The sequence below is a fragment of the Lysobacter sp. DMC104 genome (assembly GCF_056313665.1).
On the sequence record NZ_JBQUZW010000020.1, the window covers coordinates 1 to 42,383 of the forward strand.

General features: G+C 67.7%; 38 protein-coding genes and 1 tRNA gene. 16 read left to right on the plus strand and 23 right to left on the minus strand.

Annotated elements, in window-relative coordinates; translation table 11 throughout:
- Positions 1-226: 226 nt before the first annotated feature.
- Positions 227-1,273 carry an RNA polymerase-binding protein DksA gene (gene dksA / locus ACT53R_RS18795; RefSeq protein ID WP_476173447.1) on the minus strand — a complete coding sequence of 349 codons (1,047 nt, stop codon included), beginning with the start codon at positions 1,271-1,273 and terminating at the stop codon, positions 227-229.
- 126 nt (positions 1,274-1,399) lie between these two features.
- On the opposite strand from dksA, the gene yidD reads away from it, so the two are divergent.
- From yidD to ACT53R_RS18810, 3 genes are read left to right on the plus strand one after another with little or no spacing between them, the layout of a single operon-like run.
- On the plus strand, positions 1,400-1,633 hold the full coding sequence (gene yidD / locus ACT53R_RS18800) for a membrane protein insertion efficiency factor YidD (RefSeq protein WP_476173448.1): 234 nt from the start codon (positions 1,400-1,402) through the stop codon (positions 1,631-1,633).
- Between the two features lie 7 nt (positions 1,634-1,640).
- Positions 1,641-2,996, plus strand: coding sequence for a dihydroorotase (locus tag ACT53R_RS18805; RefSeq protein ID WP_476173449.1), 1,356 nt, complete (start codon positions 1,641-1,643; stop codon positions 2,994-2,996).
- A gap of 20 nt (positions 2,997-3,016) precedes the next feature.
- Positions 3,017-3,886, plus strand: a complete 870-nt coding sequence (locus tag ACT53R_RS18810) for a M23 family metallopeptidase (protein WP_476173450.1) — start codon at positions 3,017-3,019, stop codon at positions 3,884-3,886.
- Between the two features lie 218 nt (positions 3,887-4,104).
- On the opposite strand, the gene ACT53R_RS18815 is transcribed toward ACT53R_RS18810, so the two are convergent.
- The 13 genes from ACT53R_RS18815 to efp form a co-directional block, all read right to left on the minus strand.
- Positions 4,105-5,673, minus strand: a complete 1,569-nt coding sequence (locus ACT53R_RS18815; RefSeq protein ID WP_476173451.1) for a hypothetical protein — start codon at positions 5,671-5,673, stop codon at positions 4,105-4,107.
- A 243-nt stretch (positions 5,674-5,916) separates the two neighbouring features.
- The gene (locus ACT53R_RS18820) at positions 5,917-8,052 is read right to left on the minus strand and encodes a peptidase domain-containing ABC transporter (protein ID WP_476173452.1); all 2,136 of its coding nucleotides are present in this window, start codon (positions 8,050-8,052) and stop codon (positions 5,917-5,919) included.
- Complete coding sequence (locus ACT53R_RS18825) at positions 8,049-9,302, minus strand: beta-barrel domain-containing protein (protein WP_476173453.1); 1,254 nt, start codon at positions 9,300-9,302, stop codon at positions 8,049-8,051. The genes ACT53R_RS18820 and ACT53R_RS18825 overlap by 4 nt, the downstream gene beginning before the upstream one ends.
- A gap of 16 nt (positions 9,303-9,318) precedes the next feature.
- The gene (locus ACT53R_RS18830) at positions 9,319-10,347 is read right to left on the minus strand and encodes an MvdC/MvdD family ATP grasp protein (RefSeq protein ID WP_476173454.1); all 1,029 of its coding nucleotides are present in this window, start codon (positions 10,345-10,347) and stop codon (positions 9,319-9,321) included.
- A 99-nt stretch (positions 10,348-10,446) separates the two neighbouring features.
- Complete coding sequence (locus ACT53R_RS18835) at positions 10,447-10,638, minus strand: hypothetical protein (RefSeq protein ID WP_476173455.1); 192 nt, start codon at positions 10,636-10,638, stop codon at positions 10,447-10,449.
- 263 nt (positions 10,639-10,901) lie between these two features.
- Positions 10,902-11,840, minus strand: a complete 939-nt coding sequence (folE2, locus tag ACT53R_RS18840) for a GTP cyclohydrolase FolE2 (RefSeq protein ID WP_476173456.1) — start codon at positions 11,838-11,840, stop codon at positions 10,902-10,904.
- A 142-nt stretch (positions 11,841-11,982) separates the two neighbouring features.
- Positions 11,983-12,681 carry a phytoene/squalene synthase family protein gene (locus ACT53R_RS18845; RefSeq protein WP_476173457.1) on the minus strand — a complete coding sequence of 233 codons (699 nt, stop codon included), beginning with the start codon at positions 12,679-12,681 and terminating at the stop codon, positions 11,983-11,985.
- The gene (locus tag ACT53R_RS18850) at positions 12,678-13,373 is read right to left on the minus strand and encodes a phosphoglycolate phosphatase (protein ID WP_476173458.1); all 696 of its coding nucleotides are present in this window, start codon (positions 13,371-13,373) and stop codon (positions 12,678-12,680) included. Before ACT53R_RS18850 ends, ACT53R_RS18845 begins: the two co-directional genes overlap by 4 nt.
- 194 nt (positions 13,374-13,567) lie before the next feature.
- Positions 13,568-14,281, minus strand: coding sequence for a bifunctional 2-polyprenyl-6-hydroxyphenol methylase/3-demethylubiquinol 3-O-methyltransferase UbiG (ubiG, locus tag ACT53R_RS18855; protein ID WP_476173459.1), 714 nt, complete (start codon positions 14,279-14,281; stop codon positions 13,568-13,570).
- The gene (locus tag ACT53R_RS18860; RefSeq protein WP_476173460.1) at positions 14,281-14,469 is read right to left on the minus strand and encodes a hypothetical protein; all 189 of its coding nucleotides are present in this window, start codon (positions 14,467-14,469) and stop codon (positions 14,281-14,283) included. Before ACT53R_RS18860 ends, ubiG begins: the two co-directional genes overlap by 1 nt.
- 108 nt (positions 14,470-14,577) lie before the next feature.
- Positions 14,578-15,933 carry a TRZ/ATZ family hydrolase gene (locus tag ACT53R_RS18865; RefSeq protein WP_476173461.1) on the minus strand — a complete coding sequence of 452 codons (1,356 nt, stop codon included), beginning with the start codon at positions 15,931-15,933 and terminating at the stop codon, positions 14,578-14,580.
- Positions 15,934-16,003: 70 nt separating this feature from the next.
- Positions 16,004-16,297 (minus strand): hypothetical protein, encoded by a 294-nt coding sequence (locus ACT53R_RS18870; RefSeq protein ID WP_476173462.1) that lies wholly within the window; start codon positions 16,295-16,297, stop codon positions 16,004-16,006.
- 170 nt (positions 16,298-16,467) lie between these two features.
- On the minus strand, positions 16,468-17,034 hold the full coding sequence (gene efp, locus ACT53R_RS18875) for an elongation factor P (RefSeq protein WP_476173463.1): 567 nt from the start codon (positions 17,032-17,034) through the stop codon (positions 16,468-16,470).
- A gap of 125 nt (positions 17,035-17,159) precedes the next feature.
- Between efp and epmB the strand changes: the two genes are divergently transcribed.
- The 3 genes from epmB to ACT53R_RS18890 all read left to right on the plus strand — a co-directional run bounded on the left by epmB (position 17,160) and on the right by ACT53R_RS18890 (position 20,741).
- Complete coding sequence (gene epmB, locus ACT53R_RS18880; protein WP_476173464.1) at positions 17,160-18,200, plus strand: EF-P beta-lysylation protein EpmB; 1,041 nt, start codon at positions 17,160-17,162, stop codon at positions 18,198-18,200.
- A gap of 89 nt (positions 18,201-18,289) precedes the next feature.
- The gene (locus ACT53R_RS18885) at positions 18,290-20,374 is read left to right on the plus strand and encodes an EAL domain-containing response regulator (RefSeq protein ID WP_476173465.1); all 2,085 of its coding nucleotides are present in this window, start codon (positions 18,290-18,292) and stop codon (positions 20,372-20,374) included.
- Between the two features lie 28 nt (positions 20,375-20,402).
- Entirely contained in the window at positions 20,403-20,741 is a 339-nt protein-coding gene (locus ACT53R_RS18890; RefSeq protein ID WP_476173466.1) for a GRAM domain-containing protein, read from the plus strand.
- 84 nt (positions 20,742-20,825) lie between these two features.
- Here ACT53R_RS18890 and htpX read toward each other — a convergent pair whose 3' ends face one another.
- On the minus strand, positions 20,826-21,719 hold the full coding sequence (htpX, locus tag ACT53R_RS18895) for a protease HtpX (protein ID WP_476173467.1): 894 nt from the start codon (positions 21,717-21,719) through the stop codon (positions 20,826-20,828).
- Between the two features lie 122 nt (positions 21,720-21,841).
- On the opposite strand from htpX, the gene gluQRS reads away from it, so the two are divergent.
- The 5 genes from gluQRS to ACT53R_RS18920 all read left to right on the plus strand — a co-directional run bounded on the left by gluQRS (position 21,842) and on the right by ACT53R_RS18920 (position 25,849).
- A complete protein-coding gene (gluQRS, locus tag ACT53R_RS18900; RefSeq protein ID WP_476173468.1) occupies positions 21,842-22,750 on the plus strand; it encodes a tRNA glutamyl-Q(34) synthetase GluQRS in 909 nt (302 codons plus the stop codon).
- Between the two features lie 117 nt (positions 22,751-22,867).
- Positions 22,868-23,608, plus strand: a complete 741-nt coding sequence (gene phbB, locus ACT53R_RS18905) for an acetoacetyl-CoA reductase (RefSeq protein ID WP_476173469.1) — start codon at positions 22,868-22,870, stop codon at positions 23,606-23,608.
- A 178-nt stretch (positions 23,609-23,786) separates the two neighbouring features.
- A complete protein-coding gene (gene phaR / locus ACT53R_RS18910; RefSeq protein WP_476173470.1) occupies positions 23,787-24,287 on the plus strand; it encodes a polyhydroxyalkanoate synthesis repressor PhaR in 501 nt (166 codons plus the stop codon).
- Between the two features lie 113 nt (positions 24,288-24,400).
- Positions 24,401-25,141: an acetoacetyl-CoA reductase gene (gene phbB / locus ACT53R_RS18915; protein ID WP_476173471.1), complete on the plus strand. Its 741-nt coding sequence runs from the start codon at positions 24,401-24,403 to the stop codon at positions 25,139-25,141.
- Between the two features lie 534 nt (positions 25,142-25,675).
- On the plus strand, positions 25,676-25,849 hold the full coding sequence (locus tag ACT53R_RS18920; protein WP_476173472.1) for a hypothetical protein: 174 nt from the start codon (positions 25,676-25,678) through the stop codon (positions 25,847-25,849).
- 18 nt (positions 25,850-25,867) lie between these two features.
- Here the strand turns inward: ACT53R_RS18920 and ACT53R_RS18925 are convergent, their stop codons facing one another.
- From ACT53R_RS18925 to ACT53R_RS18940, 4 genes are all read right to left on the minus strand, one after another.
- Positions 25,868-26,767, minus strand: a complete 900-nt coding sequence (locus ACT53R_RS18925; protein WP_476173473.1) for a TolB-like translocation protein — start codon at positions 26,765-26,767, stop codon at positions 25,868-25,870.
- A 4-nt stretch (positions 26,768-26,771) separates the two neighbouring features.
- Positions 26,772-27,569 (minus strand): carboxypeptidase-like regulatory domain-containing protein, encoded by a 798-nt coding sequence (locus ACT53R_RS18930; RefSeq protein WP_476173474.1) that lies wholly within the window; start codon positions 27,567-27,569, stop codon positions 26,772-26,774.
- Positions 27,566-28,462 (minus strand): M48 family metallopeptidase, encoded by an 897-nt coding sequence (locus ACT53R_RS18935; RefSeq protein WP_476173475.1) that lies wholly within the window; start codon positions 28,460-28,462, stop codon positions 27,566-27,568. The genes ACT53R_RS18930 and ACT53R_RS18935 overlap by 4 nt, the downstream gene beginning before the upstream one ends.
- A gap of 125 nt (positions 28,463-28,587) precedes the next feature.
- On the minus strand, positions 28,588-30,468 hold the full coding sequence (locus ACT53R_RS18940; RefSeq protein WP_476173476.1) for an SUMF1/EgtB/PvdO family nonheme iron enzyme: 1,881 nt from the start codon (positions 30,466-30,468) through the stop codon (positions 28,588-28,590).
- A gap of 78 nt (positions 30,469-30,546) precedes the next feature.
- On the opposite strand from ACT53R_RS18940, the gene rnd reads away from it, so the two are divergent.
- The 3 genes from rnd to ACT53R_RS18955 all read left to right on the plus strand — a co-directional run bounded on the left by rnd (position 30,547) and on the right by ACT53R_RS18955 (position 35,989).
- Complete coding sequence (rnd, locus tag ACT53R_RS18945; protein ID WP_476173477.1) at positions 30,547-31,668, plus strand: ribonuclease D; 1,122 nt, start codon at positions 30,547-30,549, stop codon at positions 31,666-31,668.
- A gap of 78 nt (positions 31,669-31,746) precedes the next feature.
- Positions 31,747-31,822, plus strand: a tRNA-Ala gene (locus tag ACT53R_RS18950).
- 129 nt (positions 31,823-31,951) lie between these two features.
- On the plus strand, positions 31,952-35,989 hold the full coding sequence (locus ACT53R_RS18955) for a non-ribosomal peptide synthetase (protein WP_476173478.1): 4,038 nt from the start codon (positions 31,952-31,954) through the stop codon (positions 35,987-35,989).
- A 76-nt stretch (positions 35,990-36,065) separates the two neighbouring features.
- Here the strand turns inward: ACT53R_RS18955 and ACT53R_RS18960 are convergent, their stop codons facing one another.
- Positions 36,066-36,938 carry an HNH endonuclease gene (locus ACT53R_RS18960; RefSeq protein WP_476173479.1) on the minus strand — a complete coding sequence of 291 codons (873 nt, stop codon included), beginning with the start codon at positions 36,936-36,938 and terminating at the stop codon, positions 36,066-36,068.
- A gap of 72 nt (positions 36,939-37,010) precedes the next feature.
- Here ACT53R_RS18960 and ACT53R_RS18965 point away from each other — a divergent pair, with 72 nt between their 5' ends.
- Positions 37,011-37,406, plus strand: a complete 396-nt coding sequence (locus ACT53R_RS18965) for a hypothetical protein (protein ID WP_476173480.1) — start codon at positions 37,011-37,013, stop codon at positions 37,404-37,406.
- 69 nt (positions 37,407-37,475) lie between these two features.
- On the opposite strand, the gene ACT53R_RS18970 is transcribed toward ACT53R_RS18965, so the two are convergent.
- Positions 37,476-39,602 carry a DEAD/DEAH box helicase gene (locus ACT53R_RS18970; RefSeq protein WP_476173481.1) on the minus strand — a complete coding sequence of 709 codons (2,127 nt, stop codon included), beginning with the start codon at positions 39,600-39,602 and terminating at the stop codon, positions 37,476-37,478.
- Positions 39,584-40,435, minus strand: coding sequence for a HamA C-terminal domain-containing protein (locus ACT53R_RS18975; RefSeq protein ID WP_476173482.1), 852 nt, complete (start codon positions 40,433-40,435; stop codon positions 39,584-39,586). The genes ACT53R_RS18970 and ACT53R_RS18975 overlap by 19 nt, the downstream gene beginning before the upstream one ends.
- A gap of 525 nt (positions 40,436-40,960) precedes the next feature.
- Here ACT53R_RS18975 and ACT53R_RS18980 point away from each other — a divergent pair.
- On the plus strand, positions 40,961-41,182 hold the full coding sequence (locus ACT53R_RS18980) for a SymE family type I addiction module toxin (protein WP_476173483.1): 222 nt from the start codon (positions 40,961-40,963) through the stop codon (positions 41,180-41,182).
- 628 nt (positions 41,183-41,810) lie between these two features.
- On the opposite strand, the gene ACT53R_RS18985 is transcribed toward ACT53R_RS18980, so the two are convergent.
- Positions 41,811-42,284 (minus strand): hypothetical protein, encoded by a 474-nt coding sequence (locus tag ACT53R_RS18985; protein WP_476173484.1) that lies wholly within the window; start codon positions 42,282-42,284, stop codon positions 41,811-41,813.
- Between the last annotated feature and the right edge of the window lie 99 nt (positions 42,285-42,383).

The following is a 42,383-nucleotide window of genomic DNA, read 5'->3' on the forward strand; positions in this document are numbered from 1 at the left end:
TCTTCATGAGTTCTCCTTGGTCTGTCGAGGGTAGAGAACTCACCTCCCGGGCGGCTACATGATTCGTCTCAGGTCAGGACACACAAAGACCGACTAACACCGATGTACTCTCACTAGAGCAGAAACATCACCCTGAAGCTTGAAGCGGCAGTCTAAGAAGCCCCGCAGGAAAAGAAAAAGCCCCGCTGAAGCGGGGCTTTTTTCGTGGTCGCGTCGCAGCGGGGACTCAGTCGCCCTGCTGCTTCTGCAGGTGTTCCCAGCGCTCCTGCTCGTCGATCGTGCGCTCGGCGGTGAGGCGGGCCTCCAGCCGGTGCAGGCCGATCTCCTCGCCGGAGTCGACGCTGTAGCCGTACTCGCCGGAGTCCACGCGCTTGAGCGTGCTGTCGATCTTGCCGATCAGCTTGCGGTAGCGGTCGCGGGTGCGCAGTTCCAGCGAGTTCTCGGTCTCGCGGGTGGCGCGCTCGGCGTCGTCGCCGACGTCGCGCACTTCGTCCTTGAGGTTCTCGATGGTCTGCTTCGATTCCTCGATCAGCTCCGCGCGCCACTGCAGCAGGCGCTGGCGGAAGTACTCGAGCTGCAGCGGGCTCATGTACTCCTCGTCCGGGGCGGGCTTGTAGCCGGCGGGCAGGATCGGACGGCCGGTGGCCTCGTCGACCTTGTACGGCACGACCTTCACCTGATGCTTCGGCGCAGGCGACGGCGAGCGCGAGGTCACCGCGACCGCAACCTTGCCGGCCGCCGGACGCGGGGTCACGGCCGGGGCGGAGGCCTTGGGCGGATCGTTCGGCTTCGCCTGCGGAGCCGGCGCCGCAGGCTTCGCCGACTTGGACTGCGAGGGCTGGGACGGCGGTGCAGGCGGTGCAGGCGGGGTGGCCGGGGGCGTCGGCGGGGAGGCTGGCGGCGGGGCCGACGACTTCACCGGCTTGGATGCCGACGCCTTGGCGGCCGGCGCCTTGGTCTTGGCAGCCACGGCGGCCTTCGCGGCGGGCTTGGGCACGGGCTTGGCGGCCGGCTTCACGGCGGGCTTGGCGACCGGTGCCGGCTTCGCCGGAGCGGCCTTCGCGGGCGCCTTGGCGGCCGGCTTGGCCACCGCCTTCTTCGCCGCGGGCTTGGCCGCCGGTTTCGGGGCAGGCTTGGCAGGGGCCTTCGCGGCCGGCTTCGCCGCCTTCTTCGCAGCGGGCTTGGCCGCGGGTTTCGCGGCGGGCTTGGCGGCCTTCTTCGCGGGTTGCTTCGCGGCCTTGGCGGCCTTCTTCGCGGGTTTTTTCACTGCCACGTCGCGGAATCCTCTGAACTTCCCTTGAGGCGGGAAAGCGGGCTGTTATACCCTGCAAAGACGGCAGCGGCAACCTCGCGTCCCGCAGCGTCCGCCGCCTGCAAACCCACGCCGGACCGGACCTCCTTGATCGACCGCCTGCTGATCGCCGCGCTCCGCTTCTACAAACGCTGGATCAGCCCGCTGCTGGGGCAACGCTGCCGCTTCGTGCCCACCTGTTCCGAATATTCGATGGAGGCGATCGGCCGCTTCGGCGCCCTGAAGGGCAGCTGGCTGACCGTCCGTCGGCTGTCCCGCTGCCACCCGCTGTGCCCCGGCGGCCACGATCCCGTGCCGCCCGCGCCGCCCCGCTCCGGATGATCCCCCCATGACCGAGCACGCCCCCACCCTCATCGTCAACGCCCGCCTCGTCAACGAGGGCCGCGAGACCGACGGCGACCTGCGCCTGGCCGGCGGCCGGATCGAGGCCATCGGCACCGGGCTGGTCGCACGCTCCGGCGAGATCGTCATCGACGCCACCGGCCGTCGGCTCATGCCCGGCATGATCGACGACCAGGTCCACTTCCGCGAACCGGGCCTCACCCACAAGGGCGACCTCGCGACCGAGTCGGCCGCGGCCGTGGCCGGCGGCATCACCAGCTTCATGGACATGCCCAACACCAGCCCACCGACGCTGGACAGCGCGGCGCTGGAGGCCAAGTACGCGGCGGCCGCCGGTCGCGCCCGCGGCAACTACGGCTTCTACATGGGCACCAGCACCGGCAACATCGACGCGATCCGCGCGCTGGACCCGAAGGCCGCGCCGGGCGTGAAGATCTTCATGGGCGCCTCCACCGGCAACATGCTGGTCGACGACCCGGAGATCCTCGACGCGGTGTTCCGCGACGCGCCGACGCCGATCATCACCCACTGCGAAGACACGCCGACGATCGACGCGCTGCTGGCCGAATACCGCCAGCGCTACGGCGACGACATCCCGGTGGAATGCCACCCGGACATCCGCTCGCGCGAGGCCTGCATCAAGTCGACGCGGCTCGCGCTGGAACTGGCGCGCCGCCACGACGCGCGGCTGCACGTGCTGCACATCTCCACCGCCGACGAACTGGCGCTGTTCGAGCGCGGGCCGCTGATCCGCGACGACGGCAGCCGCAAGCGCATCACCGCCGAGACCTGCATCCACTTCCTGCGCTTCGACCGCGCCGGCTACGCGACCCGCGGCAACTTCATCAAGTGCAACCCGGCGATCAAGGACGCGCACGATCGCATCGCCATCACCGCCGCGCTCGCGGACGACGTCATCGACGTGCTCGCCACCGACCACGCGCCGCACACGCTGGAAGAAAAGCAGGCGCCGTACCTGCGCGCGCCCAGCGGTCTGCCGCTGGTGCAGTTCGCGCTGGTGGCCGCGCTGGAATGCGTGCACGAAGGCGCGCTCACTGCCGCGCAAGTGGTGCAGAAGTTCGCGCACGCCCCGGCGCAGTTGTTCGACGTGAAGGAGCGCGGCTTCCTGCGCGAGGGCTACGCCGCCGATCTCGTGCTGGTCGAGGATGTGCCGTTCACCGTCGAACGCGCACAGGTGCTGTCGAAGTGCGGCTGGTCGCCGTTCGAGGGCACGACCTTCCGTTCGCGCGTCGCCTCGACTTGGGTCAACGGCCATCTCGCCTGGGACGGCCGGCAGCTCGTGGGCGCCCCGCAGGGCCGTCGACTGGCGTTCGATCGATGAGGCGCTGCGGCCTGCGGGCAATGACGGCCCGACTGATGGCTTGCACGCTGACGCTCGCCCTCGCCGCCTGCGGCACCGTACCCGTACGCACGCCCGCACCGACGCCGGTGGCCGTGTCCGCGGCCGCATCGGCAGAAACGCGCACGACGTTGCCGGCCACTGTGCCGCAGGGATCGCTGGTGATCGGCCGCACCCGCGCCGATGCGCAAGTCGATGTCACCGGCCGCCGCGTGCGCGTGGCGCCCGACGGCGTGTTCGCGTTCGGCGTGGGCCGCGATGCGACGGGGCCGCTGGTCGTGCGCGTCGCCTTCGCCGACGGCGCGGCCGCCGAGCACCGCATCGTGGTGACGCCGCGCGACTGGCCGATCGAACAGATCGACGGCGTACCGCCGGACACCGTGAATCCGCCGCCCGACATCGCCGCGCGCATCGAACGCGAGCAGGCGTCGGTCGCCGCCGCCCGTACCCGCGACGATGCCCGCGAGGATTTCCTGCAGACGTTCGTCTGGCCGGTGGAAGGCCGCATCAGCGGCCGCTTCGGCAACCAGCGCGTCTACAACGGCACACCGAAGTCGCCGCACTCGGGCATGGACATCGCCGCCGCGCAGGGCACGCCGGTGAAGGCGCCCGCCGCCGGCATCGTCACATTCGCGGATCCCGCGCTGTACCTCACCGGCGGCACGGTGGTGATCGACCACGGCGCAGGCGTCAGCTCCAACTTCCTGCATCTGTCGCGCATCGACGTGCAGGTCGGCGACCGCGTCGAACAGGGGCAGGTCTTCGCCGCCGTCGGCGCGACCGGCCGCGCGACCGGCCCGCACCTGCACTGGGGCATGAACTGGTTCGACGTGCGGATCGATCCGCTGCTGGTGCTGCCGCCCGCAAAGTAGCCAGCAGGCTTCTCGCCGTGACGCGCCATCCACGCCGTCATCCTCGCTTGCACGAGAATGACGGGCGTTTTTCGTGAACGCTCACATCTGCGGTGCCACGCTTTTCCGGACCGCAATCGCAACGTCCCGTCGGTGATGACAGACGGACGCCGTGAAGGCCACAAACAGAACGGCCCGGCATCGCTGCCGGGCCGTCTTCATTTCACGTGGCGAAACGCTTACTGCTTGGCGGGTGCCGGTGCGGAAGCCGGGGCCGCGGCCGACGGCGCGGCAGGCGGTGCCGGGGTCGCCGGCGGCACGATCGCGTTGCCCGGGATCGCCCAAGAGAAGTCGGTCTTCGTGTAGTCGGCGAAGCAGGTCCTGGTGCCCGGCGGCGTCGACTCGGTGCAGGCGTTGGCCTTGAAGTCGATCGGTGCCTTGTAGCTGGCCGGGTAGTTCATCGTGGCGAGGCTGCCGTTCGACAGCGCACCGGCGGTGGCGGTGCCGTGGCAGCTCATGCAGTTGCTGGTCTGGCCCGCGGGGATGCCCGACGACGTCTCCAGGAACGGATTGAAGCAGACCACCATCTTGTTCGAGCTGTTGCCGTGGGTCTGGTTCCACGCGGTGCACATCGCGTAGTTGCGCCAGGTGCCGGTCACGTTCGCGGTCATGCCCTGCTTGCTGCCGGGGAAGTTGTTCGGCGCGTCGTCGCCCGGCTGCCACCAGAACGTTTCCCACGTCCAGTTGACGATCGTCTTGCTGTTGACGTGCATGCCGACCAGCACGCCGTAGTCGCCCGCGGCGGCCTGCAGGTTCTGGCCGCCGTCGCCCGAGCTGTTGACCAGCGCGTTCCACGACTTCGCCTCGGCCTCGTCCATCCGGAAGCTGTAGATGGTCGACAGCGGCGCGTACAGGTACGTCTTGCAGGCCATGCCCGAGTTCGGAACCATCTGCGCGATCTGCTGCTCGGTGGCCGGCACCGGCTTGGTGTCGGGGCCGGCGGGGTTCGCCGGATCAAGCAGCACGCAGTTGAACCACGAGTTCGGCACCGCGTTCGCGGGCGTGGTCGAGAATTCCGGCCCCATCCACAGCGGGATCGGCGTCAGGCCCTGCGCCTTCACCACGAAGATCACCGGCTTGGTCTCCATCGCGGTCGAACCCTGGGTCGAGCCGCTGTCCGGCGTGTACGGCGCATCCACCACCTTGCGGTCGGCGACCGAGGTGGGCGGCGTGGTGGTGGCCCACGAGGCGTTGAGGCTGCTCAGGTCGGTGGCCGAGATGTAGCTGTACGGCGTGCCGTTGGTGGTCTGCGGCGTGCCGAGGTACGACACCATCGGCGGGTTGAACTTGTTGAACGCGACGACCTGGCCGTCGCTGGGCAGCGACTTGCCGAGCCGGCGCGCGGTGTGGCCGATCTGGCTGGCGATGCGGAAATTGCGCGACGGCCGGCTCAGGCCGTTGCAGCCGGCGGCGCTGAAGACTTCGTTGGTGCCGCACCACGTTTCCCAGATCGGCAGCGCGCTGCCGTTCCACTTCTGGCCGGAATCGCTGGTCATGCCGGCCCACAGGTTCCAGGCAGCGGTCGTGATGTTGTCGATCTGCCAGGCATCGGCCCAGGCCTGGAATTCATCGCGATTGCCGGGATAGCCGAAGCCGGCCGGCACGTCCATCGGCTTGATCCCGACCGGTGCGGGCGCAGGGGCCGGAGCCGGTGCGGGCGCCGGCGCGGGGGCCGGCGGAGGCGTTTCCTGGTGGCAGGCAGCGAGCAACACCGCTGCGGTGGACAGCGCAAGCAGACGCGTCTTCATGTGACCTCCTGTGTCGAACGGTGATGGACGGGAATGCCTTGCGCCCCTGACTCCACGCTCCGCACCCCCTGTGACGGCAGCCGTCCACGACGCACGGGCCGAGGACCGGGCGAGCATACGCAAGCGCGGTCGCGTCGACAAATGTCGGCGCCGTGCGTGCGGCTTCGATCGAATCGCCCGATGGCACTGCACCGCAACATCGGTACGCGGCGCATGTCGCTTCGCGTGCGTGCGCCCTTGCGCTCAGGCGCGCGCGGCCGCCGGGACGCTGCGCAGGCTGCCGTCCTCGTGGCGTTCGATGCGCGGCGGCTCCACCACCTGCCCGCCGTCGAGCAGCAGGCAGCGATCGGCGCTGGCGATGGTTTCCGGACGATGCGCGACGATCACGCGCGTCAGCGGCATCGCCTCCACCGCCTCGTTGACCCGGCGTTCGCGGGCGATGTCGAGATGGCTCGTTGCCTCGTCGAGGAACAGGAACAACGGATTGCGATACAGCGCGCGCGCCAGGATCAGGCGCTGGCGCTGACCACCGGACAGCGAACTGCCCATGTCGCCGATCAGGCTGCGATAGCCCATCGGCATCGCCGCGATCTCGTCGTGCAGGTCGGCCATGCGCGCCGCGGCCTCGACGCGCGCCTCGTCGAACTCGGGATCGAACAATGCGATGTTGTCGGCGAGGCTGCCCGCGAACACCTGGTCGTCCTGCATCACCACGCCGGCGCGGGCGCGGAAGTTGCGCGCGCCGATGTCGACGAGATCGCGACCGCCGACGCGGATGCGCCCGGACGTCGGCACCAGCAGGCCCAGCATGAGCTTCAGCAACGTGGACTTGCCGCAGCCGGAGGGGCCGACGATCGCCACCGACTCGCCGGCGCCGATGCGGAAGCTGCAATCCTTGAGTACCCACGGCTCGCCGTCGGCGTAACGGAACGACAGGCCTTCGACCTCGATGTCCTGCGTGACCGCGATGTCGTACTCGTCGCCGGCATCGGCATCGGGCGCTTCGAGCAGGATGTCGCCGAGCCGGTCCGCATGCAGGCGCAGCATGCGGAATTCCACCCAGCGGTCGACCAGGCCCGCGGTACGCTCGGCGAACTGGTCCTTGTAGGCGAGGTAGGCGATCAGCATGCCGACCGAGAAATAGTTGTCGATCGCCAGCAGCGCGGCGATCCAGATCACCACGATGCGCTCGACGCCGAAGATCAGCTGGTTGGCCGAACCGAAGGCGACGCCGAACCACGCGATGCGCGCGTCCTGGTCGACGGTCTCGGTGACGAGGTTTTCGTAGGTCGACCGACGCTGCCCTTCGAGGCCGGAGACCTTCACGCTCTGCATGCCGCGCACGGTCTCCACGAGGTGCGTGTGCTGCCGCGCCGAGGCGTTGAGCTGGCGTTCGCCGAGGCGGCGCAGGGTGCCGTAGCCGGCCGCACGCACCACCAGGTACAGCGCGACCGCACACAGCGTCACCAGCGCCAGCTTGGCGCTGTAGAACAGCATCATGCCCAGCGTGACCACGGCCATCATCCCGTCGATCACGGTCTCGACGAAGCTGCCGGTCAGGGTGCGCTGGATCACCTGCACCGAACTCATCCGCGAGACGATGTCGCCGAGGTGCCGCTTCTCGAAGTAATCCAGCGGCAGCCGGGTGATGTGCGCGAACACGTTCGACAACCACTGCTCGTTGAGCCGCGAGGACAGGAACACGATCGCCCAGCCGCGCAGCGCGCCGGTGCAGGCCTGCAGCACCAGCGTCAGCAGGAAGCCCAATGCGAGCACCACCATCAGGTCGCGGTCGGCGGAGACCAGCACCTGGTCCACCACCCATTGGGTGTAGAACGGCGCCAGCATCACGAACACCTGCAACGCCAGCGACAGCATCAGCACCAGCAGCAGCGAGCGACGCAGGCCGCGGACGTCGCGCACCATTGCGCGCAGACTCAGCCGTTCCTCGTCCCCGACGGTGGCGAAGCCGTCGCCCGGCGACAGTTCCAGCGCGATGCCGGTGAAATGTTTCGAGGCTTCCTCCAGCCGCATCGTCTGCCGGCCCGAGGCGGGGTCGAGCACGGTGATCGTGCGCGGCCCGGCCTCGACCAGCACCACGAAATGGTTGAGGTTCCAGTGCAGGATCGCCGGCGTGCGCAGCTTCGCCAGCTGCTCCAGTTCCAGCCGCAGCGGCCGCGGACGGAAGCCCAGTTGCTGCGCCATGTGGATGATCTGGCCGAGCGTCGCCCCCTTCATCGACAGCGGAAAGCGACGGCGCAGTTCGCGCAGGCCGATCTTCATGCCGTGCGCATGGCAGACCATCGCGATGCAGGCCAGCCCGCACTCGGTCGTCGCCGATTGCAGGATCGCCTCCGGTATCTTCGCGCGGCCGATCATTGAGCCCCCACATGGCCGCGCAGCGAGTACAGCGGCTCGAACACCCAGTCGATCAGGCTGCGGCGTTCACCGAGGATGTCCGCCTGCAGCGCCATGCCGGGCATCAACCGCTCACGGTTGCCGTAGGCCATCACGTACTGCGAATCCAGCGCCACCACCACCTTGTACGTCGGCGTGCGCGATTCGGCGGAACCGTCGGCCGGCACCGACGCGCTGCGTCCGACGCGGCGGATGGTGCCCATGTACTGACCGAACTTCTGGAACGGGAACGCCTCGTAGCGCAGGCGCACGCGATCGCCCGGTGCCACGAAACCGATCGCGGAACTGGGCACCGCCAGTTCGGCTTCCAGCCGGCTGTTGGATTGCAGCACCGACAGGATCGGCTGCCCCGCCTGGATCGATTCGCCGCGCTTGGCGATCTGCACCGACACCACGCCGTCGGCGGGCGCGAGGATCGCGACCTGGCGGTTCGCCGCCGATTCGATCGACTCCTGCTCCAGTGCGGCGAGGTCGCGACGACGCTCGGCATCGGTGGCGCCGGCGCGCAGCGGCAGTTCGCGCATCGACTGGTCGAGTTGCGCCATCTCGCGGCGCAGGCCGCTGACCTGGCGATCGAGTTCGCGCAACGCGGACGTACGCTCGATCACCTCCATTTCCTTTTCCTTCACCTGCAGCTCGCTGACGTAGCTGCCTTCGCGCAGTTGCGCCAGCTTCTGCCACAGCGCCCGCGCGATCTCGACCTTCTCGCGGTTGGCGACGATCTCCGCTTCAAGGCTCGCGAGTTCCGCATCCATCGCGCTGCGTTGCCGCGCCATCGCGGACTGCTGCACGTCGAGCATCGCACGTTGCGCGCCGGCGTCGCGCTCGACGCTCTCGCGCCGCACCGCGATCTGCTTGCCGATCGCGGCCAGCGAGTCGCCGGCGGAGGTCGTCGCGCTCGGCACCGACACCACCGCGACGCGGCGGCCCGCGACCACCGCCCCGCCCTCCTCCACGCCGATCTCGCTCACCACGCCGGCGACCGGCGCGACCACCGTGGCGATGCCGCGATCCGGGACGATCACGCCTTCCACGCGCGTGCGGCGCGTGTAGCTGCCGAGCATGAGGAAGACCACGATCGTCACCGCCGCGACGACCAGCGCCGACGCGATCCACCAGATCCGCATCGGCTGGACCACCGACACCGAACCGAGCGCGGCGAAGCGCTGCGCGTCGATCGCTTCCCTGCGGAAGAGTTCCCTGCGCGTCATCGGCAGCGGGCAGTCCTCAACCGACCGTGGCGTGGTCGCGCGCCGCTTCCGGCACCGCCGGCACCGCGGACAGCAGGCGCTGCTCGAACGCCTCGGCGAAGGTCTCGGTGACCTGGCCTTCGGCGACGTCGTCGAGCCAGCCCCAGGCGCCGTCCTGGTTGCATTCGAGGAACCACACGCGGTCGTCCTGATCGACGATCAGGTCCAGGCTGCCGCTGAACAGGCCCATGCTGCGCATGTAGCCGTCGATCGAGGCGCGGGTGGCGTCGCCGATCTCGTCGCAGGCGAAGCCGACGAACCCGATGCCCTTGCGCCAGTCGACCTCGGTCACGCGGCTGTGCTGCGATTCGATCCGGAACGCATGCATGCGCCCGTCGACGTAGACCACGCGCAGTTCGTGCTTCTTCTTGATCTCGTGCTGGAAGAAATGCGGGCAATGCGCGACTTCCTGCTCGGTCGCACCCTGCAGGTCGCGCTCGGTCACGCGCATCGTCATCACCACGTAGGGAATCTGCTCGCCTTCGCCGCTGGGCTTGACCTTGCCCGCGGACACCGACTTCATGATCATCTCGCCACCGCACTCGCCGAGGAAGCCCAGCGCGCTGTCGCGATCGTTGGTGATCATCGTCTCCGGCACCAGCAGGCCCGCCTTCGCGGCCATCATCTGCTGGTAGGGCTTGATCATGCACTGGCGCGCGACCAGCGAATTGACCGCCATCTCGCCGTTGACGCCGCACAGCAGGCGGTAGAACGCACGCCATTCCTGCGCCGCGTAACCGCTGGAGCGCTCGTCGCCCTGCACGTAGAGGTGCGTCCCCGGCATGATCTTCGTGCGATCCCACACCAGGTAGGGCGCATCCAGCTTGCGTCCGCCCAGTTCGAACGAGACGGCGCCGTACGCATCGGAGCGGAACACGAACCGTGCATCGTTGAGGTAGTCGACGACCAGCGCGTCGATGCGACCGCGCCTGCGCAGGCTCTGCACGACCCGCTCGACATGCGGATCTTCCATGGACCCCAGCACCACCAGCACGGGCTTGCTCATCTTCGCTCCCATCTCGCGTCGTCGCGTCGTTGCGTGTTCATCTGTTCGAGGGAAGGGGCGATGACATCGCCCCTTCGGTTTCGGCTTGGACGGGCCGGATCAATCCTCGTCCTTGCCGTCGTCGCCACCATCCTGGTTACGGGTGATGGTCACGGTGTTCAGCTTGTAGTCGATCGCGCGGAGCGATCCGACCGCGACCATGCCGCCCGACACCTGCTCGATCTCGCTGCTTTCCAGCTCCTGCAGATCGGCGCGGTCCTTCTCGTGCTGCTTCAGAATGAACGGAATCATGTGGTTTCCTTGAATCCTTGAGGTTGATGGATACCGGGCATCCGGCCGACACCCGGCCCGAACCGTCGCGGCGGGCCCTCCGCAGCGGTTCGATGGGGTATTCGCATCGCGGGGCGATTTCCGGACATGAGCGCGCGCGACCGCGTTGCACGGCCGGAATGTCATCGTGGTCATCGTGCGCGTCGCACCGCAGCACGCCGAAACGCGAACGTCCCGGCCTTTCGACCGGGACGTTCGGGGACAGCATGCGGGCGGGAACCGGCTCAGCCGGCGGCGCGCCCCCGGCCGGAAACCTGCGCCACCGCATCGTGCGGATGCAGGCTCTCGAAGTGCGAGACGCGGGCCTCGTAGCGCAGCACGCGCGCATCGTCGGCGAGCGCACCGGCGACCCGGCGCGCGGCGTCCTCGCAGAACATCAGGTGCTCGGCGTTGAGCCGCGCGAACGCCTGTTCGTCCTCGCGCTTGACCGCGGTCTGCACCGGCGTGCCCAGCGCGGCCTCGATGCGGTCGATCCACTCCGCCATCGGCAGTTCGTCGAACGCCGGCTGCAGCACCACGCGCACGTCGGCGCGGCTGCGCTGCGCGTGCGGGGTCGCGGCGAGCCCGCGCGGCGACGCCAGCCAGTCGCGCACCACCTGCGTGGACAGCGGATGCGCGGCGGCGAAATCCTCGGCGAAGCGTTCGGCGTTGAGTTGCCGCGACAGTGCGGCGGATGCTGGGCAGGTGCTGGAGTATTCGACCGAGAAGCCCAGCGTCAGCGCGAGGTGGCCGTCGACCAGCGCGGCCTCGAGTTCGATCGGGTAGCGCTTCCAGCCGGCATGTTTGCTGGCCAGCGCGCGGCGCTCCAGCATCAGGTCGTGGCGCAGCACCAGCCGCGCCGACGTCGACAGCGCGCCCTGCGAATCGACGCAGGCCTGCAGCACGCGGCGCAGGCGCGCAGGCGCCAGCGTCTCGCCGGCCAGCGTGCGCTGGAGTTCGAGATACAGCCGCGACATGTGGATGCCGCGGGCGCCGGGATCGCGCAGGTCGACGAACACGTCGACCGCGGCCGGCACCTGCATCTCCGCGCCGTCGGCGCCGCGCAGGCGCAGCGGCAGGGCGATGCCGTGCATGCCGACCCAGTCCAGCGCGCGCGCCGCGGCAGCGGCATCGCCGGCCACGTCGGGCAGGAGGCGGGAAGGCTGTGCGGGAGGCGGCGTCACGGGCGTATGGAGGTCGCGGAAGAGGCGGGCATTGTACCCACCGCCGCCCGCGGCTTCGGCCGCAGGCGGCCATCGCGGCACGGAACGATGCGTCTTGCCCGATCCGTCCACGCCGGGCCGGGCTCCCGGGTGAACGCCGCGTTCAGCCGCGCGCGGCGCGCCAGCCGCGCCAGAGCGCCTGCGGCGGCGACAGTGGCACGACCTCGCCGGTGGTGCCGAACCGCGCGAGTCGCGCATGCGTCAGCGCATCGAGCACGCGCCGTGCGCGAGCGCCCGACCGGGCGGGCGCTGGCAGCGTGCGTGCCCACGCGCGGGCCGCGTCGATCGCGGTCTCGCGGGGCCACAGCGCATGCGCCGCGAGCAGCGGGAAGGCGTCGACCGATGCGCCATCCACGGCGGCCACGGTCGCGTCGCCGCCGAACAGCGCCGCCTCGCTGCGCGCGATCGCAGCCGCCAGCGGCCGCAGCCGTGCGATCGCGGCCGCGTCGCGCATGTCGGCGGCCAGCGCGTCGCGCACCGCCTCCAGCGCCGGCAGCGCGTCGGCCAGCGCGGCCCACGGCGCCGGCCGCTTGTGCAGCGTACGGCCGAGCGGGTGTCGGCGCAGACCCTTCGCCCAGCCGCGCAGTTCCTCCTGCCACCACGCCAACTTGGCGAAGCCCGGCGTCGGATCGGCGCCGGTCCAGGCCGCGTCGGTCCATTCCTGCACCAGCGCGAACCACGCCTCCGCGTCCGCGTGTTGCGCCCCGGGCACGAACGTGCGCGCGATGCGCCACTCCGGCCAGCGCCCGCGCCACTTCTCGATGAATTCGTCGAGGACGTCGTCGAGACCGGCTTCGCTCATGGCGTGACGGCGGGGGTCGACGCAGCAGTCGGCCACGCGGCCGGAGCGAGCAGCGCGCGCGGATCCTCGAACAGCACATCGCCGCCCCAGCGCAGCGGGTCGTCGCCGGGCTGGCGATAGCCCCACAGCGCAACGATCGACGGCATGCCCGCGGCGCGCGCGGCGACGATGTCGCGCTCGTCGTCGCCGACATAGACGCAGTCGCCCGGCGCCACGCCGATCACTTCGGCCGCGTGCAGCAGCGGCAGCGGATGCGGCTTGCGCTCGGGCAACGTGTCGCCGCCGATCAGCACGCCGCAACGCGTGCTCCAGCCGAGCATCGGCATCAGCTGCTGCGCGAGGTATTCCGGCTTGTTGGTGACGATGCCCCAGCGCACGCCGTCGGCTTCCAGCGCGGCCAGCATCTCGGCGATGCCGTCGAACAGCACGCAATGCTGACCGAGTTCGCGCTCGTAGGTGTCGAGGAAGGGCTTGACCATCGCCTCGCGCGCTGCGTCGTCGAGCTGCGGCCACGTGGCGCGGATCATCGCGCGCGCGCCCTTGGACACGTGCGGACGAAGTTCGACCAGCGGCATCGGCGGCTCGCCGCGTTCGGCGCGCATCGCGTTGACGGCGGCGACCATGTCCGGCGCACTGTCGAGCAGCGTGCCGTCGAGATCGAACAGCGCACCGCGGGGGAAACGGGTGGACATCAGGACTGCACTCCGGAAACGGCAAAAGGCATCAGGCAGCGATGAAGCAACGGACAAAGCCCTCCCCTTCAAGGGGAGGGTTCGGGAGCGGATGGGTTCGGGCATCGGTCATCGCGGCAACCCCATCCCCACCCCGGCCCTCCCCTTGAAGGGGAGGGAGAAAAACCGTCGGTCGGGATCGACCCGTGACGCCATCAGGGCTTCACCGCGCAGGCGAGGTAGTTCACGTCGGTGCGGCCGCCGACGCGCGCGACGTGGCGCAACGGGTCGTAGACGAGGCCGCTCACGTCCTCCAGCACGAGGTCCGCGGCGCGCAGCCACGCGCCGAGTTCCGACGGACGGATGAAGTCGCGGTAGTGGTGCGTGCCCTTCGGCAGCATGCGCGCGACGTACTCGGCGCCGACGATCGCCAGCGCGAACGCCGCCGGCGTGCGGTTGAGCGTGGACAGGAACAGCCGCCCGCCCGGCTTCAGCAGCGTCGCGCAGGCGGTGATGATCGCGGCGGGATCGGGCACGTGCTCCAGCATTTCCATGCAGGTGACGATGTCGAACGTGCCGGGCATCTCCGCGGCCAGCGCCTCGACCGCGCTCAGGCGGTAATCGACCTGCACGCCGGATTCGAGCCGATGCAGCTTGGCGACCTTGATCAGGTCCGGCGCGAGGTCGATCGCGGTCACGTCGGCGCCTTCGCGCGCCAGCGCCTCGCTCAGCAGCCCGCCGCCGCAGCCGACGTCGAGCGCGCGCGCACCGCGCAGCGTCGCGCGATCGCGCACGTAGCCCAACCGCGCGGGATTCAGCGCATGCAACGGCTTCTGCGGGCCCTGCGGATCCCACCAGCGGTTGGCCAGCGCATTGAACTTGTCGAGTTCGGCCTGGCTGAAGTTGTCGGTCGTCGTTGCGTTCGTCATCAGATCACCATGGCTGAGAACCATCCGTGGTGCGCTGTCCCTGCCCGTGCATCCATGCACGGGCGTTCGCCGGCGCGCGAGCCGGTGGCTCGCAAACGCGCCGACTCACCCCACCAGCGATTCGCCAGCGCGTTGAACTTGTCGAGTTCGGCCTGGCTGAAGTTGTCGGAAGCGGTTGCGGTCGTCATGCGTTCACCGATCAAGTTTTCACTGTCATCCCGAGCGCAGCGAGGGACCTGCTTTTGCGTCCGCGACGAGAGAAAAAGCAGGTCCCTCGCTGCGCTCGGGATGACAACTCAGAGGGAAATGGCCCCGATCCGTTCCTGCCACTGCCGCGCATTGGCGACGATGGCATCCAGGTCCATGTCGACCAGCACGCGGTCGCGGAGCTTGGGCTTGCCGGCGATCCACACGTCGCTGACCTGATGGCGGCCGGTGGCGTAGACCAGCTGCGACAGCACGTGGTGCAGCGGCTGGGTTTCCAGCGCGGAGAGATCGACGCAGGCGAGGTCGGCCTGCTTGCCCGGCTCAAGGCTGCCGACCAGCGCGTCGAAGCCCATCGCCTTAGCGCTGCCCAGCGTCACCGCGCGCAGCGCCGCGGCTGCGTCGAACGCGGCCGCATCCTGCGCGACGGCCTTCGCCAGCAGCGCGGCCGTGCGCAGTTCGCCGAACATGTCGAGGTCGTTGTTGCTGGCGCAGCCGTCGGTGCCGATCGCCACGTTCACGCCCGCGGCCAGCAGCTTCGCGACCGGGCAGAAGCCCGACGCGAGCTTGAGGTTGGATTCGACGCAGTGCACGACGCTCACGCCGCGCGCCGCGCACAGCGCGATCTCGGCGTCGGTGAGCTGGGTCATGTGCACGGCGATCAGGCGATCGTTGACCAGGCCGAGCCGGTCGAGCCGCGCGATCGGGCGCTGGCCGTGCTTCTGCTGCGACTGCTCGACTTCCTGCGCGGTCTCGTGCGTGTGCAGGTGCACGGGGATGTCGAGCTGGTCGGCGAGCATGCGGATGCGCGCGAAGTTCTCGTCCGACACCGTGTACGGCGCGTGCGGCGCGAACGCGGTCGCGATCAGCGTGTCGTGGCGCCACTGGTCGTGGACCTCGCCGGCGCGGTCGAAGTATTCGTCGTCGCTCTTCGCCCAAGCGGTCGGGAAGTCGATCACCGGCAGGCCGACGCGGGCGCGGAAGCCGTGGCGCTTGTAGGTCGCGGCCTGCACGTCGGGGAAGAAGTAGTTCTCGTTGCAGCAGGTGGTGCCGCCGCGCAGCATCTCGGCGATCGCCAGCGCGACGCCGTCGGCCACGTATTCCGGGCCCATGATGGCGCCCTCGATCGGCCAGATGTGTTCCTGCAGCCAGACCTTGAGCGGCAAGTCGTCGGCGACGCCGCGCATCAGCGTCATCGGGTTGTGGACGTGGGCGTTCACGAGGCCCGGGATCAGCGCGCCATCGGGGCGGGAGACGGTCTCCTTCGCCTCGTAGCGGGCGCGGGCCTCGGCGATGGGCAGCACCGCGAGGATGACGCCGTCGCGGATCGCGACCGCGTGGTGGTCGAGCACGACGCCGTGGGGCTCGACCGGCACCACGTGCCGGGCTTCGATCAACAGGTCGCAGGGGACGGGGGCGGCGGATTCGGCAACGGGCTGGTAGCTCATCGGCCCATTGTCGCATCCCCGGGTGACCGGGCGGGATGCCTGCCCGTCCCGGTTCGGTAGAGCGGCCCGGTCACGACCGCGGATGGCCGCAGGCGGCGCAGAGCTTCGCCTGCGGGGTGCGGAGGGGCTTGCCGCAGGCGACGCAGGGCGGGCCGTAAAGGGACAGGCGGTGGTGCCAGAGGGCTTCGGGGGCAACCCCCGTCACACCGGTCAGCTTCGCGAACATCTCCGACGCGGCCCAGTACATCTCGGGGATCGGGACGGCGTCGAGCCCCACATCATGTTGGCGCCGATAGCGCTGGATGTTTCCGATGGCGCCGTCGAGCAATGGCTCAAGCCGCGCCCACTCCTCCTCGTCGAGCATGGGGAGTTCCATCTTGCAGCGCCAGCAGTACACGGTTCTCGGCATGGCGAGCACCTCGGGAAACGACGAAGCCCGCCGTTGCGGGGCGGGCTTCTGGAAAGCGGGACCCTCGCTTTCGCGAGGGTGATTGATTCGCGACGGGCGCGGCAGGGCCGCGCCCTGCGAATCAATCACTTCACGCGGGAGACGTATTCGCCCGAGCGGGTGTCGACCTTGATCACTTCGTCCTGGGCCACGAACAGCGGGACACGGACCACGGCGCCGGTCTCGAGGGTGGCCGGCTTGCCGCCGGTGCCGGCGGTGTCGCCCTTCACGCCCGGGTCGGTCTGGACGATCTTCAGTTCGACGAAGTTCGGCGGCTGCACGTTGATCGGGCTGCCGTTCCACAGCGTGACCACGCAGGCTTCCTCGCCCTTCAGCCACTTGTCGGCGCCGCCCATGCCGGCCTTGTCGGCCTGCACCTGCTCGAACGACTCCTGGTTCATGAAGTGCCAGTACTCGCCGTCGCTGTAGAGGTACTGCATGTCGGTGTCGACCACGTCCGCCACTTCCACCGAGTCGGTCGCCTTCATCGTGAGTTCGACCACGCGGCCGGACTTGATGTTGCGGTACTTGATGCGGGTGAAGGCCTGGCCCTTGCCCGGCTTGACGTATTCGGTCTCGGTGATGACGCAGGGGTCGTTGTTGACCAGGATCTTCTGTCCGGTCTTGACGTCGTTCATGCCCAGGCTGGCCATGGGGTGCTCCTGAAAGAGGTGTGCTTTGGTGGCGTCCCGGGCCGGCCGCGGCCCCGGACGCTAGACTATGGGGCTGGGCCCCGGAACGCCGGCGCGTCCCGATGAACGACCCGACTGAACTCCCTATGATACCCGTTGCCCCCCGCCCGACGCAGCCCGCCGCCGGCGCCGACTGGAAGCGCCTCTGGCGCGACGCCGTCCGCGACCCGGCCGAACTGCTGGCCCTGCTCGACCTGACCGGCCGGGTCCCCGACCTGTCCGCCGACGCCGCCGCCCAGTTCCCGCTGCGGGTGCCGCGGGGCTTCGTCGCCCGCATGCGCCCTGGCGACCCGCACGACCCCCTGCTCCGGCAGGTGCTGCCGCTGGACGCCGAGCTGCGGCCGATGCCGGGATTCGGCCTCGACGCCGTCGGCGACGGCGCCGCCAAGGCCGGGGCCGGGGTCATCCGCAAGTACCGCGGCCGGGCGCTGCTGATCGCCACCGGCAGCTGCGCCGTGCACTGCCGCTACTGCTTCCGCCGCCATTTCCCGTATGCCGAGGAAACCGCGGCCGCCGGCCAGTGGGCCGAGGCGGTGGCGGCGATCCGCGACGACGCGTCGATCGACGAGGTCCTGCTCTCCGGCGGTGACCCGCTGGCGCTGGCCACGCCGAAGCTGGCCGAACTGACCGCGCAGCTGGCGACCGTCCCGCACCTGCGCCGGCTGCGGATCCACACTCGGCTGCCGGTCGTGCTGCCGGAACGGGTCGACGACGGGCTCGTCGCCTGGCTCCGCGCCCTGCCCTGGCCGGTGGCGGTGGTGATCCACGCCAACCACGCCCGCGAGTTCGACCCGTCCGTGGACGCCGCCCTCGCCCGCCTGCGCGCGGCGGGGGCGACCCTGCTCAACCAGGCCGTGCTGCTGCGCGGGGTCAACGACGACGTGCAGACGCTGGCCGACCTGTGCGAACGCGGCTACGCCGCCGGCGTGCTGCCCTACTACCTGCACCAGCTGGACCGCGTGGCCGGTTCGGCCCACTTCGAGATCGACGACGCCCGCGCCCTCGCCCTGCATGCGGCGCTGATGGCGCGGATGCCCGGCTACCTGGTGCCGAAACTGGTACGCGAGGTCGCCGGCGACCCGGCCAAGCGGCCGCTGCTGCCGTCGACGGCGACCCCGTTCGGCTGACCGGCGCGCGACCATGCGGGGAGGCGGACGCGGACTCGATCCCGTCGTACCATGGCGGTTCCCCCCAAGCCCTCCCCCCGGAGCCGCGCATGTCCAAAAGCCACGACCCCGCACTGCGTCTCATGCTGGTCGATGACAGTGTCGAGGAGGCCGAGGGCATCGTCAGCGGGCTGCGCAACGCCGGGATCGCGGTGCGGCCGCTGCGGCCGACGACGGGCGACGAACTGACCCACATGCTCGTCGGCCAGCCGGTGGACCTGGTGCTGGCCGCCCAGCCCTGCCGCTGCGTGCCGTTCGCCGACGTCGAGCAGCGCGTCACCACCAGCGGCAAGGACATCCCGCTGATCGCGGTGGTCGAGCGGATCGACACCGACAGCTTCTCCGACCTGCTCGCCGGCGGCGTGCGCGCGCTGGCGCTGCGCCACAAGCCACCGCAACTGCTGGCGACGGTCCGCCGCGAATGGGCCGACCTCGAGGCCCGCCGCGCCCAGCGCGGGCTGGAGGCGCAGGTCCGCGAGACCGAGCGCCGCTGCGACGCACTGATCGAATCCTCGCGCGACCCCATCGCCTACGTCCACGAAGGCATGCACATCCGCGCCAACGCGGCGTACCTGGAGATGTTCGGCTACGAATCGTTCGAGGACATCGAGGGCATGTCGCTGCTGGACCTGGTCGCGCCGGAGCACGTCGCCGACTTCAAGCAGCTGCTCAAGCGCATGAGCAAGGGCGAGACCCCGCCGGCGCGCTACGAGCTGGACGCCCACGACCTCGAGGGCAACACCTTCCCGGCGGTGATGGAGTTCACCCTCGCCCAGTACGAGGGCGAGCCCTGCCAGCAGGTGATCTTCCGCCGCCAGGAACCCGCGGTGGACCCGGACATGGCGCGCAAGATGGAAGACCTGCGCCAGCGCGACCAGGTCACCGGCCTGCTCAACCGCCCGACGTTCCTGCACGCGCTGGAAGACGCCGTCGCCGATGCCGCCCGCAACGGCAGCCAGCACGGCCTGCTGATGATCGAGCCCGACCACTACCAGCGCCTGCTGCACGAGATCGGCCTGGATTCGGCCGACACGATCATGGCCGCGATCGCCGAGCGCCTGCGCGGCGAACTCGACGAACGCACGGTGGCCGCGCGCTTCTCCGAGAACACCCTCGTGGTGCTGCTGCGCGGCGGCGACCACGACGCCACCCAGACCCTCGCCACCCGCATCTGCAACAGCTTCGCGGCCGAGGTGTTCGCCATCGGCCAGCGCTCCAGCGTCATCACCGCCAGCATCGGCGGCGTGCAGATCACCCAGAAGAACCCGATCGTCAGCCAGATCCTGGCCAAGGCCACGCAGGGCGTGCAGTCCGCAGCCGGCACCGGCGGCAACCGCGCCGAACTGTTCGACCCCAACGCCGTGGACCGCGCCGAGACCGAGCGCATCCAAGCCTGGGTGCAGCGCCTGCGCGACGCGATCGCGCAGAAGCGCTTCGTCCTGCATTTCCAGCCGGTGATCAACCTGCAGGGCGACAACCACCCGGTCTACGACACCTTCCTGCGCCTGGACGCCGGCAACGGCGAGCTGATCCCGCCCAACACCTTCCTCCAGATCGCGGAGGAACACGGGATGATGGAGGAGATCGACCGCTGCGTGGCGGAGCGCGCGATCGAACTGATCGCCCAGCGCGAGCATGCCGGCAAGCCGGTGACGCTGCTGATCAAGGTCTCGCAGGACTCGCTGTCCAGCGACGCGCTGTCGACGTTCATCGGCGAACAGCTCGCCGCCCGCGGCGCCTCGGGCGAATACCTCGCGCTGCAACTGCAGGAAGCCAAGGTGTTCACCCACCTGCACGCCGTGCAGCAGTTCGCCGCGGCGGTCAACGCCTTCGGCTGCCGCATCGGGCTGGAGCAGTTCGGCGCCGGCCTGGACTCGTTCCAGTTGCTCAACCACGTGCAGCCGCAGTTGCTGAAGATCGACCGCAGCTTCATCGAGGACCTGCCGAAGAACGCCGAAAGCCAGCAGCGCGTCCGCGACATCGCCAACAAGGCGCGCGAACTGGACATCCTCACCATCGCCGAATTCGTGCAGGACGCGGCCAGCATGTCGATCCTGTTCTCCGCCGGCGTGGACTACGTGGAAGGCCACTTCCTGGCCGCCGCGGGCCCGGAGATGAACTACGACTTCGAGTGAACCCGGCGCCCGCCCCCGACGACGCCCCATGCGCATCGACCTGCAGCCCGGCGAACGCCTGATCCGCGAAGGCGGCGCGAACCTCATGCGCGGCATGGAGGCCGTCGGCGGCCGCCTGTTCCTCACCGACCGCCGGCTGCATTTCGCGAGCCACGCCTTCAACATCGCGTGCGGCACCACCGACCTGCCGCTGGCCGACGTGGCCGGCACCGAACCATGCTGGACGAAGTTCCTCGGCGTGATCCCGCTGCTGCCGAATTCGCTGGCGGTCCGCACCCGCGACGGTACCGAATACCGGTTCGTGGTCTACGGACGGCGTACGTGGCAGGCCGCCATCGAAGCCGGGCGGCAGACGATACCGGCCTGAGCGGGCGCCCGGCCGCCCGAAAAAAGCCCGCCTTCCGGCGGGCTTTTTCGTTACTTGTGCGGCGCGATGAGCACGACGCGGTGCTCAGGACACCACGCGCAGGCCCGAGGTGGCGGACGTCGGCGCGGCGTTGCGCAGGGCGGCGATGCGCTGCTCCAGCGGCGGGTGGCTGCGGAACAGGCCGGTGATGCCGCCGGAGATGCCAAACGCCTGCACCTGCTTGGGCAGCGTGCTTTCGCCGTAGGTCTGCGACAGGCGCTCCAGCGCGGCGATCATCTTGTCGCGGCCGGCCAGCTGCGCGCCGCCGGCATCCGCGCGGAACTCGCGCCAGCGCGAGAACCACATCGCGATGACGCTCGCGAGCACGCCGAAGACGAGGTCCAGCACGAACACCGTCAGGTAGTAGCCGAAGCCGACGCGGCCGTCGTCGCGGTTGCCGCCGAGATAGCCGTCGACGATGCGGCCGATCACGCGCGCGGCGATGATCACGAAGGTATTCAGCACGCCCTGCAGCAGGGCCATCGTCACCATGTCGCCGTTGGCGACGTGGCTGACCTCGTGGGCGAGCACCGCCTCGGCCTCGTCGCGGCTCATCGCCCGCAGCAGGCCGGTGGAGACGGCCACCAGCGCGTTGTTCCGGTTGGCGCCGGTCGCGAAGGCGTTGATCTCCGGCGCGTCGTAGATGGCGACCTCGGGCATGCCGATGCCGGCGGCCTGGGCCTGGCGGCGCACGGTCTCGACCAGCCAGCGCTCGCCTTCGCTGCGCGGCTGGGTGATGACCTGCGCGCCGGTGGCCATCTTCGCCATCCACTTGGAGACCAGCAGCGAGATGATCGAGCCGCCGAAGCCGAAGATCGCCGCCATGACCAACAGGCCGGCGTTGCTGCGGGGGTCGAGGCCGAAGACCGCCATCACGACGCTGAAGACCAGCAGGACGGCGAGGTTGGTGGCGAGGAAGAGTGCGAGGCGTTTGAACATGGCGGGACCCGGGGTCTCGTCGGAGGGAATGGAGTGACGTGTAGAGTGGGGGCCGATCGCGCCGCCCAAACCCTCGCGCGGCGGCCGTCGACGTTCCGTACAGTCTCCAGACAGTTTCACACATGCCCGTCGCCCCACGATACCGCGGCCGTTTCGCCCCCTCGCCCACCGGCCCGCTGCATTTCGGATCGCTGCTGACCGCGCTCGGCAGCTGGCTGATGGCGCGCCGGGCCGGCGGCGAGTGGTGGGTGCGGATCGAGGATCTCGACCCGCCGCGCGAAGTCGCCGGCGCGGCCGAGGCGCAGCTGCGCACGCTGGCCGGCTTCGGGCTGGTGTCCGACGGCCCGGTCGTCCACCAGCGCGACCGCCATGACCTCTACCGCGCGGCGCTGGATCGCCTGCTGGCCGACGGCCAGGCCTTCGCCTGCGGGTGCAGCCGCGCAGCGCTCGCGGAGAACGGCGGGATCCACCGCGCCTGCGTCACCGACACCGCGCACGGGCGCACCGCCGTCCGCCTGCGCGTGCCCGACGGCGCCACGGTCACGTTCGACGACGCCCTGTGCGGCCGTGTCGCGCAGGACGTGGCCGCGGAGGTCGGGGACTTCGTCCTGCTGCGCGCCGACGGTCATTGGGCCTACCAGCTGGCGGTGGTGGTGGACGACGCCGACCAGGGCATCACCGACGTGGTCCGCGGCGCCGACCTGCTCGATTCCACCCCGCGGCAGATCCTGCTGCAACGCGCGCTGGGACTGCCGACCCCGGCCTATGCCCACCTGCCGCTGGTCGTCGATGCCGAGGGCCGCAAGCTGTCGAAGTCGCTGGCGGCAGTGCCGGTGGACGGCGACGATCCGCTCCCGGCGCTGCGCCTCGCCTGGCGCGCGCTGGGGCAGGCGCCGGGCCCGTTCGAGGCCGCAGGCACCGCCGCGCAAGGATTGGCGAAAGCGGTCGACGCGTTCGCGCCGCGGTTGATCCCGCGCAAGCCCGTGCCGTTCGCCGCGGTGCACAATGGCGACGCGATCGACGGCGCATAGAATCCGGACGAATCGCACGGAGAGAACGGGATGCCACGACATCCCGCTCCCGGACACGACGCGGCGCCGGGCGCGACGCGGGCGAACAGGACATTTCACACCGGAGGGGTATCCAGCATGACCACACGCGTCGCACTCGTCACCGGCGGCACCGGCGGCATCGGCACCGCCATCTGCAAGCGCCTGGCCGACATGGGCCACAAGGTCGCCACCAACTACCGCAACGAAGAAAAAGCCAAGGCCTGGCAGGCGCAGATGAAGGCCGAGGGCTACGACTTCGCGCTTGCGAAGGGCGACGTGACCTCGCCGGACGAGGCCGCGGCGATGGTCAAGTCGGTCGAGGCGCAGCTCGGCCCGATCGACATCCTGGTCAACAACGCCGGCATCACCCGCGACGGCACCTTCCACAAGATGTCGTCGCAGCAGTGGACCGACGTCATCAACACCAACCTCAACTCGGTGTTCAACGTCACCCGTCCGGTCATCGAGGGCATGCGCGACCGCAAGTGGGGCCGGATCATCCAGATCAGCTCGATCAACGGCCTCAAGGGCCAGTACGGCCAGGCCAACTACGCGGCGGCCAAGGCCGGCATGCACGGCTTCACCATCTCGCTGGCGCGCGAGAACGCCAAGCTGGGCATCACCGTGAACACGATTTCCCCCGGCTACATCGCCACCGACATGGTGATGGCGGTGCCGGAGGAAGTGCGCGCCAAGATCGTCGCCGACATCCCGACCGGCCGCCTCGGCACCCCGGACGAGATCGCCTACGGCGTGGCCTTCCTGGCCGACGAGCGCGCGGGCTGGATCACCGGCTCCAACCTCGACATCAACGGCGGCCACCACATGGGCTGGTAAGCCCCGACGCCGCTCCGGCCCGTCCGGAGCGGCACGGCCTGCGGGGTCCATGCGTGACCTTGGTCGCGTTCCCCGCCGCGGCGTTCTCCCGCCGGGCGGCACCGATCCGCCGACAAGTTGCAACCCGGCCCGGGCTGCGCCATGCTCGCGGGCCGGCTCCCGCTAGAGTAAAGGCTCCATGCCCGTCACGCGGATCATCAAGAAGTACCCGAACCGCCGCCTCTACGACACCAAGATCTCCAGCTACATCACGATCGAGGACGTCCGCCAGCTCATCGTGGACGGCGAGGATTTCGAGGTGCGCGACGCCAAGTCCGGCGAGGACCTCACCCGCCAGGTGCTGCTGCAGATCATCGCCGAGCACGAACAGGACGGCGAGCCGGTGCTGTCCACGCAGTTGCTGAGCCAGATCATCCGGTTCTACGGCGACTCGCTGCAGGGCTTCATGGGCAACTACCTCGAACGCTCGATGCAGATCTTCCTCGACCAGCAGCAGCAGTTCCGCCAGCAGATGGGCGGACTGATCGGCCAGACGCCGTGGACGATGATGAACCAGCTGACCGAGCGCAACCTCGAGATGTGGCGCGAATTCCAGCACAACCTGATCGGCGCCATGGGCCGGCCCACCGCCGCCAAGCCGAAGGACAAGGCCGCCACCGGCGGCAAGCACGACGACTGACCCCCGTCCCGCGCATCGCGCGCCGGCCCCGCGCCGCGCGCGGGCATGCGCGTGCCCGCGGGCCACGCCGTCGTCGTTCCGTTTCCGTTTTCCGTCTTCCCAGGGGATTCCTCATGCAACAGCGCGTGGCCGTCGTGACCGGCGGCATCGGCGGGCTCGGCACCGAAATCTGCAAGGCGCTCGCCCGCGCCGGGCACACCGTCATCGCCGCCGACCTCGGCGCCCGCGCCGAACGCCTGGCCGAGTTCGAGCGCGAAGTCGCCGGCCTCGACATCCGCTTCGAGCCGGTCGACGTGTCCGACTTCGACGCCTGCGGCGCCCTGGTGCGCAAGATCGAGGCCGAGCACGGGTCGCTCGACATCCTCGTCAACGGCGCCGGCATCACCCGCGACGGCACCCTGCGCAAGATGGAGAAGTCGCAGTGGGACGCGGTGCTGTCGGTCAACCTCGACAGCGTGTTCAACCTCTGCCGCCACGCGGTCGAGGGCATGACCGCGCGCGGCTTCGGCCGCATCGTCAACATCAGCTCGGTGAACGGCCAGACCGGCCAGTTCGGCCAGACCAACTACGCCGCCGCGAAGGCCGGCATGCACGGCTTCACGATGGCGCTGGCCCGCGAGGTCGCGCGCAAGGGCGTGACCGTGAACTCGGTGTCGCCGGGCTACTGCGAGACCGCGCTGGTGATGTCGATGTCCGACGAAATCCGCGCCGGCATCGTCGACAAGGTCCCCGTCGGCCGCCTCGGCAAGCCGTCGGAAATCGCCCGCACCGTCGCCTTCCTCGTCGACGAGGACGCGGGGTTCATCACCGGCGCGAACATCCCTGTAAACGGCGGGTTGTTCATGAGTTTCTGAGGCGGGTTTCGCCGCATCCGCGGCAACGTGGACAGGCCCGCCTCCGGGGTCTGGAAGACTATGCGCTGACAGGATCCGTTCGGTCGTTTCCGTCGTCGTCCCGAGCCAAAGGCGAGGGATCTGCTTTTCTTCGGCGAAAGCCCGGAATCTTTTCCGCGCTGGGGCGCGGGCCCCTTTCTTTTCAAAAAGAAAGGGGCCACTGCGCCGCTTGCGGCGCGAACGGCGAAGCCGGCCCGAAGGGCGAGCGCCGCAGGCGTGAGTCAAGAAAACTCCTCAGTGCCGAGGCAAATCTGCTGTCGGAACCGTGGCCGGGATTTTTCGACGAGGCGTCCTGCCTCGTCGAAAAACGGCGGACCTCCTGTCCGCCGCCCTCCGGGTCTCCGGGCACGGGAAGGGACATTGATCCTGCAGCGGCGTCAGGACGAATCACGTGAGGATCGCCGCCTCGATTGGCCATCAGGCACGCCCCCATTGCACCCGCCCGAAGCCCGCTCTACCTTCCCCATCCTCCGTCCCGTCCCGCAGACCACCCCGATGCTCCGACTCACGCCGCCCAGCACGCCCGCCTTCCTGATCTCGCTGCTGCTCGGCGGTGCCGGCATCGCCGGGCGGCTCGGGTATTTCCCGATCGCCGCGCCCAATGCGTTCTGGCTGCTGACCACCGCTTTCGGGCTGTTGCTGCTGTCGACGCTGTTCAAGGACCTCTGAGCGCGCGCGATTGCGGCCTCAGTGCCGCGTCGCGAAGAAGATCACGAAGCGGTCGCCGGTCTTGCGGTGGAAGTAGATGCCGCGTTCGTCCGGGGTGAAGGTGGGCGCTTCGACATGCCCGTCCAGCGCGACCAGCTTCGCCGCCGGACCGAACGGTGCGTTCACCGATCCGCGCTGCGCGATGTAGATCGACGCGTGCACCACGATGCCCGGCGGTGCGCGGGTGAACAGCAGCGTCAGGCCATCCGCGGAAATGCACGGCGCGTATTCCAGCGCGTCGGTGTTGACGTTGCGCAGCAGCGCCGTGTCCTCGGGCAGTGGCACGAAACCGTCGCCCTTGTGCCCGGCCTGCAGGATGTCGGCCGCCACCGGCCACAGCAGACTGAAGCGGCCGTCGACGTAGTACAGGCGCTCGCCGTCGGGCGAGACGTCCAGATCGAAGTTGATGTAGCGCGCGCGCCGTCGCGACAGACCCTGCAGCGGATGCACGCCGGACACCTTGCCGTCGGCAAACGTGCCGCCGAACAGACTGATGCGCGTGCGGTCGTGGTCGCGCAACGACACGAAATAGAAACGGCCGGCGCGGTCCATCGTCGCCACGCCGTCCAGCTTCGTGCTGTTCGCGCCGGGCAGTTCGCCGAGGTAGCGGAAGTGCGTGACATCGATGCGCTCGGCGAAGCGCAGGTTCGTGTCGACCCACGGCGCATTGAGGTCGTTGAAGAACAGGTAGCGGCCATCGCGGCTGAGGAACGGCTCCATCGCGTCGCCGTCGTAACCTTCGATGACCACCGGCTGCGGATCGGCGTACAGCCGCGATGTCGCGGCCTCGCGCGCCCCGCCGAGCGCCGACGTCGTCGCGGCGAAGGCCAGCGCGCAGGCCGACAGCAGCACGAGCAACGTGCGCGGCGGCCTGCGCATGGCGTCAGCGGGCGTCGGCCTGCAGCACGACCGCGGCGTTCTCCGGCACCGGCATCAACTCGGAGTCGAGCTCGACCACTTCGCCGTCGGCATGGACGTCGATGAACAGGCGGTAGTTGAGCCCCTGGTCCCAGTAACGCTGCTCGGTCACGTAGTGGTCGACATGCGTCGGCGCATACGGATTGTCCGCGACCTCCGACGAACCGACCTGCACCCGCTCGTTGTAGTAGCAGCGCAGCGAGGCATCCGCGTTCACCCAGTAGCGGCCCGGGCGCAGGTTGTCGAACTCGTACCGGCCGAATTCGTCGGTCTTCGCCGACAGGCCGTAGTCCAGCATGCGGGCGTCGTAGAACAGCACCTCGCGCTTCCCGCCCGACGGACGTGCGAAAGGATTCCGCAGCGCCGGCGTCGCCTTGTAGCGGTGCGCTTCCAACAGGCCGACGTATTCGACGAGGTGCGGCGTCGCCGGGAACAGCGACAGTTCGATGCCGGCGTTGGCGCGCTTGCGGATCGCCAGCAGGCCACGCGTGCGCCGGCAGTCGTCGTTCAACTGGTGGAACAGCACGCCGCGGATGCGGCCGGTCCCGGGCTGCATCGCGCGCTGTGCCGCCTGCGGATCGAACGCGTCGGCAGGCCGGAATTCGAGCGGACGCGCTGCTTCGGCCTGGCGGTCGGCGTTGTCCAGCAGGCGGCCGGCGAACGCGGGGGCCGCGGTCAGGATCGAGAGGAAAAGCGGTGCCGCGACGGTCCCGAGGACACGGACGGACGAGCGGGGACGACGGCGCGATGCGTGCTGGTTCAACGGCTTTCCTCGCAGAACTTCTTGCGGTACTCCATCGCCTTCGGCATCAGCTGCTGGAGGTTGGCGATGCGGGTACCCGGGTTCGGGTGGGTCGAGGAGAACTCCGGCTGCGAACGGCCGCCGCTGGCCTGGTCCATGCGCTCCCACAGCGGGATCGCTTCCTCGGGGTTGAAGCAGGCGGCGGCGGCGAGCAGCAGGCCCATCTCGTCGGCCTGCGTCTCCTGCTTGCGCGCGTACGGCAGCGAGCGACCGTAGCCGTACACCGCCATCACCGCCTGCATCGACTGCTGGTCCATGCCGCTCATCGCGCCGGCCATCTGGCCCAGCTGCGTGAGCTTCTGTTCGGTCATGCGCTGCGCGCCGTGGCGCAGCAGGGCGTGGGTGATCTCGTGGCCCATCACCACCGCCATCGCATCGGCGTTCTTCGCCACCGGCACCAGCCCGGTGTAGACCGCCATCTTGCCGCCGGGCAGGCAGAACGCGTTGACCTGGTCGGACTGCAGCACGCTGACGTCCCAGTCGAAGCTGTTTTCGACGTGCGGCGCCTGCAACCCGTGCTCGGCGGCCAGCGCGTCGGACACCTGCGGGATCTTCGCGATCAGCCGCTGCGCGATCGCGCGGATCTGCTGCGCGACCTGCGAGTTCGGATCGACTGGGCGCTCCTGCGACAGGATCTCCTGGTACGCCTGCAGGCCCATCGCCTTCTCGTCGTCGGGCGAGATGCTGCGGTCGATCACCACCTTCTCACCGGTCAGCGGATCGGTGCTGCGGTTGGAGAACCAGTAGTACGCGGCGTAGCCGGCGAACAGGATCAGGATGATGAAGCGCGGGTTGATGCCGCGGCCGCGCGGACGGCCGCCGGGCGACGCGTTGCCGAAGGGGTTCTGCTGCATGGTCTGTCCTCCCGGGCGCGGCGCCCTGCGCGGCGACTATAAGTGACTCCCGCCACGAAACCGAAGCCGCACGACGGTTTTTCGTCGCGGCCGCATCGCGCACGGCGGCGGCCGGCGGTGGTCGACTAGAGGTCGCGCACCACCCGGAATCCGGTGAAGGCGTTGGTCGCGTCCGACTGCGCCTGCCGGCGCCAGGCCGCCCGGCCCTGCGCCGGCGCATTACCCCAGGCACCGCCGCGGATCACCCGCGTGCGGCAGCCGGGGTTGATCCACGCCTCGCCGTTGGTGGGCGCGCGGCGATAGCCCTCGTGCCAGCAGTCGGCCACCCACTCGCTGACGTTGCCTTCCAGATCGTGGATGCCGAAGGCGTTGGCACGGAAGCTCGCCACCGGTGCCGGGCCCCACCAGCCATCGCCGTATCCGACGAAGGCGTTGCCCCAGCTGCGTCCGCCGGGCGAGTGGTCGTCGCCGCCGGCGAGGTTGCCGGTGTCGGGCACCGGTGGGCGGTCGCCCCACGGGTAGCGCCCGGGCTGGCCGCTGCGCAGGGCGTATTCGAACTCGGCCTCGCTGGGCAGCCGGTAGTGCTGGCCGCTGTGTTCCGACAGCCAGCGTGCGTAGGCCTCGGCGTCCTTCGCGCTGACGTGCAGCACCGGCATGGTGTCCGCGGCGGGACGGCCCAGATAGTCGTGCCGCCAATCCACGCCGCTGCGGCGCACGAAGTTGCCGGCGCGATCGTCGTAGACCAGCGAATGCCCGCGACGCAGCGCCCGCGGCCGGTAGCCACTGGCCTGCACGAAGCGGCGGAACTGCTCCACCGTCACCTCGGTGCGGGCGATCGCGAAGCCGCGCTCGAAGCGCACGTAGCGCTGCGGGCGCTCGGCGTCGCTGGCGTCGGGCTCGGTCGTGCGCGCGCCCATGCGGAAGCCGCCATGGGGCACCACGATCATCTCCGGGCCACGGCCGCCACCCTGCAACGCATCGGTGAACCGCTGGCCCGGGCGCATCAGGCCGTAGTGCGTGGCCAGGTCGATGCGCGTGCGCAGCTCCGCCGCCGCGGGATCACCCGGGCGCGCGATCCGCAGCATCTCCGCCAGCCGCACGCGCGCGCCTTCCAGATGGCCCGGCCGGTGCGGCTCGGACAACAGCACCAGCCCCTCGTCGCGCAACCGGGCGATGTGATAGCGGCGGATGTCCTCGACGATGCCGCGCCCGGTCGCCACCGTGTCCATGCCGGGCCGCACCGTCGACGCCTGCGCCAGCCAGCGCTCGGCCTCGTCGAAATCCATGCGCGTCGCCGCGTCCTCGGCCTTGCGCAGCATCGTGCTTTCGACCGCAGCCAGTCCCTGCGACGCCCGCGGCTGCCCGGGCGACAGCGACAGCGCCTCGCGGAACCGCGCCAGCGCGCCCTCGCCGCGCTCGCCCAGCCGGCCCGCGGCCAGCTCGGCCTCGCCGTCGACGTTCAGCGTCCACAGCCGTCCGGCCACGTCGACCTTGCGCAGGAATGCCTCGCCGTCCGGCACCGCGTCGGCCCCGACGGCACGCAGCACCGCGGCCGCGGCCTGTGCGCGATGCAGCGCCTCGGCGTCGTCGCCGGCATCGGCCAGCGCCGCCTCGCCGTCGCTGCGCAGGCGGACCAGCGCACGTTCGAGCAGCGCACGCGCCTGCGCATCCGCGGGGTCGCGGTCGCGCAGGGCGAGCGCGATGGGAATCGCGGCGTCGGCGTCTTCGTACAGCCGATCCGCCGCCAGCGCCTGCGCGGCGCGGCGGCGCGCGGCGGCCACGCCGGCGGCATCGATCGTCACGTCCGGCCGGCGCCATTCCAGTCGCGGCGCATCGCCCGCGTCATCGCCGCTGATCGTCACCAGCCCGCCGGGCTGCACCACCGGCGCGGGCGTCTTCGCGACCGTGTCCTGCGCGGCGCGATCGCGACCGCAGGCGCACAGCAGCGCGAGCGCCAATGCACCCGCCACCACCTTGCCCGTCATCGCTGCCGACCGCCGCTTCACGCTCGGCACCTTAGCGCATCGGGCATGACCGATGCCGCACTCCGGTAGCATGTCGGCTTTCCGCCGCAGGACCCGCCCTTGCCCCGCTGGATCGATTCCCCCGCCGACCTCGCCCCGCTGATCGCGGCACCGCCGGCCCGCCTCGCGCTCGACACCGAATTCGTCCGCGAACGCACCTACTGGCCGCAGCTGGCGCTGGTGCAGATCGCCCCGGGCGATCCCGACGCAAGCGACGACGCCGCTCTTGAGGACAGCATCCTGCTGGTCGACCCGCTGGTGCCCGGCATGGCCGAACCGCTGGCGCAGCTGCTGTCCGATCCGCGCTCGCTGAAGCTGATGCACAGCGCCGGCGAGGACCTGATCGCCTTCCGCCACGCCTGCGGCGCCCTGCCCGCCCCGCTGTTCGATACCCAGATCGCCGCCGCGCTGTGCGGGATCGGCGCCGGGCTGGGCTACCAGCGGCTGATGGCCGAACTGCTGGGTGTCGAGGTCGACAAGGGCGAGACCCGCTCCGACTGGCTGCGCCGCCCGCTGTCGGCCTCGCAGCTGCGCTACGCCGCCGACGACGTGCGCCACCTCGACACCGCGTGGCGCCTGCTGCACGAGCGCCTCGCCGCCGCCGACCGCCTGCCGTGGCTGGAGGAAGACTGCGCCCGCATGCTCGCCAACGCCGCCGACGACACGCCCGAACGCTGGCCGCACCTGGGCATGCGCTCGGCGCAGTTCCTCGACCGCGACGGCCAGATCCGCCTGCTCCGCCTGCTGCGCTGGCGCGAGGCCCGCGCCCGCGTCTCCGACCGCCCGCGCAGCTGGCTGCTCGACAACGAACTGGCGCAGGCCCTCGCCCGCACCCCGCCGCGCGACCTCGGTGCCCTGCAGCGCCTGTTCGACGGCCAGCCCAAGGCGCCGAAGAAGCTGACCGCCGAGGTGTTCGACGCCCTGACCACGCCCCTGCCCGACGAAGCCGAACTCCCGCAGGCCCGCGGCGACGACCGCGACCGCGGCGTCTACAAGCGCCTGCAGCAGGCCGTGGCCGCCCGCAGCGCCGAACTGGGCCTGCCCGACGGCGTGCTGGCCTCGCGCCGCTGGATCGAAGCCCTGCAGGACGGCGAGGACTGGCCCGGCCCCCTCGCCGGCTGGCGCCGCGGCCAGCTCGAACCCGCCCTCGCCGCCGAGCTGGCGGCGATTGGCAACCGCTGACGACCGCCTTATACTGCCGGTCCCGCGCGGGAGCCCAAGCACTCCCCCGCAGCGCCAGCCACACCGGCGACGAGACATGGGGCCATAGCTCAGCTGGGAGAGCGCGTCGTTCGCAATGACGAGGTCGGGAGTTCGATCCTCCCTGGCTCCACCAAACAGGAAGCCGATCCGCAAGGGTCGGCTTTTTTGTTGGCCGCACGCGGCGAAGCACGTGGCCCTGCGCAGGATCGTCCTGTCATCGGCCCCGTGTAGCCTCCGCGCTGGCGCATCGGCGCGCCGGGCCATGGACGAGGGCGACATGCAGGGACTGCCGGTTTCCGACTACCAGACGCGCTTCTTCATCGAATGGGCGCTGCACCCCGGCGAGGACGGCTACAACGTCTTCGGCGTGTACCGCATCCGCGGGCCGCTGGACACCGATCGCTTCCGGCGCGCCTGCGCGCGCTTCGTGCGCCAGCACGAGGAAGTGCGGGTCGTCTACGCGGAAGACGGCAGCGCCTGCCATCCCGCAGACCACGACTTCGACGCGCTCTACCGCCAAGTCGTCGCGGAGTCCGATGACGCGGCGATGCAACACGTCGAAGACGCCCTGCGTGCGCCGTTCGATCTGGTGCGCGGGCCGATCCTGCGCTTCCTGCTGGTCTCCGTCGGCCCGCACGAACACGTCTTCGCGCACGTCGCCCACCACATCGTCTGCGACGGCGAGATGCTGAAGATCCTCGGCGAGGACATCGCCGGCCACTACCACGCGCTCGCTTCGTCCGCCGCTTGCGACGACGTCGCCGTCGACACGCGCTTCCGCGACGCCGTGGCCGAGGAGCGGCGCCTGCTCGCGCAGATGCGCGCCGACGAGACCGATGCATTCTGGCGCGACTTCCTCGGCGACGTGCCGACACGCCTGCGACTGCCGCTGCGGCCGGGTGTCGATCCTGATCGCATCGATGGGAGCGGGCTCGACGAGGACACAGACTCACGCCGCGTCGCCAGCACGTTCTTCGCGCTGTCGCCGGCGCAGACGCAACGCCTGCACGACTTCGCCGAGGCGCGCGGCAGCACGCTCTTCGTCTGCCTCGCGGCGATGTACGGGCTGGTGCTGTCGAAGTTCTGCCACCAGCCGCGCTTCTTCCTGCACTACCCGGTCAACATGCGTCCGCCCGGCTGCGGCCGCGCCGGCGGCTGCTTCGTCAACAATCTGCCGATGAAGATGGAAGCGGACCGCCACGCGACGCTCGACGACTGGATCGCGGCGCTCACCGCGCAGCGCATCGAGGTGAAGCCGCACCAGCGCCATCCGTTCGCGAAGATCGCGAAGGCGCAAGCGCAGCACGACGGCATGCCGCTCGACAGCATGCTGCTGAACGGCATGTTCAACGTCGGCTTCGTGTCGACCAACCTGCGCGCGCGCAATGCGCTGCGGCTGGACGGGCTGGAGACGGAGACCGTCGACGTCGCGCGACGGCACGCGATCTACGATCTGTCGCTGCTGTACGACGGCCACGACGTCGGCGGCCTGCGTTTCCGGCTCGATCGTCGCGCCGCGCTGTTCGACGACGCCTTCGCGGATGCCTTCATCGCCTCGCTGCGCGCGCTGATCGACGACGCCGTCGACCACGGTCGCACCATCGACCTCGCGCGGCACGGCGCGCTCGTCGGTACCGCACTCGACGACGCCCTGCATCTCGCGAATCCCGACAACCGCGACTACGAGACCGACACGTCCATCCCCGCGCTGTTCCGCCGGCAGGCCGCGCGCAGGCCCGACGCGATCGCGACGATCGAAGCCGGCGGCCTCGCACGCACCTACGCCGCGCTGCGTGCGGATGTCGATCGCCTCGCCCGGCGCCTGCTTGCGAACGAAGGCGCGCTGATCGGCATCCTCGCCGAGAAGGGCCATCGCCAGTCCGTGGCGACGCTGGCGATCATGCAGTCCGGCCACGCCTACCTGCCGCTCAACGTGGAGTGGCCGCACGGCCGCGTGCTCGACGTGCTCGCAGCCGGCGGCGTGCGCACGCTGCTGGTGTCGCGCGAGCAGCGCGCGCGCATCGCGCTCGACGCCGACCGCTTCGCGCACCTCGCGATCCTCGATCTCGACGACGACCTGTCCTCGGCCGCCGCCAACGACGACGCGGCGGGCTTCCCGCCCGTCACCGGCGACGACATCGCCTACGTCATCTTCACCTCCGGATCGACCGGCACGCCGAAGGGCGTGACCATCTCGCACGCCGGCGCGCTCAACACGCTGCACGCGGTGAACGAACGCTTCGCCGTCGGCGCGGATGACCGCGTGCTCGCGCTGTCCGACCTCGCCTTCGATCTCTCGGTGTACGACCTGTTCGGGCCGCTGCTCGTCGGCGGCGCGACGGTATTCCCCGCGCAGGCGGACATCCGCCAGTTCGAGGCATTGGCGGACACCGTGCATCGCCACCGCGTGACCGTGTGGAACTCCGTGCCGCAGCTGGCCGACCTGCTGGTCAACGCGACCGCGCTGCGCGGCGGCGAACTCGACACGCTGCGGCTGATGCTGCTCAGCGGCGACTGGATTCCGGTCGGCTTGCCCGCGGACATCCGGAGGCATTGCACACGCGACGACCTGCAACTCGTCAGCCTCGGCGGCGCGACCGAAGGCAGCATCTGGTCGGTGTGGCACGTGATCGACGCGGTCGACCCCGCGTGGACCAGCATTCCCTACGGCCGCGCGATGCCGAACCAGACGCTGTACGTGCTCGACGACGACGACGGCCTGCTGCCGGTCGACGCGCCCGGCCATCTCTGCATCGGCGGCGCGGGCGTGGCCGTGGATTACTGGAACGACGCCGCGCGCACCGACGCGAGCTTCTTCGTGCATCCGACGCTGGGCCGGCTCTACCGCACCGGCGACCGCGGCACGCTGCGTCGCGGGCATGACATCGACGCGGGTTACATCGAGTTCGGCGGCCGCACCGATTTCCAGCTGAAGATCCGCGGCTATCGCGTCGAACCCGGCGACATCGAAGCGCACCTGTCCGCGCATCCCGGCATCCGGCAATCGGTCGTGCAGGCGATGCCGCATCCCGGCAGCACGCGTCGGTCGCTGGTGGCGTGGTACGTCGCCGATCGCAGGCTCGACGACGCCGCGCTGGCCGCACATCTCGCCGACCATCTGCCGGACTACATGGTCCCCGGCGCGTTCGTGCACCTCGCCGAACTGCCGCTCACTGCCAACGGCAAGGTCGATCGCGCCGCACTGCCGATGCCGGCCGCGACCGACATCGCGGAGACGCATGCCGCACCGGACAGCCGCACCGAACACGTCGTCGCCGGCCTGTTCGCCGCGGTGCTCGGCCTCGAACCGGCAACGGTGTCGGCGCAGGCCGATTTCTTCCGCCTCGGCGGCGACTCCATCGCCGCGGTGCGCCTGATCGGCCGCATCAACCGCGCCTTCCCGCACGCCGCCGTCCGCGTGATCGACGTCTTCCGCTTCCGCACCGTGCGCACGCTGGCCGATGCCATCGAACGCGGGGGTCAGGACCGGCATTCGCTGATCAAGCCGATGAACGACGCGACCTGCACGCGCCTGCTGTTCATGATCCACCCCGCCACCGGCGGCTGCGAGGTCTACCACGGCCTCGCCGAGCGGCTGGCCGACGACTACCGCTGCTACGGCATCGACAACCGCAACCTGCACGGCGACACGCAGGTGTCCGACCTGCACGCGCTGGCGGAGGACTACCTCGCGCTGATCCGCGCCGTGCGCCGCGAGCGCGGTGTCCCCGACGATGCCGAGTACACGCTGACCGGCTGGTCGCTGGGCGGACAGATCGCGTTCGCCATCGCCGCCCGACTGGAAGCCGAAGGCGTCACCGCCATCCGCATCATCAGCCTGGACGCCATCCTCAACGACGGCGACGACGCCCTGCTCGCGATCCGCTCGCGCATCGCCGTGAACCGCGACGCCTTCCGCCGCGGCCTCGAAGCCCGCCGTTCCGAGAACCGCCTCTACGACAACGAGGACTACATCCAGCGCATCCTCGCCATGGTCGAGACCGAGAAGACCCTCGCGCTGGCGCCCGTCGGCCGCCCCCTGCGCCACACCCGCGTCCTGCTGTTCAAGACGATGCGCCCCTACCTCAACCTCGACATCAACCCCGACGCCACCACCCTCAGCGACCACGTCGCCACCCTGCCCTGGAACAACGTCGACCACCTCGTCCACGACCCCGCCCACCGCCACGTCCACCCCCTCGACTGCGACCACGGCACCCTGCTGCTGGAATGGGCGCGGATCGCGGAGGTGATCCGGGAGGTGTGCGGGGTGGCGCGGGGGGAGGAAGCCGTGGCTTGAGGGGCGAGCCGGGCGGCGTGCGGGGATTGAGCGGCCTATTCGCCGCAGATTCTGCGGTGAATAGCCCCGGCGAAGATCACCGCTTGAACCGATGCTCCCGATGCCAGCCGAGATAGAACGGGTGCGGCCTCCACTCTGCGTTGTCCGGAACGACGAGTCGGCGCTCGGGCAGGATCAGCTTATCGAGGTCGTCCGGCACGCCGTGCGGAGAGATCAGCAGGCGGTAGTCGTCCTCGAACGCGATCAGTCCACGATCGAAGAGCCAATGCGCGGTCCCTGTCAGCGCAATGCCGTTACGAACGGTGTCCGGACCTTTCATCTCGACAGGGCGAATGTGCGCCGCCTGCACTTCCGGTCGACCGCCACCGTTGATCAGACGCAAGCCCGTCACGGCGCAACGGTTGTCGTAAGCCCGACGTACATGCCGCTGGAAGGCGCGATCGCGGAACGGTCGCGCTACGACGCGCTCGATGATCGGGCGATCCGCGTATTCCTCGATCACGTCTGACACTTCCCACGCTTCGCGCGTTACGGGAAAGCCTGCGGCGAGAATCGTATCGAACTCGCTGTCGGGCACGATACGAACCGATCGACCGAACGCCCCTCTGTTTGTGCTGCCATCGGCCTTTTGCAGGATGGACTCGTAGTAGCGCCCGCCCTCGGAGAAAGGAACGACCCGATCAAACTCGATGTAATCGGCAACATCGACGTAGAAGTGGTCATCTAAAGCCTTGTCAGGGCGAATGCTGATGGCTCGTGCAACTGCGAAGTAGGAAGAGCCACCGCCAGAGCGACGGGACCCGTCAGAACGCCTTGGCTCGTAGTAGACGATCAGATCGCCAAGAGACTCTTTGACCTGATTGAGATACGTCTTAGGGAAGTGATACCACTGCCCGGTGCTGTCGTCGTAGTCGCTACTTTGCGACGCTGTAAAGACTGCTTTCGCCATTGCCCTAACCCCTGTCGCAGCCTGCGAGACTTACGCCGCCAATCCTGTCGAAGCACTCGGCAGGAATCTACCATGGCAGCCTCACGCAAAGCACCCGCGGCCCACTGCGTCTTCGAGTACCTCTATCGCGATGCCGGCAACTGGAAGACCTTCGGCATGTTGCTGCTCAGTGGCGCCGCCACGGACGATGCCTCGTCCACGATCATGAAGTCACTCGACTGGAACAACACCTTCGTCGCCGAGCAGATCGGCATCCCGTCACTATGCCCGCAGCACTTCAAGGACTGCGGCTCGGACGGACCGGGCGACTTAGATCATGCCTACCATGAGTTCGACGCACTGCGTCCGGCGACAGAGGAAGAGGCGCAGACGCTGACCGTCTTCGGATCGATCGACGATCTTGTGAGGAAATTCGCGCTCACCCATGGGCGTTGGAACGTTCGGCTCTCGCCCAATGTGGATTGGTGATTGCGGCGCGCTTGCGGTCGCTCCGATGTGCTGCGATAGCCCCGACAACAAAGCATAGAAGCAGTTTTATTAAAGAGCCTCGATAGCGTTCTTCAGCAATTTCATCTCGAACGGATGTAGTCGCAGCTTAGAGACATTGATCTGCCTCAGCGTATCAATTGCGATATCCAAATCATCATCGCCCCCCAGGTATCTGACCAATTTTCTACCAAGCTCAAATGGAATTCCGTACTCATCCAAAGAAGAGACGACCGAGGGCAGAAAAAGGTTCTCGACCCGAGCAGCAAACGAAGAAAAATCCCCAGTCCTAATTCCTTTTTTATCAAATACTTCTTTCATCACCTCCTGAACAATCATCAATAGCTTTGGGAAGTGAAAAGTCGCCCACAAACGATTGAAATCAAGTATGGTCTGAACAGCCTCATCAGGGCTCAGACTTTTATTCCACTCTAGCTCACGCTCAATTTGAACCCGAACCGTTGGCTTTTCGCGCAGACTAAAAATTCTCACCGCAAGCTGAGATGCACTTCTTACGGATCCTGCTCCACGCCTAGCCCCATTGAAGTGATTCCAAATTAATTCACAAACAACTTGCAATTCCTCAAAAGTAGGGTCATAGGTCCATCGCATATTTGGAGCGAGCTGATTCGCTCTTAAATCAAGATCACGAGCAAGTGAAATTATCGATGCAGGCTCGACATCAGGATGAGCGCGCAATAAGTCAAGAGAAACCGCATTTTGTGCAATCAAACCATTTAAGCGCCCTCTCGACTCAATGGTTAGCTCTTCATCAGCCAACTGCAAAAGCAGCCCCTCAGAAGCCGATTCCGATTGACTGAATGCAGGAACATCTACTAGCGGAAGCTCTCTCTGTGGTGGCTCATGGAACAAATAAATATGGCCAACAAAATGCTTAAACATGCGACCAGATCTGCCGCATATATTGTTAAATGTAAAAAAGTCGATGTTCGTTTTATTTATCTTGTTATCAAAAACAACAACATTCCTCGCCTTGGTGTTTACACCTTCTATGAGTGTAGAGGTGCAAACTAGATTAGATAGCTGTGAATCATTGAAGGAGCGGACAACGTACTGCGCGAGGGCGCGCGGGACCCGACCATGATGAACCCCAACGCCATTCTTCAACGCAATTGCAAAGTGCCATTCAGGATGATAAGTGCTTGAGATCCAATCTACTGCTTCATCTTGATCAACCCCTTCATTCACCCCACCAGAAAGCTCCTTGGCAATTTTAGCCGCGCTCGCAGGCGACTTGCAGAAAATCAATGATTGCCCATCGAGCTTTTTCATCAATTCCAGTAAATGAGTTAATTCACTCCCTCTTTTCGGTCGTTCTAGATGCACCTCTGAAGCCACTGTAGGGTATGGCTCATGCATAAAATTTACTGAAAGACGCTCTTTTAGCTGAGGCACTACGCCTTCAATATCAGGCCCGAGAAGGTAGAACTGCTTGTTCTTAGTTGCCAAACGATGGAAAACCAGATTAAGGAGAGACGATCGCGTGTCATCATCCCTACCAGGAGCAAGCTTATAAAATTCATCTATCACAAAAAAATCAATTGCATCGAGGGAGGGAAGATCAAGCGCCCTCTCTTGCGTAAGAATATAAATATTTTTCTCAGCAGGCCTCTGCGCAGGGTGCGCTATGAGTTTGTATCCTAGAGAATAAGAGGAGATTCTACGGCGAGTTTCATCTATAAGTGCAATAGTCGGAACAACTATAAGCACATTTGAAAACTTCATCGAAGCAATAACCGCATCGACAATCAAACTCTTCCCAAAACTAGTTGGCGCGCTGAGAATAACATTTTCACCAGATAGGAGCTTCCAATAGACCCTTGCTTGAGGCCCGTGAAATACAATTTGATCCTCTGGAAAAGGTTGCGGCCTATGCACTTCGTAAGCAAATCTATCGAACAAATCCAAGCCGTCTGGCGCAAGATACGGAAACAATCCGACTTCCCTTAAAAGCCCATCTACAATCTGCGCCGAAGGACCAAAGGCGTCGTAGTTTTCGAGCGCCCTGAGTAGAAGGTCACGAAATCCAGAAACATCGCCCATTGATCCAAAAGCAGAAGCCAGACTCGCCGCAACCGCGAACGGATCACGCAATATAGAATCTCGAGATCGGACAACTTCAGCCAGCTCAGCTACTGTCAAACGACCTTCTGCCATGACTTGAGGACCTCATCCATAGTTGCAACAAGTGTCTTTTTGCTTTTCATTGGAAACAGCAAAACACGAACACTCAACTCCTTTGGAACCTTTGCCTTGATTTTTTCAAAGCTCTTTCCGACATCATCAACAAACGCAGATTCATATTGCGCCGTAATTGAACTGTGATCCAAAAAAATATCACTGTCGTAAGTTATTAAGATCGGTATGCATACTCTTGAGAAAACCTCATCTAGCGAAGTGTTTTTATGAAGAAGCTTTCTCAACCTTTCGTAAAATGGAGACGTTGAATCAACTTTATTTAAAATTGCCGCAAACTCTGCCCTGAGATAATCATGGCGAGTATGCTCTTCCAACTCCTTCGTTACGTCCCTTATTGCCCCTTCCAAATCTTGATAAAACTTAACTTCGCCCAGCCAAAGCTCAAGATCATCACCATCTTGAACTACATGCACAGCATCAAAGCCTTTTACAGTGTCATTCGCCGCGTCCTTGTAAAAGTACTTTGTTATTGCTGGTATGGTATGAAAATGCTGCCTGATCATTGCATGCAATAAAATCTCTCCAAACTCCCCTCGACTTTGAAATTTCGGAGAGCTATATATTGCGTGCGCGGCTCTTGATAACAAAGGAACCGCATTGCTTGCATTCAAGCTCATCCACTCTGTGTACCGAAGCGCAAATTCAGGAAGCCACTCCATTAAATGCCTGGCCAACTCCCTTTCTCGCCATTGGCCATTCTCAAATCCAGCACACCAACCGGTGAATGATGGAACTTCGATTGCATTTTCTATCCGAACCGTCAAGAACGGCTCTGGGTGAGGCACATACACCTTGACCCCCTATCAGATTGGTATCCGCAGCAATTTCTAGGTACGGAGCGTAGCTGATACTGAGGGGGCGAGCACTACCACTCTTGCCATCGACTTCCAATTTTCCGCAGATGAGTCGCAAACCATGAGATTTTTTTTGAAATCTCATGCGCATTACCCCTCATTGCCATAGGCAAAATTTATTGCCTTCGAGCTAACTGACGCTAGTTGTGCATTTCTCTACTTGACTATGCGGACAGAATTCTGACCACCTACTCGCACCGGATCTTCGATCATTAGTGGCTTGACTCGTGGAAAAACGGTGGCTAGATTCGACTTCGGTGCTCAACACACCTCCCACTAGCAGTGCCCGCGGCTGACATCGCGGTTTTTTTGCGTCCATAGATTTCTGCTATGGCCGAGTAGCGCCCAGTCATACAAGACCCGGTTCGCCGGGGAAAACTGGGGGCCGTCTAGTGGCGGTGTTGAAGTACTCGGTCGCCCTCTCAACAGGGGCGCGTTCAACGAAACCACTAGGAGGCCATCATGGCTGCTCGTTCTCCCGACTCCCCCGGCGCCCCGTCCTCGCGCCGTCTCACCATCGGCTATCACACCCGCGACCGGCGACGGGACGGGTTCTGGGCCGGCACGCGCAAGGTGCCGTACCTGCATCTGTCCGGCGTCTGGCTGCAACAGGCGGGCTTCCCCATCGGCGGGCAGGTGCGCTTGCAGGTGCAGGACGGTCGCATCGTGATCGAACCGGCCTGATGCCGGGGCGGGTGCCCCGGTCGGTGTCGCGGCCGGGGCATGCGGCGGTGTCGGGACTCCCGGCAGGAGCCGGCCGCGAGGTGATGCGTTTGCGGGAGCGTGCGACGCCTCCGGATGACGGTAGAGCGCTGGAAGCTGGGTCCCGGCTTGCGCCGGGATGACGGCGTTGGGACGGAGACGGTGCGGGGTTCCGGCCGGGATGGTGCGCGCCCCGATCACACCAAAAATCTGACACCTCCCCGCCCCGAGCACACAAAAAATCTGACGCCCCCTGACTTACCCCGGGTGTCGCTCCAACCGCCACCATCGCCGCTCGAAGGGCCGACGTTGCCGCTTCGAGGGCCATCGATGCCGCTTTTTTCGCCAGCGTTGCCGCTCAAAGGGCCGACGTTGCCGCTTTGAGGGCCAGCGATGCCGCTTTTTTCGCCATCCATGCCGCTCGAAAGGGCAACGCTGACGCTCGGAGGGGAACACAGCCGCCGGGAAAGCAGCTGTGGCGCCCCGGTGGATCGACGCGAGCGCCTCGCACCGCCGTCGCCCCCAACGAAAACAGCCCCGGCTGCGTGGGCAGCCGGGGCCGTGTGGGGTTGGAAAGATCCCGCCGCCCGGGGGCGGCGGGGGTGGGCGGTCAGCTCTGGGTGGTGGTGGTCTCACCCTTGCTGCGCGACTTGGTGAAGCGGCTGGACAGTTCGCTGCGCAGGCTTTCGAGGCCCTGGTTGCGGCCCGACAGCTTCAGCAGGGCGTAGCCCTCCAGCGCGAACGACATCAGGTCGCTGCCCAGCGCGTCCTCGGTGTCCTGCGCGCGCTCGGTGAGCTGCTGCAGGCGCATCAGGCGGGGACGCAGGGCGTCCATCGCGGTGAGGTCCGAGCGGGCTTCCGTCAGCGACAGGCTGGGCGGGATGACCTGCGGGTTCTGGGCCAGCACGTTCACCGTCTGGCGGCAGAAGGCTTCCGACTTCGGGCCCATGCGCACCAGGCCGCGACGCTGGTCGGGGTCGAGTGCGATCAGCCCGGTCAGGGCGTTTTCGAGCGCGGCCAGCGCGGTATCCACCTCGGCCAACTGCGCGGCAGTGAACTGCAAGGAAAGCAAATTCTGACTCATGACATCCTCTTCAAAAACAAAAGGTAATTCCTAACCTTTCCGGACCAAAGTGGGCCTTAGTTCCTGTATCGAAGTCTGCTTCAACAGCCTGAAAATCAG

Bases quoted from the DNA above. Each gene is read 5' to 3' on its own strand.
- ACT53R_RS18805 (WP_476173449.1), top strand. From the start codon at position 1,641: ATGACCGAGCACGCCCCCACCCTCATCGTCAACGCCCGCCTCGTCAAC.
- ACT53R_RS18835 (WP_476173455.1), bottom strand. From the start codon at position 10,638: ATGATTCCGTTCATTCTGAAGCAGCACGAGAAGGACCGCGCCGATCTG.
- ACT53R_RS18985 (WP_476173484.1), bottom strand. From the start codon at position 42,284: ATGAGTCAGAATTTGCTTTCCTTGCAGTTCACTGCCGCGCAGTTGGCC.
- efp (WP_476173463.1), bottom strand. From the start codon at position 17,034: ATGGCCAGCCTGGGCATGAACGACGTCAAGACCGGACAGAAGATCCTG.
- ACT53R_RS18850 (WP_476173458.1), bottom strand. From the start codon at position 13,373: ATGTCCACCCGTTTCCCCCGCGGTGCGCTGTTCGATCTCGACGGCACG.
- ACT53R_RS18960 (WP_476173479.1), bottom strand. From the start codon at position 36,938: ATGGCGAAAGCAGTCTTTACAGCGTCGCAAAGTAGCGACTACGACGAC.
- ACT53R_RS18845 (WP_476173457.1), bottom strand. From the start codon at position 12,681: ATGAGCGAAGCCGGTCTCGACGACGTCCTCGACGAATTCATCGAGAAG.
- epmB (WP_476173464.1), top strand. From the start codon at position 17,160: ATGATACCCGTTGCCCCCCGCCCGACGCAGCCCGCCGCCGGCGCCGAC.
- ACT53R_RS18955 (WP_476173478.1), top strand. From the start codon at position 31,952: ATGGACGAGGGCGACATGCAGGGACTGCCGGTTTCCGACTACCAGACG.
- ACT53R_RS18885 (WP_476173465.1), top strand. From the start codon at position 18,290: ATGTCCAAAAGCCACGACCCCGCACTGCGTCTCATGCTGGTCGATGAC.
- ACT53R_RS18935 (WP_476173475.1), bottom strand. From the start codon at position 28,462: ATGCAGCAGAACCCCTTCGGCAACGCGTCGCCCGGCGGCCGTCCGCGC.
- gluQRS (WP_476173468.1), top strand. From the start codon at position 21,842: ATGCCCGTCGCCCCACGATACCGCGGCCGTTTCGCCCCCTCGCCCACC.
- ACT53R_RS18920 (WP_476173472.1), top strand. From the start codon at position 25,676: ATGCTCCGACTCACGCCGCCCAGCACGCCCGCCTTCCTGATCTCGCTG.
- ACT53R_RS18810 (WP_476173450.1), top strand. From the start codon at position 3,017: ATGACGGCCCGACTGATGGCTTGCACGCTGACGCTCGCCCTCGCCGCC.
- ACT53R_RS18865 (WP_476173461.1), bottom strand. From the start codon at position 15,933: ATGAGCTACCAGCCCGTTGCCGAATCCGCCGCCCCCGTCCCCTGCGAC.
- ACT53R_RS18925 (WP_476173473.1), bottom strand. From the start codon at position 26,767: ATGCGCAGGCCGCCGCGCACGTTGCTCGTGCTGCTGTCGGCCTGCGCG.
- phaR (WP_476173470.1), top strand. From the start codon at position 23,787: ATGCCCGTCACGCGGATCATCAAGAAGTACCCGAACCGCCGCCTCTAC.
- ACT53R_RS18970 (WP_476173481.1), bottom strand. From the start codon at position 39,602: ATGGCAGAAGGTCGTTTGACAGTAGCTGAGCTGGCTGAAGTTGTCCGA.
- ACT53R_RS18815 (WP_476173451.1), bottom strand. From the start codon at position 5,673: ATGAAGACGCGTCTGCTTGCGCTGTCCACCGCAGCGGTGTTGCTCGCT.
- phbB (WP_476173469.1), top strand. From the start codon at position 22,868: ATGACCACACGCGTCGCACTCGTCACCGGCGGCACCGGCGGCATCGGC.
- ACT53R_RS18860 (WP_476173460.1), bottom strand. From the start codon at position 14,469: ATGACGACCGCAACCGCTTCCGACAACTTCAGCCAGGCCGAACTCGAC.
- ACT53R_RS18825 (WP_476173453.1), bottom strand. From the start codon at position 9,302: ATGACGCGCAGGGAACTCTTCCGCAGGGAAGCGATCGACGCGCAGCGC.
- ACT53R_RS18965 (WP_476173480.1), top strand. From the start codon at position 37,011: ATGGCAGCCTCACGCAAAGCACCCGCGGCCCACTGCGTCTTCGAGTAC.
- phbB (WP_476173471.1), top strand. From the start codon at position 24,401: ATGCAACAGCGCGTGGCCGTCGTGACCGGCGGCATCGGCGGGCTCGGC.
- ACT53R_RS18830 (WP_476173454.1), bottom strand. From the start codon at position 10,347: ATGAGCAAGCCCGTGCTGGTGGTGCTGGGGTCCATGGAAGATCCGCAT.
- ACT53R_RS18870 (WP_476173462.1), bottom strand. From the start codon at position 16,297: ATGCTCGACGAGGAGGAGTGGGCGCGGCTTGAGCCATTGCTCGACGGC.
- ubiG (WP_476173459.1), bottom strand. From the start codon at position 14,281: ATGACGAACGCAACGACGACCGACAACTTCAGCCAGGCCGAACTCGAC.
- ACT53R_RS18820 (WP_476173452.1), bottom strand. From the start codon at position 8,052: ATGATCGGCCGCGCGAAGATACCGGAGGCGATCCTGCAATCGGCGACG.
- ACT53R_RS18890 (WP_476173466.1), top strand. From the start codon at position 20,403: ATGCGCATCGACCTGCAGCCCGGCGAACGCCTGATCCGCGAAGGCGGC.
- htpX (WP_476173467.1), bottom strand. From the start codon at position 21,719: ATGTTCAAACGCCTCGCACTCTTCCTCGCCACCAACCTCGCCGTCCTG.
- ACT53R_RS18980 (WP_476173483.1), top strand. From the start codon at position 40,961: ATGGCTGCTCGTTCTCCCGACTCCCCCGGCGCCCCGTCCTCGCGCCGT.